The following is a 56,763-nucleotide window of genomic DNA, read 5'->3' on the forward strand; positions in this document are numbered from 1 at the left end:
CCTTGCCACCGCGTTTGTCCGGCGCCAGATAGTAGGGCGTGTCGATGTTTTGCAGGGGGATCTGATCGGCGTCGACAAACGAGAATATGTCGATGGTCTGCGTTGAAACAGGGTGTGCCGAGCGGATCTCTTCTTCGCTGAGCACCACATATCGGCCTTTTTCGTAGGCCACGCCTTTGACAATGTGTTCCTTGGTAACTTCTTTGCCGGTGACCTTGTTTACCCGTTTATAACCAACGGGATCCATGCTGCGGCTGTCGAGCCAATCGAAATCCACGCCCTGTGACGAGGTCGCCGAGACCAGTGCGACAGGGATGTGCACCAGTCCAAAACTGATTGCGCCTTTCCAGATTGCCCGAGCCATGGTGAGTTCTCCGAGTGATGATCGGATGACCTGCGGCCACGACTGAAAGTTTCCCCGGGATGCGCGGGTTACCAGCCACTTGGTCAAGCCGTGTTACATGTTGTTTAAGCCTGACGGGTTAACAAATCCGAACCCTCGGCGTAGCGTGGACTCGAAGGCTCTATCCCACGCCCATCGAGAGGCAGCGTCATGAACCGAATTCTGCTTGGCATCGTCGTCCTTGCCCTCAGTGGTGGGCTGGTTCATGCCGACGTGCTGTTGGCGCAAAGCCCCACTGGTAACAGCAATAACCCCTACAACAGCCCGATCCGCCGGGCCAATCCGAACAGCATGCAGGGCACTCAGCCCAGCGCTCCCCCCATTCGGGGGCCGAACACCGTACCAACGCCGCGCCAGCCTACGGTCGAGAACCGGGGCATTGGCAACGGCCAGCCGATCCGTTCGGTGCCGAGCACTCCCCCCACGTTCATTCCCAACCCACCTTCGCGCGGCGGAGACAGCAATCGTTGAGCGCCAGGACTGAAGTTCTGTCGGCCCTTCAAACGAAAAAAGGAATCGTGCATGTTGCGTAAAACCCTTCTAGCCACACTGTGTGCCGGTGCGCTGATCAGTGCTCCGGCCTTTGCCGCCGCGCCCAAAGAGCTGCAAAGCGAACAGGGCACCCTCGAAGTCACGACCATCACCGCAGGCCTTGAGCATCCATGGGCGCTGGCGTTTCTGCCGGATCGCCAAGGCATGCTGGTCACTGAGCGTCCGGGCAATCTGCGCGTGGTGGCGGCAGACGGCACGCTGTCAGCACCAATCTCCGGTGTACCGCAGGTCTGGGCCAAGGGGCAGGGCGGGTTGCTGGATGTCGCGCTGTCGCCGGACTTCAAACAGGATCGTCTGGTCTATCTGTCCTATGCCGAAGGCGGCGGAGCCGGCGACAAGGCTGGCACCGCCGTAGGGCGCGGGCGGCTTGCGGATGACCTGAAGACGTTGAAGGACTTCAAAGTGATCTTTCGCCAGGAGCCGAAGCTTTCGGTCGGCAATCACTTTGGCTCGCGGCTGGTGTTTGATCGCGACGGTTATCTGTTCATTACCTTGGGCGAGAACAACGACCGGCCGACTGCGCAGGATCTCGACAAGCTGCAAGGCAAGGTCGTGCGCATCTACCCCGACGGCAAGGTGCCGGACGACAACCCCTTTGTCGGCCAGTCCGGCGTTCGCCCGGAAATCTGGGCCTACGGCGTGCGCAATCCGCAGGGCGCGGCGCTCAATCCATGGACTGGCACGGTATGGGAGAACGAGCACGGCCCGCGCGGTGGCGACGAAGTGAACATCATCGAGCGCGGCAAGAACTATGGCTGGCCACTGGCGACCCACGGCATCAATTACTCGATGCAGCCGATTCCGGAAGCCCAGGGCAAAACAGCCGAAGGCACCGTCGCGCCGCATCATGTGTGGGAGAAATCGCCGGGCGTTACCGGCATGACGTTTTACGATGCCGATCGTTTTAAACCGTGGCAACACAATGCGTTTATCGGCGCACTGGTGACTCAGGAACTGATCCGCCTGCAGTTCGATGGCGACAAGGTCGTGCATGAGGAGCGTTTGCTCGGCGAACTCAAGCAGCGGATTCGTGATGTGCGGCAAGGGCCGGATGGTTATTTGTATGTGCTGACCGATGAAGAGAAGGGTTCGCTGTACAAAGTTGGCCTGAAGCCGACACCTTGACGGGTAGGCCCCTGTAGGAGCTGCCGCAGGCTGCGATTTTTTTGATCTTGATCTTCACAACAAAATCAAAAGATCGCAGCCTTCGGCAGCTCCTACATGTGGAGGCTTACGTTTCGCGAGAATACAACACCACCGCCGCACGCAATTTACCCCGGCCAAACCGGCACATTTTCTCGAACTCGCCATGACTCACCGGCACATGCTGGCAATCCATGGGTTGTCGATGCTGGCTATGATCGACATCCGGATCATGCAGGTAAACGAAATCTTCGTCACAATCGGTCACGACCACCCAGTGCGGCGATTTGGAGCGCGTCAGTCGATAGCTGCTGATCAACACCAGTGGCTGCCCTCCGGCATCCAGCAAACGCGGCAAATCCAGCGACGCACCGATCACACACTCGACATCGGTCTCCTGCAATTGCGCCGTGAACTCTTCGTGTACCAGGCGCATGACGTCTTTTTTATGCGCATCCCGCACACCGTCGAGAAACAATGGCCCGGCAAGGCTTAGTTGCAAACCTACCTTGTAGCCTCGACGCCACGCCGCCAATGCCAACCCCTGAGGGCTGCACCCGCCGTGGCCGGAGGTCATGAACACCGTGGTCGCTTCCCGCCAGATCTGCAACTCTTCGCGCCGCTCCAATAAACGTTCCGATTGCAGTGCACCCATGGCCATCAACAGGCACGCCGGGCCACAGGTGAAATCGGTGGTTTGCGGGAAGTAAGGCACCTTGATGCTGCGCGAGTCGCGGTGCTGGAGAATGCGTTTCTCCAAGCGCAGCGCGTCGGCGTGGTCTTCGTAGTAATCATGGATCAGCGCAAAGCGCCGGTAGCCATTGCGTTCATACAGGGCGATGGCCGCAGGGTTGTCGATGCGCACCTCCAGGCGCAAGTACGCACAATCGTGCTCCAGCGCCATCGCTTCGATGCGTTGCAGCAGTTGCTTGCTCAGACCGGTCCCTCGCGCTTCAACGGCCAGTGCAATCGAATACAGCCGGGCGAGCGAAGTGCCGCGATGAAACAACACCAACGCATAACCCAATAATTGACCGTCGCACTCCGCCACCAGCAACTGCCCGTGAGCACGGGTGATCATCCACTGAAAGCTGCGACTGGTGAGCCGGTCTGTGGTGAAACATTGCATTTCCAGTGCCAGCAGCGCCGGCAAGTCTTCAACTACCGCCAAACGAAAAACAGCCTTCATATGACCACCGTAAAAGTTGCGTAACGAAACGAGACTTTCAAAAAACTTCGTGCTTAATAGAAAAGGTCTTGTTCTCCAACGGATCAATCTCTATGTCAGCGGTACAGGGTCATTGGCGCGAAGTATCCGAGCAAAGTTTGCCGGCGGCAACTTATTTAAGTTCGGCGATTAAGGCATCCAGCCAAGTGTTGATTATTGTCGAGCGCAAGGAAGACTGGGCTTCATACTTCCCCAGTGAAGACATCCTAACGGCGCAGGAATACCTCGAGCACAGCTGTGACAGCGAGCCGGGCAAGCGTGTGCAGGTGATCAATCTGTGCCGCAGCTACAAGTATCTCGGTCATGGCTATTACTGCTCGCTGCTGGCCGAAGCGCGGGGGCACAAGGTGATTCCCTCTGTGCGCACCATCAGCGAACTGACGAAAAAATCACTGTATGGCCTGGCGCTGGATGATCTCGATAAAACGCTCGAGAAAGCCCTCAGTCATCATCTCTACAGTGATACCGAAGGGTTTACCCTGACCCTGTATTTCGGCCGGACACATATCGAACCCTTGCAGGATCTGGCGCGGCAATTGTTTGAAGTGTTTCCCTGCCCGATTCTGTTAGTTGAGTTCCGCCGAACTAACGGCTGGCACATTGAAGGCATAAAATCCGGTGCTCTGCACAAGTTGCGCGATGATCAGGAAGATCAGTTCGCCAACGCGCTGGACGGGTTCAGCCGTAAAGTCTGGCGGGTGCCGCGCTCGCCGCAAGTGGCACGCTACGACCTGGCGATATTGCACGATCCGCAGGAGGCGTTGCCGCCATCCAACGCCAAGGCACTGGCGAATTTCGTCCGGGTCGGCAAAGGCATGGGCATCGACGTCGAGTTGATTGAGCGCAAGGATTACGCGCGTCTGGCCGAGTACGACGGCTTGCTGATCCGCGAGACCACCAGCGTTGACAACCACACTTATCGCTTCGCCAAGAAGGCCGAAAGTGAAGGATTGGTGGTGATGGATGATCCGACGTCGATTCTGCGCTGCACCAACAAGGTCTACCTGACTGACTTGCTCAACAGCCATCAACTGGGCATGCCCGCCACCGAAATCCTCTACAAGGAGCGACCCGAAGACTTCGAGCGTGTGGGCGAGCGCCTCGGCTTTCCGCTGGTATTGAAAATCCCCGACGGCTGTTTTTCCCGTGGCGTGATCAAGGTCGAAAGCCAGCAGGCTTTGCTTGAGGCGACCGCCGAACTGTTCGAACACTCGGTGTTGCTGCTGGCGCAGGAGTTTTTCTACACCGAATACGACTGGCGCATTGGCGTGCTCAATCGCAAACCGATCTTCGCCTGCCAGTACTTTATGTCCAAGGGCCACTGGCAAATCTACAATCACAAAGCCAAGGGTCAGGACGTCAACGGCGAATGCCGGACCATGGCGATCCACGAGGCGCCGCGGGCGGTGGTGGAACTCGCGGTGAAGACCGCTAACCTCATCGGCGACGGCCTCTACGGCGTCGATCTGAAACAGGCCGGCGACAAGGTGGTGGTGATCGAAGTCAACGACAACCCCAACCTCGACGCCGGCATCGAAGACGCCTATTTGCACGACGATCTGTACGCACTGGTACTGGAGGAGTTCGTGCGCCGCCTGGAGCTGAAGCGTCGCGGTCAGGCGTGGTGAGGCGCCGATGATCAACAGCTTTGCACTGAGCCACGGCGCCCTGCAGCGGGTCGAGCGACTGGATGCCGAGGTGATGCTGTTCAGCAATCCCGATGCTGCCGAACGCGACTTGCTGCACAGTCATTTCAAGGTCGATGAGCATGCACTGGCGTCAGCGCTGGACCCGGACGAGGTGTCGCGCATCGAGTTCCATCCCGACCATTTGTTCCTGATCTGGAAACGCCCGGAAAACTATTCGGGTGGTGGCAGCCTGGCGTTTGAAGTGTCGTCCTGCGGATTGCTGTTTGCGCCCGGGCAACTGCTGGTGATCGCCACCGACGACACGCCGCTGCACGGCCTCGGCACCCGCCAACCGTTGAACACGCCGCTGGATGTATTGCTCGACTTGCTGTTCAACAACATCCATCACTACCTCGGGCACTTGAAGGTGATCAAACTGGTCGCCCGCGAACTGCAGCAGAAATTCAACGCCTCGATGCAAAACCAGCATCTGGTGCAGATGTTCAACCTCAGCGAAAGCCTGATCTATTACATCAACGCGTTGCACAGCAACGGCGCGGTCCTCACGCGCCTGCGCAACCATGCCGAGAAGCAGCATTTCGGCAGTGAAGCGCTTGGCCTGATCGACGACCTGATCATCGAGAACAACCAGTGCTACAAGCAGGCGGAAATCTACTCGACGGTGTTTTCCGGGCTGATCGATGCGCGTGGCAACCTGATGAACAACAGCATGAACAACCTGCTGCGCAAGCTGACGTTGATCAACGTGGTGTTTCTGCCGTTGAACCTGATTGCGAGTATTGGCGGCATGTCGGAATTCAGCATGATGACGGCAGGGACGCCGTGGTGGATTTCCTATCCGGCATTTCTGGCGGTGATGCTGCTGGGCGCGGGCGGGATGTTGTTTGGGCTACGGCGTTTGGCCAAATAATCGGCGTGTGCAAACAACCTATGTAGGAGCTGCCGAAGGCTGCGATCTTTTGATTTTGTTTTTAAGGGCCGGGATCGCAGCCTTCGGCAGCTCCTACAGAGAACGCGCTCTGCAGTCCCGCATTTGGCCGAACCGCCACTGTGATGCCTTGTTATAGTTCGGGCCTCATTTTCTGCCCGGTAAAGGATCACTGCCATGACTCAATACTCCGCTTTCAGCGTCGAACTGGCCGACAACATCGCCCATGTGCAGATCAATCGCCCGGAAAAGATCAACGCGATGAACGCGGCGTTCTGGAGCGAGATCGTCGAGATCTTCCAGTGGATCGACGACACCGACGAAGTGCGCGTGGTGGTCCTCAGTGGCAACGGTAAACACTTTTCCTCCGGCATTGATCTGATGATGCTCGCCGGCGTCGCCAATGAACTGGGCAAGGACGTCGGCCGCAACGCGCGCCTGCTGCGCCGCAAGATCCTCACCCTGCAAGCCTCGTTCAACGCCGTCGACAACTGCCGCAAACCGGTGCTTGCCGCTATTCAGGGGTATTGCCTCGGTGGTGCGATTGACCTGATCGCGGCCTGCGACATGCGTTACGCCGCTGAAGACGCCCAATTCTCGATCAAGGAAATCGATATCGGCATGGCCGCCGATGTTGGCACTTTGCAACGGTTGCCACGGATCATCGGTGACGGCATGCTGCGTGAACTGGCTTACACCGGTCGCACGTTCGGCGCTGACGAGGCGCGCAGCATTGGCCTGGTCAATCGCGTCTACAGCGACAAAGACGCGCTGCTCGAAGGCGTGCTGGACATCGCTCGCGAGATCGCTTCGAAATCGCCGATCGCGGTTACCGGTACCAAGGAAATGATCAGCTACATGCGCGACCATCGTATCGACGACGGTCTCGAATACGTTGCCACCTGGAACGCCGCCATGTTGCAATCCACCGACTTACGCGTGGCCATGGCCGCCCATATGAGCAAACAGAAACCCGAATTTCTGGACTGAGAAACCATGACATCTCGCTGGACCACTGCAGTACTGGACACCGATCAACCCGGCGGCTGGGCCGTGGCGCGCAGCCCGGAAGGCTTTTTGTTCGACGACAACGGCGCGCTGTTCCCACGTGAATGGCTCAAGCGTCAGGACTTGTCGATCCTCGCCGAGCACGGCATTGGCCATCTCGACGGTGAGCCGGTGTACTTGCTGGAACTGCACAACGCCAGCGAAGTGCCGGGTTGTAACTGGAAAGGCCTGCGGGCGTTCATGCTCGATGGCGAGCACACGATCTACAAAGTCCTCGGTTACGCCGCACAGATCGGTACGTGGGCGCGCGAGCATCGTTTCTGCGGCAATTGCGGGCAGGCAATGACCCAGGTCCCGCGCGAGCGGGCGATGTATTGCCAGCCGTGCGATCTGCGCAGTTATCCGCGGATTTCGCCGAGCATGATCGTGCTGATCACCCGTGGCGACGAGATTCTGTTGGCGCGCTCACCGCGTTTCGTCACCGGGGTCTATAGCACGCTGGCCGGATTCGCTGAACCTGGCGAGTCGGCTGAGGATTGCCTGATTCGGGAAGTGCGCGAAGAAGTGCAGATCGAGGTGCAGAACATTCAGTACATGGGCAGCCAGTGCTGGCCGTTCCCGCATTCGATGATGCTCGGCTTCCATGCCGAGTACGCCGGTGGCGAGATTGTCTGTCAGGAAGACGAGATCGAAGACGCTCAGTGGTTCAACGTGCACGACCTGCCGCCGTTGCCGGCGTCAAAGTCGATTGCCCGTTACCTGATCGACGTCTACGTGGCGCGACGCTTAGGCCACGCTGAACCAGTGCTGCCAGGCTAGGCGCACGGTCAAACCCAGCACCACGGTGATGAACACCGGGCGAATGAACTTGGCGCCGCCGCTGATCGCGGTGCGCGCGCCAAAGAACGCGCCGACCATCACCGACAGGCCCATGCTCAGGCCGATGACCCAGTCCACCTGCCCGGAAAACACGAACACCGACAGCGCCGCAATGTTGCTGACGAAGTTCATGCTGCGCGCCACGCCGCTGGCTTTGACCAGATCGATCGGGTAGAGCAGCAGGCTGCTGACTGTCCAGAACGCGCCCGTGCCGGGGCCGGCCACGCCGTCATAGAAACCGAGGCTGAAGCCTTGGCTCGATTGCCATTTCTTTTTGATCGGCGCGTCGCTGTCCAGCGGCGCTTTCGGTGTGCCGCCGAATAGCAGATACAAGCCACAGGCGAAGACGATCACCGGGAGCATTTTGTTCAGCCATTCTGCTGGCAGGTAATGGGCGACGACGGCGCCGGTCAATGCACCGACCAACGTGCCGACGATGGCGTGGATCCACTGTCGCGGGTGGAACAATTTGCGTTTGTAGAAGGTGAAACTGGCGGTGGCCGAACCGAACGTCGAGCTGAGTTTGTTCGTGCCGAGCACCAGATGCGGCGGCAGGCCAGCGGTCAGCAGGGCAGGCGTGGTCAACAGACCGCCACCGCCGGCGATGGCATCGATGAAACCGGCAATGAAAGCGACAAAGGCCAGAATGGCGAGGGTGGTGAGGTCAACGCTGAGTTCGAAAGGCATGGAATCGGCTTATTCGGCAGGGCGCAGAACGTGAGCTGCGGGGAGGGCGGTCATGTTACTCATTTCCAAGTGTTGCGGCGACCCATCTGACGCCATCGCTGGCAAGCCAGCTCCCACAGGTTTTTGCGTTGTACCCAAGATCATTGTTCACCCTGATCCTTGTGGGAGCTGGCTTGCCAGCGATGAGGACAGTCGAGCCAACAAGTAAACCAACTGTTGCCCACACAACAACCTGCCAACAAATCCCCCTCTACAAAACATCAATCTCACGCCGAACATCAATAAAGCCGGGCATTCCAGCCCTGGCACGCTTGCTGCTCTACCACTCCCATCTCCGCAAATGTCCCGAGGACACGCCAATGAGTCAGCAAGCCGTAAAATTTGCCTACTGGGTGCCGAACGTCAGCGGTGGGCTGGTGGTCAGCAAGATCGAACAGCGCACCGATTGGGGCATCGACTACAACCGTAAACTGGCGCAACTCGCCGAGGCCGCCGGGTTCGAATACGCGTTGACGCAGATCCGCTTCACCGCCGGGTATGGTGCGGAGTTCCAGCATGAATCCGTGGCGTTCAGCCACGCATTGCTCGCGGCCACCAGCAAACTCAAAGTGATCGCCGCGATCCTGCCCGGCCCATGGCAACCCGCGTTGGCGGCCAAGCAACTGGCAACCATCGACCAACTCACCAACGGCCGCATCGCGGTGAATATCGTCAGTGGCTGGTTCAAGGGTGAATTCCAGGCCATCGGCGAGCATTGGCTGGAGCACGACGAGCGTTATCGTCGCTCCGAAGAGTTCATTCGCTCACTGCGAGGCGTGTGGAGCCAGGACAACTTCACCTTTCGCGGCGATTTCTACCGCTTCGATAATTACAGCCTGAAACCGAAACCATTGGGTCGTCCGGAAATTTTCCAGGGCGGCAGTTCCCGTGCCGCGCGGGACATGGCCGCACGGGTTTCGGACTGGTATTTCACCAACGGCAACAGCGTTGAGGGGATCAAGGCGCAGGTCGACGATATTCGTGCCAAGGCAGCGGCGAACAATCATTCGGTGAAGATCGGCGTGAATGCCTTTGTCATCGCCCGTGAGACTGAAGAAGAGGCGCGGGCGGTACTTGCGCAGATCATCGATCAGGCCGATCCGGAAGCGGTAAACGCTTTTGGCGATGCGGCGAAACAGGCAGGCCGTGCATCGCCGGAAGGTGAAGGCAACTGGGCGAAATCAACGTTTGAGGATCTGGTGCAGTACAACGATGGTTTCAAGACCAATCTGATTGGTACGCCGTTGCAGATTGCCGAGCGGATTGTCGCGCTGAAAGCGGTGGGTGTGGATCTGGTGCTGGCGGGGTTTCTGCATTTTCAGGAAGAGGTCGAATATTTCGGGCGGCGGGTGTTGCCGCTGGTGCGCGAACTGGAGGCCGAGAAGACCGCGGCCGTCGCCTGAACACCACAAATCCCCTGTAGGAGCTGCCGAAGGCTGCGATCTTTTGATTTTGTTTTTTAGGATCAAGATCAAAAGATCGCAGCCTTCGGCAGCTCCTACAGGGTCGATTGTTACAGACCGAGGTCAGACAGGCTTGGGTGATCATCCGGGCGACGGCCCAGCGGCCAGTGGAACTTGCGTTCGCTTTCCTTGATCGGCATGTCGTTGATGCATGCATAGCGCTGGAACATCAGGCCATGCTCATCGAATTCCCAGTTTTCATTGCCGTAGGAACGGAACCAGTTACCCGAATCATCGTGCCATTCATAGGCGTAACGCACGGCGATACGGGTATCCGAGTAAGCCCAGAGTTCCTTGATCAAACGGTAATCCAGTTCCTTCGCCCATTTACGGGTCAGGAAGGCCTTGGCTTCTTCGCGGCTGTTGGCGAATTCGGCGCGGTTGCGCCATTTGGTGTCGAGGGTGTAAGCCAGCGATACCCGTTCCGGGTCGCGGGAGTTCCAGCCATCCTCGGCCAGGCGAACTTTCTCGATGGCTGATTCACGGTTGAAGGGCGGCAATGGCGGACGTACCTGGGCTGCAGTAGACATATCAGTCTCCCGATCTAATTAATAATTGAACAACAAGTCCGGCTTATTAAGGCGTTACAGGTCCAATAACTTTCGCGCCATGCATTGCGCATTATCGGCGGCACTGTGATCACCCATCACAAGCGCTACGGTAATGGCACCATCAATCAGGATCAGCAGCTGTTTGGCCAGCAGTTGCGGATCCTCGGCGCCATGTTCGGTACACAGCTCGCACACGTAGTCGAGCAGCTTCTGTTTGTGTTCTTTCGCCACCAGCCGCACCGGGTCCTGCGGGTCACCGGTCTCGCCGCTGGTGTTGATGAACGCGCAGCCGCGAAAGCCTTCGGAGGCAAACCAGCTCTTGAGCACGGTAAACAGGTTGAGCAGGCGATCGGCCGGGGTTTCGGCCTGATCGACAGCGCTTCTGTACCAGTGCATCCAGCGCACGTCGCGGCGTTGCAGGGCGGCGACGGTCAGTGCGTCCTTGTCGGCAAAGTAGCGGTAAATGCTTTTTCTGGAGACGCCTGCGGTTTTCACCAGAAGATCCATGCTGGTGGCAGCGATGCCACTTTTGTAGATCAACTTTTCGGTGACATCCAGAATGATGTCGCGTGTGTCGTTGCTAGTGATTTCGTTCATGTGGCGAACAGTAGAACGATTGTTCTCCTTTGGCAATGGTTTTTTAAAATCAAAAGATCGCAGCCTTCGGCAGCTCCTACATTGGCCCGTGTAGGAGCTGCCGAAGGCTGCGATCTTTTGATCTCTTTACGGGCACTAACAAGACCCGAAGGATGCGATGGTGTAAGCTCTCGGGTTCTTCGGATTCGACCCATTGCGAGCCCTATGCCGTTGCTTTTCAAACGTTCCTTGCTGCCCAAATTGCGCAGCTTTCCGCTGACCGCCGAGGCCGTGACCATTCTGTCCGGCGCCGCCGAGTTTCGTCGTTGCCTGCTGGAGAAAATCGCCACGGCGACCCAGCGCATCTACATCGTTGCGCTGTATCTGCAGCAAGACGAAGCCGGTCAGGAAATCCTCGATGCCTTGCACGCCGCCAAGCTCAAGCGCCCCGAGCTGGAGATCGCCGTGGTCGTCGATTGGTTGCGTGCCCAGCGCGGGCTGATCGGCGCTGGCAAGCAGCCGGGTAACTCGGCGTGGTATCAGGAAATGACCCGCACGCACCAGAGCGAAGTGCCGGTGTACGGCGTGCCGGTGCAGACCCGCGAGTTGTTCGGTGTGCTGCATTTGAAAGGCTTCGTGATCGACGACTGCGTGGTCTACAGCGGCGCGAGCCTGAACAACGTTTACCTGCACAAATTCGACAAGTACCGCTTCGACCGTTACCACGTGCTGCAAAGCCACGAACTGGCTGATTCGATGCATCACCTGGTCAAGCACGGCCTGATCGAATCCAAAGCCGTGCATCGTCTCGATCTGCCGAACCTGCCGACCACGCGCAGCCTGCGCAACGACATCGGCGATCTGCGCAGCCGTCTCAAGTACGCGACGTACGACACCGCCAATGGCAGCGTCGCCAGAGACGGCCTGTCGGTCAGCCCGTTGCTCGGCGTCGGCAAGAACAACCCGTTGAACCGGGCGATTCTCGAACTGATCGCCAGCGCGCAAAAACAGCTGACCATCTGCACGCCGTACTTCAACCTGCCGCTGGGTGTGATTCGCGAGATCAACCGAGCGCTGGCCCGTGGCGTGAAGATCGATATCGTGGTCGGCGACAAGACGGCCAACGACTTTTATATTCCGCCGAGCGAGCCGTTCAAGGTGATCGCGGCGTTGCCGTATCTGTACGAAATCAGCCTGCGCCGCTTCGCCAAACGGCATCAGCGCAACATCGACAGCGGGCAGTTGAACCTGCACCTGTGGCGTGACGGCGACAACACCTATCACCTCAAGGGCATGTGGATTGATCAGCGTTATACGTTGCTGACCGGCAACAACCTCAATCCACGGGCGTTCCGCCTGGATCTGGAAAACGCCTTGTTGATCGATGACCCGAAAGGGGAATGGCTGGAGCCGCGGGCGAAAGAGCTTGAAGAGATTTTCCGCCATACCACGCGGATTGACAGCTTTCAGAGCCTGGAGACGCTGCCGGAATACCCGGCCGGGGTGGCCAAGTTTCTCAAGCGCGTGAGTCGGGTGCGGATTGAGCGGTTGCTTTACCGGATTTTGTAGGCTGCTGAAAATGCCATCGCTGGCAACCCAGCTCCCACAGGTTCTATGGTGTACACAATATTTGTGAATGACCGAGAACACTGTGGGAGCTGGCTTGCCAGCGATGGGGCCCGCTTAGACGCTACAAAAAATCAATTCAGACCCAACTTGCCACGCAACGTGGACAGGTCTTCCGCCAGCGTATTCACCGGCCCAACCAACGCTTTACGGTCGTTGTCCTTCACCTTGTCATACGTCTCGAAACCACCATCCTTAGTCTTGTACTTGGCCAGAATCTTGTCGACCGTGGCAAAGTTCTTGTCCACCTTCGCAGCAAAAGCCTTGTCCTGCTGCTCGATCTGCGGACGGAACAGATCAACGATTTTCTTCGCGCCGTCGATGTTGCCCTGGAAGTCATACAGGTCGGTGTGGCTGTAGCGATCCTCTTCGCCGGAGATCTTGGTCGCGGCGACTTCTTCCAGCAGCGCGGCGGCGCCGCCGACGACTTTTTCCGGCGGGAAAGTCAGGCCGGCGACGCGGGTTTGCAGATCTTTTACGTCGCTGTTGAGCTTGTCCGCCAACTCGTTAAGGCCCTGGGTACTTTTTTCCGAGAACAGCGAGTACTCGATGCGGTGGAAGCCGGTGAAGTCGTCAGCCTTCACGCCTTTCTCGTGGTCGTCGACGCGGGAGTCGATGGACGCATCGAGGTCACTGAACAGCTCGGCAATCGGCTCGATCGACTCGTAGTAAACGCGGGTCGGTGCGTAGAGCTTTTGCGCGGTGGCCAAATCGCCTTTCTTCACGGCATCGGTGAATTGTTGGGTGTGGCTGCCCAGCTCATCCAGTTGCTCGGTGACGTAAATCTTGTAGTCCGAAACCGGCCCCACCAGATCCAGCGGTGCAGTGGCGGCGAATGCCGACAGCGGGGTGTTGAGCAAACCAAGGGTCAGCAATAACGCGAGTGGCGTCTTTTTCATCGGGGCGGCTCCAGTATCGAGATTATTTTATGCGGCTGTTTTCGGTTGTGTGGCGTTGAGCAGCGAGCGACCGATAAAGTCCTTGTCGCCCGTGACACCCGGCAGGGTGAAGAAATAGCCGCCGCCGACCGGTTTGAGGTATTCCTCCAGCGGCTCGCCGTTGAGGCGGGTCTGCACGGTGATAAAGCCTTTTTCCAGGTCGGCCTGGTAGCAGATGAACAGCAGGCCCATGTCGAGCTGGCCGTTCTTGTTCACGCCATTCGAATAGTTGAACGGCCGGCGCAGGATCAGGTTGGCTTGGCTCGCGGCGGTGCGCGGGTTGGCCAGGCGAATGTGCGCGTCGAGCTTGGTCAGCTTGCCGGCCGGGTCTTTGCTGTAGTCCGGGACTTCAGTCTCATGCTGCGCACCCATCGGCGCGCCGGTAGTTTTGACCCGGCCGATGATGCTTTCCTGTTCCTGCAATGGCGTACGGTCCCAGCGCTCGACAAAGTTGCGGATGATCCGCACCGCTTGATAGCTGCCGTGAGCAGCCCAGGCCGGTTCGTCACTGCCCGGTTGCACCCAGACCAGGCGATCCATGGCTTTAGCGTCGTTGGAATCGGGGTTGGCCGAGCCATCGCGGAACCCCAGGAAGTTACGCGCCGATTGCGCCGGCACACCGGCTTTTGCCGGGGCTTGCGGCGGCACGCTGCCTTCCTGTTTCCAGCGCACCAGCAGCAGGTCGGGAAGGTTTTTGACGATATCGCGCAGGGCGTGAATGTTGGTGTCGGCGGTGTTCGAGCAGAACTGCAGGCTCAGGTCGCCGTGGCAGCAATCGGCGTCCAGCGCATCGTTGGGAAACCCGACCATGCGCATCAGACGCTTGGGCTTGGCGTCGGCCAGACCGAAGCGCTCGTCGAACAGCGACTCGCCGACCGAAACGGTGATGGTCAGGTTGTCCGGGGTTACATTCGGGCCAAGGATGCCGGAGTCCGGCGGCGGCAGTTTCGGATCGATCTGCGCCACCGGGCCGCCCTTCATCAGGAACGCGATGCGCTCGTTGAGGGTGCGGAACAGCCGCTCCAGATCTTCACGATCACTGGCCAACACGTCGAACGATACGAGCATGCCCGACGCCGGGCGCGGGGTGACGATGCCGGTCTGGTGGATGCCGTGGAAATCGTGACGGTCTTCGGTCTTGTCACTGCTCGGTGCTTCGGTGACTTGTGCCGGCGCGGCGGCCATGGCCGGACAGCTCAGGGTCGAGCCGGCGAGGGCGACACCGGCGGCGCCCATGCCCATCAGGACACGGCGACGTTGCAGGTTGAGTGGTTCGCTATCTTTCATCGTCAAAGGGTCTTCTGCTTACAGGCCGGAGAGGCCGAGGGCGGGATCGATGCCATCCAGAGCGTCGGCCAGAGCCTGGGCCTTGTCGGCAATCTGCTTGCGTTGTTCGCCGCTGATGGCGTCGTAACTGGCGTAGCCGTCCTTGATCTTGTAGTTGTCGAGTTCGCTGTCGAAGTCTGCCAGTGCCTGGTCGATTTTCGGCAACAGCTCGGCCGCCGACTTGGTCAACATTGGCCGCAACAGATCGACGACTTTATGTGCGGTTTGCGCGTTGGCAGCGAAACCGTTGAGGTCGCTGTGGCTGTAGCGTTCTTCTTCACCGCTGGCAGCACGGACGTCGGCCAAGGTGTTGAGGTTGCGCACGATGATGCTGACCAGTTGCTCCGGTGGCAGGCTCTGCGCGAGCAATTGCTGTTTGAGCGTGGTGACATCGCTGAGCAGGCGCTGGGCAACGGGCGTCAGTTGGTCGAGATTGCGTTGCTCGAACAGTGCGTATTCGATGCGGTGGAAACCGACGAAGGCCGGATCCTGTTCGCGCTTTTCGAAATAATCGGCGCGGGCGTTGATGCTGTTGTCCAGTTCCGCCAGGCGTTGCGCGGCAGGGGCCAGACGCTGATAAGCCGCGCGGGCCGGTAAGTACAGCGCTTGAGCCTGACTCAAGTCGCCGCTTTCAATCGCTTGATCGAGCGCGGTCACGGCTTTGATCAATGCGTTGCTCTGGCTGGCCAGGTATACGCGAAATTCCGACAGCGGCCCGACGAAGGCGACCATCGATGGCTTGGCTTTGGCCGCAGCATCAGAGGCGGCAGTTGGCGTCACGTGCAGGGTGCCGCGCGGGTTGCTCAGCAGGCCGCAGGTGATCGCGTAATCGCCCGGTTGCAGGTTGGCGTTGATCACTTGGCTGAGGCCTGGCGCAATGTTTTCCCGCTCCTCGACGACGAGCACGCCGTCGAGGATTTCCCATTCCACCGCGCGGTCGGAGCGGTTGACGATGCGGAAACTGGCGCGGCCGGCCGGCACCGTCAGCGCGTTGGGTTCACAACTGCCCGGATGAATGTTCACCACCACTTCATCGTGGTTGTGCTGACGCTTGGCCGCAGCCATTTTCGAGGCGTAATAAAACAGACCACCGGCGGCGATCATCACCACCACCGAACCGGCCACCGCCCAACGCAAGGCGCGAGGAGGGGAGGCCTGAGGAGTATTAGGCTTTGACATGAATGCCCTTATTGGCTGGAAACGGAAGACGATTGCGCGGAAGGCTTGGGCGCGGGGAGAAAGAACATCACCAGTGCCACCAGCAGATAAAGCAGATAGGCACCGAGGGTGCTGACGGTCGGCGCATCCTGATAACCGAACATACCGGCCAGCACCGAGCCCAACGGGCCATCCATCGGCAGCGTCGCGCTGAAGTCGAAGAGTACGGTTTGCAGGTGATTCCACAGCCCGGCTTCATGCAGGGCTTGCACCGAGTTGGCGAGAATCCCGGCGGCCACCACCAGAATGAACAGGCCGGTCCACTTGAAGAACGCTGAAAGATTGAGGCGCATGCTGCCGCTGTAGATCAGGAAACCGACGATGATCGCCAGAATCAGCCCGAGCAGGGCACCGATGGGCGCGCCGGGGCCTTCGCTTTGCTGGAATACCGCGAGCAGGAAGAACACCGTTTCCAGGCCTTCGCGAGCGACCGCGAAGAACACCATGGCGATCAGTGCGATCACTTGGTGTTTCGAGGACGTTAGCGCCTCGTCCAGCGAAGCTTGCAGCGAATGTTTGATCGAACGCGCCACTTTGCGCATCCAGAACACCATCGAACTGAGAATACCCACGGCCACCAGCCCGACGATGCCTTCGAACAGTTCCTGCTGCTTTTGCGGGAATTCAGCGCTGACCAATTCAAGACCACCGCCCACCAGCAGGGCGAGGGCAGCGGCGAGAAATACGCCGATCCACACGGCAGGCATCCATTGACCACGGCCAGTCTGTTGCAGGTAGCTGGCGATAATGCCAACGATCAGCGCGGCTTCAATGCCTTCGCGCAGCATGATCAGGAAGGGAACAAGCATTCGGTATCCAACAAGTCATTCGAAGAGGTTACAAGTTGTAACATAATGAAAGTCATTCTCACATGACATTGATTGACATAAACCTGAACACAAGCTGAACAAAGTAAAGAACAACCATTCTCATGCGGGTGACACCGGAACCCTGTAGGAGCTGCCGAAGGCTGCGATCTTTTGATTTATAGAATCAAGATCAAAAGATCGTCCGATCGCGGCCCGAACCTTCGGCAGCTCCTACATGGGTATTTGTGTTAGCTGCGGTAATATGCCTGCCACCCAAAACAACAAGGTTCACCGCGCTCCATGTCGGAAAAAGACACCATCGCCGTGCAACTGGTGCGTGAAGCGCTGCTGCAAAGTTGTGCCCCGGGCGCAGCCACCGAAGAGGTGTTGAACAAGGTCGGGATTGCTCCGGCGTTGCTGCAAACCGAACACGGCCGGGTGCCCGCCTCGCAGTACGCCAGACTCTGGCGCTTGTTGGCCCGACGCGGGGATGACGAGTTCTTTGGCATGGACCCGCGCAAGCTCAAGTCTGGCAGCCTCGAATTCCTCTGCCGCAGCACCATGGCGCAATCGACGCTGGCGGCGGGTTTGAATACGGGCCTGAGCTTTCTGTCACTGATGCTCGAACGCCTGCCCGCACAACTGGTGCACCAGCAAAGTCTGGCGGAAATCGTTTTGCTCGAGGACGATCCCGAGCCACGCCGCGCTTTCACCTATTTCACCTACTGGATGATCGTCCACGGCGTGGCCTGTTGGCTGGCGGGGCGGCGGATTCCGATTCTGGCGATCGAACTGCGCTGTGCGGCGCCGGAGTTCACCGATGACTATCGAGTGATGTTCTCGGAAAACCTGCGTTTCGAGCGTCCACGCACACGGATGATCTTCTCTGCCGATTGTCTCGATCTACCGATCAAGCGCACCGCCGAAGAACTGAAACGCTTTCTCGCCCACGCCCCGGCCAACATCCTGGTCAAGTACCGCGACCCGGAGAGCCTAGCCAGTCGGATCAAGCACGATCTGCGGGAGTTGCCGGCCGAGCAGTGGCCGGAAACCGAGGCCCTGGCCCAACAGTTGTGCATGTCGGCTTCGACACTGCGCCGGCGTTTGGCCGAGGAAGGGCAGACCTACCAAGGGCTCAAGGACAGTGTGCGCAAAGAGCTGGCGATTATCTGGCTGGCGGAGCCGTCGATCAGTTTTGTCGAGATTGCCAGCCGCTTGGGATTTGCCGATGCGAGTTCGTTCTACAAGGCGTTTCGCAAATGGTCGGGGTCGAATCCGGGCCACTATCGCCAACTGATCCTGAATGAGGTTGTCTGACCCAACACATTCCGCCGCTTGATCGTTCCCACGCTCCGCGTGGGAATGCCTCAAGGGACGCTCCGCGTTCCAGCTCTGGAGCGGACGCAGAGCGTCCGAGGCTGCATTCCCACGCAGAGCGTGGGAACGATCAGTGTGGTAGCGGTCTTGGCCAAACCAGTCAGCCACATTGATGGCTTTGACCATTGCCGCCGCCGCCCCACAGCGCGACTATCCCCCTGTTGTTTACGCTTCCCAGCCTAATAAAAAAACAGAGGGATTCTGGCAATGCGCGATTACTTGTCTGCCACTGAACAGTTCAACTATCAGCACACCGTGGATGCCGCGCTCAGCGGTACGCTGGCGGCGCTCAACGCCTGCGTCGAATGTTGCGACCGTCATGCCTTGCCCGGGCGCATTGCGCTGTTCTGGGAAGGCCGCGACGGCGCGAGTGCGACGTACACCTTCAGCGAGCTCCAGGACAAAGCCGCGCGTTTCGCCAACTTCCTCCTCGCCCAAGGCGTGCAGAAGGGTGACAAGGTCGCCGGCCTGCTGCCGCGCAACATCGAATTGCTCATCACCGTGCTCGCCACCTGGCGCATCGGCGCGGTGTATCAACCACTGTTCACCGCCTTCGGCCCCAAGGCCCTCGAACATCGCCTGAACAGCTCCGGCGCCAAAGTTGTGATCACCGATGCGGTCAACCGGCCGAAACTCGCCGAAGTCGCTGACTGCCCGACCCTCGTTACCGTTGGCGGCGCGAAAGGCCAGGGCATCGTCCGTGGCGACTTCAGCTTCTGGGCCGAACTGGCCAATTATTCCAACGTCTGCGAACCGGTATTGCTGACTGGCGAAGATCCGTTTCTGTTGATGTTCACGTCCGGCACCACCGGCCCTTCGAAAGCGCTGTCGGTACCGCTCAAAGCCATCGTCGCGTTCCAGAGTTACACCCGCGATGCCGTAGACCTGCGTCCCGAAGACGCCTTCTGGAACGTCGCCGATCCGGGTTGGGCCTACGGCATCTACTTCGGCGTCACCGGGCCGTTGTCGATGGGCCATCCAATCACTTTCTACGATGGGCCGTTCACCCTCGAAAGCACCTGCCGGGTGATCAACAAATACGGCATCACCAACCTCACCGGTTCGCCCACCGCTTATCGCTTGCTGATTGCCGGTGGCGACGAATTCGCCAAGTCGATCAAGGGCAAGTTGCGCATCGTCAGCAGCGCCGGCGAGCCGCTGAACCCGGAAGTCATCCGCTGGTTCGCCGACAACCTCGGCGTGGTCATCCACGACCATTACGGCCAGACCGAACTGGGCATGGTCCTGTGCAATCACCATGGCCTTGATCACGCGGTGCACGTTGGTGCCGCCGGTTTCGCCTCGCCGGGCCATCGCATCGTGGTGCTTGACGATCAGTACAACGAACTCGGCGTCGGCCAGCCGGGCATTCTCGCCATCGACCGTGCGCAATCGCCGATGTGCTGGTTCGGCGGTTACGAAGGCGCGCCGACCAAGGCGTTCGTCGGCGATTACTACCTCAGCGGCGACACCGTCGAGTGGAACCCGGACGGCAGCATTAGTTTTGTCGGCCGCAGCGATGACGTGATCACCACATCGGGCTACCGCGTAGGCCCGTTCGATGTCGAAAGTGCGCTGATTGAGCACCCGGCGGTGGTCGAAGCAGCGGTCGTCGGCAAACCTGATCCGGAGCGCACCGAACTGGTCAAAGCCTTCGTCGTGCTGAGCGCGCAATACCGTGCCGCGCCCGAGCTGGCCGAAGAACTGCGCCAACACGTGCGCAAGCGTCTGGCCGCGCACTCATACCCACGTGAAATCGAATTTGTCAGCGAATTGCCCAAGACCCCGAGTGGCAAATTGCAGCGCTTTATCTTGCGCAACCAGGAAATCGCCAAGGCTCAAGAGGCCGCGGCGCATAACGTTTCAGCTTGAATCAGGAAATACAGTCATGCAGATCGAGAACAAGGTTTTTATCGTCACCGGCGGCGCCTCTGGCCTGGGTGCTGCCACCGCTGAATTGCTGGTCAGTGCCGGCGCCAAAGTGATGCTGGTGGACATGAATGCCGAAGCTGTCGCCGCACAGGCTCAGCGTTTGGGCGCGCAAAGCGTGGTTGCCGATATCAGCAACGAAGCCGCCGCTGAAGCTGCCGTGCAGGCCACCGTTAAAGCCTTTGGCAGCCTAAACGGTCTGGTCAACTGTGCCGGTATCGTCCGTGGCGAGAAGATCCTCGGCAAGAACGGCCCGCATGCACTGAGCAGTTTCGCCCAAGTGATCAACGTCAACCTGATCGGCAGCTTCAATATGCTGCGCCTGGCCGCTGCGGCCATCGCCGAAGCCGAGGCCAATGCCGACGGCGAACGCGGGGTGATCATCAACACCGCCTCGGTCGCAGCGTTTGACGGCCAGATCGGCCAAGCGGCGTATTCCGCTTCGAAAGGCGCGATCGCCAGCCTGACCCTGCCGGCCGCCCGTGAACTGGCACGCTTCGGCATCCGCGTGATGACCATCGCACCGGGCATTTTCGAAACGCCGATGATGGCCGGCATGACCCCGGAAGTCCGCGATTCGCTGGCCGCCGGCGTACCGTTCCCGCCGCGTCTGGGCAAGCCTGCCGAGTACGCCGCGCTGGTTCGGCATATCATCGAAAACAGCATGCTCAACGGCGAGGTGATCCGTCTCGACGGTGCCTTGCGCATGGCCGCCAAGTAAGGAGGATTTGTCATGACTATTTCCAACGATCCGATTGTCATCGTCAGCGCTGTGCGCACGCCGATGGGCGGTTTTCAGGGCGAACTGAAAAGCCTCACCGCGCCGCAACTCGGTGCTGCTGCGATCAAGGCTGCGGTTGAACGTGCCGGTGTTGCTAGTGACACGGTTGATGAAGTGCTGTTCGGTTGCGTACTGCCTGCGGGTCTCGGCCAGGCACCTGCACGTCAAGCGGCACTGGGCGCCGGGCTGGATAAATCGACCCGTTGCACCACGGTCAACAAGATGTGCGGTTCGGGCATGGAAACTACCATTCTCGCTCACGACATGCTGGTGGCTGGCAGTGCTGATGTGGTGATCGCCGGTGGCATGGAAAGCATGTCCAACTCGCCGTATCTGCTGGATCGTGCCCGCGCCGGTTATCGCATGGGTCATGGCCGCGTGCTCGACTCGATGTTCCTCGACGGCCTCGAAGACGCCTACGACAAGGGCCGCTTGATGGGCACCTTCGCCGAAGACTGCGCCGAGACCAACCACTTCAGCCGTGAAGCGCAGGACGCGTTTGCCATCGCCTCGACCACCCGCGCACAGCAGGCGATCAAGGATGGCAGCTTCAAGGATGAAATCGTTCCGCTGACCGTGACCGCCGGCAAAGAGCAGGTGCTGATCAGCCACGATGAGCAGCCACCGAAAGCCAAACTGGACAAGATCGCCTCGCTGAAACCGGCGTTCCGCGAAGGCGGCACGGTGACGGCGGCGAACTCCAGTTCGATCTCTGACGGCGCGGCGGCTCTGGTGCTGATGCGTCAGTCGCAGGCACAGAAACTCGGGCTGAAACCGCTGGCGGTGATTCATGGTCATGCCGCGTTTGCTGATACCCCGGGCCTGTTCCCGGTGGCACCGATTGGTGCAATCAAGAAACTGATCAAGAAAACCGGTTGGTCGTTGGGTGATGTCGATCTGTTTGAGGTCAACGAGGCGTTTGCCGTGGTTGGCATGGCGGCGATGACGCACCTGGAAATCCCCCATGACAAGCTGAATGTGCATGGTGGCGCCTGTGCGCTGGGCCATCCGATCGGCGCGTCGGGGGCGCGGATTCTGGTGACGTTGCTCTCGGCCTTGCGCCAGCGCAACCTCAAACGCGGTGTGGCAGCCATCTGCATCGGCGGCGGCGAAGCGACGGCCATGGCCGTGGAATGCGTTTACTAACGTTGACACTGGACCCTGTGGGAGCGGGCTTGCCCGCGATGGCGGTGGGTCAGACAGCCAATATGTTCAGTGACACGGCCCCATCGCTGGCAAGCCAGCTCCCACAGGGTTCGGTGTTGTCACCCGGATTTAAGGATTCACCATGATTCCCAACGAAGACCAAACCCAGATCCGCGACATGGCCCGGCAGTTTGCCGAGGAACGCCTGAAACCGTTCGCCGCCGAGTGGGATCGCGAGCACCGTTTCCCCAAGGAAGCCATCGGCCAGATGGCTGAGCTGGGCTTTTTCGGCATGCTCGTGCCGGAGCAGTGGGGCGGCTGCGACACTGGTTATCTGGCCTACGCCATGGCCCTGGAAGAAATCGCCGCTGGCGACGGCGCCTGCTCGACGATCATGAGCGTGCACAACTCGGTCGGCTGCGTGCCGATCCTCAAGTTCGGCAACGACGATCAGCGTGAACGCTTTCTCAAACCGCTGGCCAGCGGCTCCATGCTCGGCGCTTTTGCATTGACCGAACCGCAGGCCGGTTCCGATGCCAGCAGCCTGAAAACCCGCGCACGGCTGGACGGCGATCACTACGTGCTGAACGGCTGCAAACAGTTCATCACCTCCGGGCAAAACGCCGGGATCGTGATTGTGTTTGCGGTGACCGATCCGAGTGCCGGCAAACGCGGTATCAGCGCGTTTATCGTGCCGACCGATTCACCGGGCTATAAAGTCGCTCGCGTCGAAGACAAGCTCGGCCAACACGCTTCCGACACCTGCCAGATCCTCTTCGAAGACGTCAAAGTACCGGTAGCCAATCGCTTGGGCGAAGAGGGCGAGGGCTACAAGATCGCCCTGGCCAACCTTGAAGGCGGTCGCGTCGGCATCGCTTCGCAAGCGGTGGGCATGGCCCGCGCGGCGTTTGAAGCAGCACGTGATTACGCCCGTGAACGCGACACCTTCGGCAAGCCGATCATCGAACATCAGGCCGTAGCTTTCCGCCTCGCCGACATGGCCACGCAGATCGCCGTCGCCCGGCAGATGGTGCATTACGCGGCGGCCCTGCGTGACAGTGGGCAACCGGCACTGGTGGAGGCGTCGATGGCCAAACTGTTCGCCTCGGAGATGGCCGAGAAGGTCTGCTCGATGGCGTTGCAAACCCTCGGTGGTTACGGTTACCTCAACGACTTCCCGCTGGAACGTATCTACCGCGACGTACGCGTCTGCCAGATCTACGAAGGCACCAGCGATATTCAGCGCATGGTTATTTCGCGCAATCTTTGACAAGGAATTTTAATCATGACTTACCAAACCATTCTGCTCGAAACCCACGGCCGCGTTGGCCTGATCACCCTCAACCGCCCGCAGGCGCTGAACGCGCTGAATGCGCAACTGGTCAGCGAAGTGAACCAGGCCCTTGATGCGCTGGAAGCAGATGCGAACATCGGTTGTATCGTCATCACCGGTTCGAAAAAGGCTTTTGCCGCGGGTGCCGATATAAAGGAAATGGCCGAACTGACTTACCCGCAGATCTACATGGACGATCTGTTCAGCGACAGTGACCGCGTGGCCAACCGGCGTAAGCCGATCATTGCCGCGGTCAACGGTTTTGCCCTCGGCGGTGGTTGTGAGCTGGCGTTGATGTGCGACTTCATTCTGGCAGGCGACAACGCCAAATTCGGTCAACCGGAAATCAACCTTGGCGTGTTGCCGGGCATGGGCGGCACTCAGCGCCTGACCCGCGCAGTAGGTAAGGCGAAAGCCATGGAAATGTGCCTGAGCGGACGTTTGATCGATGCAGTGGAGGCCGAGCGTTGCGGCATTGTTGCGCGGATCGTGCCGAGCGATGAACTGCTCGACGAAGCGCTGAAGGTTGCTGCGGTGATTGCCAGCAAATCGCTGCCGATTGCGATGATGATCAAGGAAAGTGTGAATCGTGCCTTTGAAGTGAACCTGACTGAGGGCGTGCGCTTCGAGCGTCGGGTGTTCCATGCGGCGTTTGCCACGCAGGATCAGAAGGAAGGGATGGCGGCGTTTATTGCCAAGCGTGAGGCTGAGTTCAAGGGCAAGTAACGCGTCTAGAGCGAAAAGCCCCTCACCCTAACCCTCTCCCGGAGGGAGAGGGGACTGATTGGGGGATGCTTGGGAGGTACGCCGACCTGAAAGTGCTTTATTGAATCCGTAATCGACCCGGTCTTTCAGGTCGACGTATAACGCCAGACACCTCGGTCGGCTCCCTCTCCCTCTGGGAGAGGGCTGGGGTGAGGGAAGGGGCCAACACCATCACAACTGATAGTTCTTCAACTCCCGCGCAATCACCATCCGCTGAATCTCGCTCGAGCCTTCATAGATCTGGGTAATCCGCGCATCACGGTAATACTTCTCGACCGGATAATCCTCCAGATACCCATACCCGCCATGAATCTGAATCGCTGACGAACAGACCTTCTCGGCCATTTCCGACGCAAACAGTTTGGCCTGTGACGCCTCCGACAAACACGGTTTGCCCGCCGTGCGCAGTCGCGCCGCATGCAGGATCATCAGGCGCGCCGCGTTGATTTGCATGTGCATGTCGGCCAACAGATTGGCGATGCTCTGGTGCTCGTTGATCGGTTTGCCGAACTGGATGCGATCGCGCGAATACACCAGCGCCGCTTCAAACGCGGCACGGGCGATGCCCAATGCTTGCGCGGCGATGCCGATGCGTCCTCCTTCAAGGTTGGACAGGGCGATCGCCAGGCCTTTACCGCGTTCACCGAGCAGATTGGCCTCGGGAATGCTGCAGTCGTTCAGCGTCACCGCGCAGGTGTCGGAGGCGCGGATGCCCATCTTGTGTTCGGTGCGATCGACGATGAAGCCCGGGGTATCGGTCGGCACCAGAAACGCCGAAATGCCTTTCTTGCCCAGATCCGGATCGGTCACGGCAAAGACGATCGCCAGTTTCGCCCGTTTGCCGTTGCTGACAAATTGCTTGGCGCCGTTGATCACCCACTGGCCGTCACGCAGCTCGGCGCGGGTGCGCAGGTTGTGCGCCTCGGAACCGGCCTGCGGTTCGGTCAGGCAGAAGCAGCCGATGGTTTGCCCACTGGCCAGATCCGCCAGCCAGGTCTGTTTTTGCGCTTCGCTGCCGTAATTGAGCACCGGACCGCAGCCGACCGAGTTATGGATACTCATGAAGGCGCCGGTTGCGCCATCACCGGCAGAGATCTCTTCCACGGCCAAGGCATAGGCGACGTAATCGACGTAGGTGCCGCCCCATTCCTCGGGTACCACCATGCCGAGCAAACCGAGTTCGCCCATCTTCGCGACGAGCGCGTCATCGATCCAGCCAGCCTTTTCCCACGCCTGCGCATGGGGCGCGATTTCGCCACGGGCAAAGTCCCGGGCCATGTCGCGGATCATCACTTGTTCTTCAGTCAGTTCGAGATCGTGCATGGCTCAGCTCCCGCTCTCAGCAAACCCGTGGAAGAAACTCGCGACATGCTCTGCGTCCAGCGCAGCGAGGGTCGGCGGGTTCCAGCGAGGTGTCTTGTCTTTATCGATCAGCAGGGCGCGGACGCCTTCGATCAGGTCGCCGCGGGCGAACCACTGGCGATCCAGATGCAGTTCCAGCGCGAAGCACTGTTCCAGGCTCAAGTGGCGGCCGCGACGCAGCATCTCCAGGGTCACCGCCATGGCCAACGGCGAGCGGGTTTCCAGCAGGTCAGCCGTTGTGGTCGCCCATTCGTGGCTGTTGGCAACCGTCACTGCGCGTAACTGCTCGACCATGCTCGGTACGTCCGGCAGGGCGAAGAAATGGTCGATGGCCGGCCGCAAAGCCTCAAGTGGCGCATCGGGCAAGGTTTGCACGGCGTGTTTGGCGAGCAGGTTTTGCAGGGCCTTGAGCGGCGTGTCCTGCCATTCCATCTGATCGAGTCTTTCGTCGAGCAGCGCCAGTTTGCTGCTGTCCAGATACCAGTCGGCCAAGCCGCAATACAGCGCGTCGGCGGCACGGATCTGCACGCCGCTGACCCCCAGATAGATGCCCAGCTCACCGGGAATGCGCGGCAGGAAATAACTGCCACCGACATCGGGGAAATAACCGATGGCCACTTCTGGCATCGCCAGACGGCTCTTCTCGGTGACCACGCGCAGATCGGCGCCTTGCACCAGGCCCATGCCGCCGCCGAGGACAAAACCGTCCATCAGCGCCAATACCGGTTTGCGGTAGTGATGAATCGTCAGGTCGAGGGCGTATTCCTCGACGAAGAAATCTTCGTGCAGCGTATCGCCGCTTTTGAAACTGTCGTACAGGGAACGAATGTCGCCACCGGCACAGAAGGCTTTTTCACCGGCACCGCGCAGGACCACGGCGTGAACATCGATGTCAGTCGCCCAGGCGTCGAGCTGCTGCTGCAGCAAGCGCACCATGTCGAGGGTAATGGCATTGAGACCGGCGGGGCGGTTGAGGGTCAGGTGACCGATATGATTGCGAACCTCGGCCAGCACTTCGTTTTGCGTGGCATCCAAGGACGGGGTCCGCGGGGATGAAGCCTGAGCTGTCATCAGTAACTCCCTGCTTTTATTGTCTTTATTCGAGAAGCTCGCGCGCGAGCGTTACCGGATCGTAACAGTGCAAATTTGCCCTGTACAACCGGGATATTCGCAGGGGGAGTTTGCGTTTTTACATCACCCGAAATCACCGGGTTCCTATGTAGGAGCTGCCGAAGGCTCGGGCTGCGATCTGTTGACCTTTAAAACACAAGATCAAAAGATCGTCCGATCGCGGCCCGAGCCTTCGGCAGCTCCTACACGGGGTCAGCGGAATGTTTCGGTAATGCTGCGGCGCTTGGCGTGCAGTTCGCTGGAGTGAATCAGTTGCTCGAGATCTTCAGGGGTGACGTCGATAAACGCTTCCATCTCGGCCAAGGCAAGTTTCAGGTCTTCGGCGGTGATCGCCTGACTGTCTACCGGCCCAAGCAACGGCGCCGGTTCTGCCGGGCGTTTCGGGTAGCGGATGCGGGTCAGGTTGTTGTAGGCGAGCGCACTGAGCAGCATGCACGCGGCGCCGAGCATCACCGGTTCCATGGCTTTCCAGTCCATGGCGATTGTCGCCGGATCGGCCAGCACCAGCGTCAGCGCCAACGCGCCAGCGGGCGGATGCAGGCAGCGCAGCCAGCACATCAGGATCAGCGCCACACCCGCCGCCAGACAGGCGCTGCCAAGGGTTCGGCCAAGCACATGCGCCACCAGCAACGCGACCACGCCAGCACATAAATAGCCGCCGAGAATCGACCACGGCTGGGCGAGGGCGCCGGAGGACACGGCGAACAGCAACACCGCCGACGCGCCCAGCGGGCCGATCAGGTGGTAGGCCACTTCATGGCCGAACACCTGCGCGCACAGCCACACACTGAACAATGTGCCCAGCGCCATGCCGATGGCGGCGCGGCTCCATTCGGTCGGGCGGGTATTGATGGCGGCGGGCAACCAGCGAGCGAGCATGTGAATCCAATCCTTGCAGCAAATTCGAGGCAAAAAAAAGGACTTGTCCGGCATATCCGGAAAGCCCTCGAAGTGTTCCAACATTGGGGGAGGAACGCGCACAGTGTGCCGGGCAAACTCGATGCTGACAAATTCATATTAATGAAGATTTAGTGCATTAATGTTGAATTGAATCCGCGCGACGTCCGCTAAGAAAGCACAGGGTGCCGCCCATCGCGGTGAGTGCGCTCAAGGCATAGAACATCGTCGGTGCCGGTGTGTGCATCAGCAGGAAGCCGCAGATCACCGGGCTCAGTGCACCGCCCAGCGCCGCCAGATTCTGCGCGCCGTAGTAGCTGCCGCGCAGTTCTTCCGGAGCGAGGGTGTCGACAAAGAGGAACTCCGACGGGTAAATGATCATTTCGCCCAAGGTGAAGATGAACATGGCGATGCACCAGCTCAGCAAGCTGTCAGCCAGGCTGAAGCCGATAAGACCGAGAATGAACAGGCCGGTGCCGGCGGCGATCCAGTAGCGCAGTTTCTCGCGGCTGAGGAAGCGGCCGATCTGGTATTGCAGCAGGATCACCGTGATCGCGTTACAGGCGAGCAGGGCGGCCATGACTTGCAAGGCGCGCTTGGAGTCGCTGACCACCAGCAGGTATTGCGACAGATATAGGGTGAAGCGCCCGTGCACCACCGTGCTGAGCAGGCAACCGCAGGTGAACATGATCAGGGTGCGATCGTTTTTCAGGGTGACGAGGGTTTTCAGAAAGCTTGGCGGCTGACTGACCACGGCAATCGGGCTGGTGTCTTTGGGGATGCCGATCATCAGGAAGATACTGCCGAAGGCGATGGCGGCGGCGATCAGGAACGGTGCGATCGGGTAATGCCCGGCGATCACCACACCGAGCATCGGCCCGGTGGCGTAGCCGATGTTGGTCAGTGTATAGCGCAGGGAAAACGCCTTGGCCCGTTGGCTCATCGGCAGGTTTTCGCTGAGTATCGCCTTCGAGCCGATGAGGAACAGTGCCGACGCGGTTTCGGTAATCACCAGAGTCGCGGTGGTCAGGTACAGATCCTGGGCGAACGTCAGCAGGACGAAACCGATGGCACTGGAGAGCATGGCGACAATCAGCAGCCGGCGTTTTTCCAGGCGATCGATGATGTAGCCGCCATACAGCGCAAGCAGGGTGGCGATAAACACCGCAATGCCCAGCAGCAGCCCTACATCCTGCTGGTTGAGACCGAGTTTGGTGCTCAGAAACAGCGTCAGCAGCGGGCTGGTGATGGCGCGGCTGACAACAATGGTCAGCGAGACAATCATCAGACGGCGGATGACGAGCGAGTAAGTGGCCACGGGGAATCGAATGTCCTTTTTTCAGTTGTTTTTGTGTTCGACTACAGACCGCGTCGTGCCCTTCGCGAGCAGGCTCGCTCCCACAGGGAATGTCTGAACAATGAAGAACCCTTGTGGGAGCGAGCCTGCTCGCGAAGGCGCCTGATCAGCCAAATGCGTTCGGTCATGACAGATAGTCCCGATAGTGCTGCTCATAAACCGCTGCCGGGTGATCCGCGCCGACCGGTGCTGCGGTTTCTGCCCACCATTGCGCAACCTCGGCACCGGTGGCGATCCACACATCGTCATGTTGTTGAATGCCTTGCAGCAATTCGCGCAGCACGCTGATGCGTCCGGGTGTGGCGATGATTTCCGGGTGCAGGCGCAGCACATAACACAGGCCGAAGCGATGAAATCCGGCGAAGTCCATTTGCAGGTTGCCCAAGGTGTGACTGTAAGAGGCGATCCGCGATTGCGCCGGTGGCACGGCGGGGCTGAGATTGAAGGCGAAGTACGGTTCGTCTTCCAGTTCATAGTGCAACGGCAGTTCGATCACCTCAGGCGCAGTGGGATGGGCGAATGGCAGATCATCGCCGCGCCACGAAGAGGACCAGACGATGCCATGATCTTTCAACGCGGCCATAAAACCCGGCGCGCCGTTGCCGGCAGGGAGGCGAAACCCTCTCGGGCGTTGACCGGTCAGGGCTTCAAGTGCCGCACATCCCTTGCCGACGTCGGCACTTTGCGCCGCCAGATCAAGCCCGTCGTAATCCTGATGGTGGTAGCCGGCGCAAGCGATCTCATGCCCGCCGGCGCGAATCGCAGCGATGTGCTGCGGATTTTCTTCGGCGACGATACCGGGCACGAACCAGCTGCTGCGCACGCCCAGTTCCGCGAATAGGTCGAGCAAACGCGTGACGCCACGCTGGCTGCCATATCGCCAGACCGACAGGGTCTTGTCGCGACCTGCCACTTCCGGCGCCTGGGTGAGAATGCCGTGGATGTCGTTGTAATCGACGGTCAGCACAACTGCGCAGCGCTTGCCAGCGGGCCAGATCCTGGAATCAACCATGGTGATGCTCCTTCAGCCACCAACGGGCGACATCGCGGCAGGTGGCGAACCACACGTCATCTCGCTGGCGCATGTGTTCGAAGAGTTTTTCCAGCAACAGGATGCGTCCCGGTTTGCCGGTGATTTTCGGGTGGAACAGGGTGGTCAGGCACAGGCCTTCATTCATCGCGCCGTCGTATTCGCGCTGCCAGTTGTCGAGGGTCAACGCATAACTGGCGGTGCGATCAAGGCCGGACGGAAAGTTCGGCGCGCGGGTGTAGGCGAGGGAGGCGTAATCGTCCATCTCCCAGCGACCGGGGATTTCCACCAGCGGCGTGCTGTGGCCGGGGACGTTGACCAGATACGGGCGATCGTCGCCGCGCATGCTGCTGGAGTAAATGACGCCGTTGTCCGCAAGCATCGCCGGGGTTTCGGCGCGCCAGTCGCCGGACGGGGTACGGAAACCCTCGGCGCGGATGTGCAGGTGTTGCCAGAACACGTCCCTGGACTTGGCCATGACGGTTTGCTGTTGCTCCAGCGTCAGGGCGTAGAAAGATTCGTGTTTGTAGCCGTGATAAGCGACTTCATGGCCGCGCTCGACGATGGCCTGACATTGCTTCGGCCAGTTTTCCACGACCCATGCCGGGACGAAAAACGTGGTTGGCAACTTGAACGCGTCGAGCAGATCGAGCAGGCGAGGCAGGGCGCGGTAAGGGCCGTAGCCGCCGAAACCGAAGTACTCGGGTTTGTGCCAGATCGAGCCATTGAGCATGGCGTCGCCAGTCGGGCCGTCAAGGTCGAAGGCCAAGGCGAGGCAGGCTTTGTGTGGGGCGGGCCAAGTGGGTTGGCACGAAGACATGGTTGTGGCTCTCCGGTGTTGATCAATAGAAAACCTCACCCCAGCCCTCTCCCGGAGGGAGAGGGCGCCGACCGAGGTGCTCTTTAGCGCGACATCGACCTGAAAGACCGCGCCGAGCTCAGGTTTCGAACACTTGAAGATCAGCTCCCTTTCCCCCTCGCCCCCTTGGGGGAGAGGGTTGGGGTGAGGGGGGGATCGATCTCGAAGGTTACTTGCCAGCGTTGATGGTCACTTCCTTGATCGCGCCCAGTTCCAGCTCCCACTTCTTCAGGATCGCGCCATAGCTGCCGTCATCGACCATGCTCTGCAGGGCAACCTTCACCGCTTCACTCAGCTCAGGCTTTTTCTTGCTCACACCAAGGCCGGTGAACTGCACGGAGATCGGCTGGCCGACGGTCTTGTACATGTCCTTTTCCTGAGTCTTCAGGTACGACAAAGTCTCGCTGCCTTGCATCGCCGCGTCGATGCGACTCTGGCGCAGTTGCGCACGAGCGTCGGCCGAGCCTTCGGTGCCGATCACGTTGATCGCCGGTTTGCCGGCCGCTTCGCAGTTGGCCTTGCTCCACGCGGCGATTTCCGCCGGGAACGTGGTGCGGCGGCTGGTGCCGACTTTCTTGCCGCACAGGTCGATGATCTCGTTGGTCGCGGCGTTCTTCTGCAAGGTGTAGAACTGCGGGCCGCTGGTGAAGTAGTCGACGAAGGTCACGCTGGCCTGACGCTCGGCGGTGTCGGTCATGCCCGACAGCACCATGTCGACGCGGTCGGTGGTCAGCGCGTTGATCATTTGCTCGAAGCCGGTTTCCTGCCATTTGATCTTCACCCCCAGACGTTCGGCGAGGGCATTGCCCAGGTCGTAGTCCAGGCCGGTGAGGGTGTTGGTCGCCGGGTCCTTGAAATCCATCGGTGGATAGTTGGGCATGATCGCGACGACGATCTCGCCTTTTTCCTTGATGCTGGCCGGCAAATCGGCGGCCACGGCGAAACCGCAAGACATGACGGACGCGAGTACAGCGGGGATTACGAAATTCTTCATGGTCGTTCTCTTATGCGTGTTGTGACACCAATCGGTGCTTAGGTTCGAACGGCAGAAATGAAGCTTTGGGTGCGCGGGTTTTGCGGACTTATTAGTATTTCTTCGGGGCTTCCAGCCTCCACGATCTGCCCGCCGTCCATGAACACCATGCGATTGGAAACCTCGCGGGCGAAGCCCAGTTCATGGGTGACGACGATCATGGTCATGCCGGTCTGCGCGAGATCTCGCATCACCGACAGCACCTCACCGACCAGTTCCGGGTCGAGTGCCGAAGTGGGTTCATCGAACAGCATCAGCTTCGGACGCATGGCCAACGCTCGTGCGATCGCCACACGTTGCTGCTGACCGCCCGACAATTCGATCGGATAGCTGTCGCGTTTGTCGGCGAGGCCGACGCGGGCCAGCAGTTCCAGGGCTTCTTCGTGCGCCTCTTTCGGCGAACGCTTGAGCACCTGGCACGGGCCTTCGATGATGTTTTGCAGCACAGTCATGTGCGGGAACAGGTTGAAACGCTGGAACACCATGCCGGTGGCCAGGCGTTGCCGGGCGATCTGCGACTCGTTGAGTTCGTGCAGTTTGTTGCCGACCACGCGGTAGCCGACCAGTTCGCCGTCAACCCAGAGGCCGCCCTTGTCGATCTTTTCCAACTGATTGACGCAGCGCAGCAGGGTGCTCTTGCCCGAGCCGGACGGGCCGATGATGCACAGCACTTCGCCTTGCTCAACCTCGATGTTGATGTCCTTGAGCGCGTGGTACTGGTCGTAATACTTGTTCAGGCTGACGGCCTTGACGATGCTTCTCATGTTCGACTCCTCAAGAACGCTTGCCGGCGCCGCGAGCGAAACGACGCTCCAGACGGCTTTGACCGAAGGACAGCACGGTGACGGTGGCCAGGTACCAGATACCGGCGACGATCAGTAGCTCCATCACGCGGGCGTTGGCGTAGTAGATGTTTTGCGCGTTGTAGAGCAGTTCCGAGTACTGGATCACGCTGGCCAGCGAGGTCATTTTGACCATACCGATAAACTCGTTGCCGACCGGTGGAATGATGATGCGCATGGCCTGCGGCAGGATGATCCGGCGCAGCGCTTGCAGGCGCGGCATGCCGATCGACTTGGCGGCTTCGTACTGGCCGGTGTCCACCGACAGCAGGCCGGCGCGCACCACTTCAGCGGTGTAGGCGCCCTGATTGATGCTCAAACCGAGCAGCGCGGCCACGAACGGCGTCATCAGGCTGACGGTGTCGAGTTCGAACACGCCCGGAATGCCGATGGTGGGGAAAATCAACGCCAGGTTGAACCACAACAGCAGTTGCAGAATCAGCGGCGTACCGCGAAATAACCAGGTGTAGGTCACGGCCACGTAGCGCAGGATCGGGTTGGCCGACATGCGCATGATCGCCGTGATCACCCCGAAAACGATGCCCAGCGCCATGGCCAGCACCGCCATGATGATGGTGTTGAACAGGCCCCACATGATCGCTTCAGAGGTGAGGAACTGGCCGATGTACGACCATTCGATCTTGCCTTCGGCGAAGGCGCGCACCAGGCCGATAATCGCGATGACAATCACGGTAGCGAAGAAAATCCGCCCGTAATAGCGCCGAGGCACGTGCTGGTACTGGGTGATATCGAACTGGTTTTCCGCCAGTTTGCGCTCCGACTGGAGTCGTTCTGCCTGGGTCTGGCTCATGGTGTTTCTCCCAACTGTTCTTTCAAATCCAACACATTCCACTGTAGGAGCGAGCCTGCTCGCGAAGGCGACAGCACCTTCAACATCGCAGTTGGCTGACCCATCGCTTTCGCGAGCAGGCTCGCTCCCACGGGGTTTTGCGTTGGCGGCTTCAGAGGCGGAAGCCCTGGTAGTTTTCGGTCCACTGCTGTTGCGCGGCGAGGGTGGTTTTCAAGCGGCCGATCTGTTCGCGCACCTGTTGCGGCGCAGTACCACCCCAACCATTACGGGCCGCAATGGCGGCTTCCAGCGTCAGGCTGTCGCGCACATCGGCGGTCAGGCGTGGATCGATCTCGGCCAGCAGCGCCGGCGAGGCCTCCCACAATTCGATGCCGTGTTTTTCACAGGCCTGCACCAGCGCCCCGGTGATTTCGTGGGCTTCCTTGAACGGCACGCCGCGCACCGCCAGCCAGTCGGCAACCTCGGTGGCGAGGGTGAAACCCAGCGGGGCTTGGCGGCGCAATTCTTCGACGTTGACGGTCATGGTCGCGACCATCCCGGCCATGGCTGGCAGCACCAGCAGCAACGTGTCGACGCTGTCGAGCACGCCGTGCTTGTCTTCGCTGAGGTCGCGGTTGTACGACAGCGGCAAGGATTTCAGCGTCGACAGCAAACCAGTGAGATTGCCGATCAAGCGTCCGGCCTTGCCCCGCGCCAGTTCGGCGATGTCCGGGTTTTTCTTCTGCGGCATGATCGAGCTGCCAGTGGCGTAGGCATCGTCCAGATCGACCCAGCGGAACTGCCGTGATGACCACAGGCAAAACTCTTCGGCCAGCCGCGAAATGTTGATCCCGAGCATGCTGGCGATAAACAGGAATTCGGCGACGTGATCGCGACTGGCGACGGCGTCGATGGAGTTTTCGCAGACCCCGGCGTAGCCCATTTCCTTGGCCGATTGCTGCGGCTGGCGGGCTATCGCCGAACCGGCCATGGCCGCTGCGCCGAGTGGCGACAATGAGGTGCGCGCGTCCCAGTCCACCAGACGCTGCACGTCCCGCAGCATCGATTGCGCGTGGGCCAGCAAGTGGTGAGCGAATACGATCGGTTGCGCCTGCTGCAAGTGAGTGAAACCCGGGCAGATGCTTTCGACGTGTTGCTCGGCCTGAGTCACCAGCGCTTGCTGCAAGGCGAGGACTTCGACGGCGAGGGTGCGTACGTGATCGCGCAGAAACAGGCGCAGGTCGTTGGCGGTCTGGTCGTTGCGCGAACGGCCGGCGCGCAGCTTGCCGCCGAGGGCGCCGAGGCGTTCGGTCAGCAGGCGTTCGATAAAGGTGTGAACGTCTTCGTCATCCAGCGTTGGCGCAATACGTCCGGCGCGGAAGTCGGCACCGATGCCGTCCAGGGCTTCCAGCATGGTGCGGGTTTCCTGCTCGTTGAGCAGACCGGCCCGCTGCAGTTCGCCGGCATGCGCCTTGGAACCGGCCAGATCGTACGGCGTCAGGCGGAAATAGCGCTCGGGGCACCGGGAGAGGGCGGCCAGGGCGGCTGAAGGGCCGCTTTTGAAACGGGCACCCCAGAGACGGTCGGTGGCTTGAGACATGTGTTGTTTTCCTCGTCGGTAACGCGAACTGAAATCGCTGTGCATGGCCGTGATCGTTGCTGGAAAGTCAGCAGACGGCGTCAGGCCAAAGCAGTGTTCAAGAGGGCAGTTGCTAGAGAGCGAGAACTGATCGAAGTGTCAGCTTTTAATGTTTCGAGATCAGTGAGTTGGCACTGATGTTCGGGATTTTTTGGCGGTTGCCAAGGCTGGTTTTCTGTGATCATTATTATTAGCCGGCGATGTTTTTGTTGTTGGACACAGATTGTTGAACATTGCGCCAGAGGTAAATCAGCATTATGGAAACCCCACTTTCCAATTCCGGAAACCCGCCACCGAAAATGGCCCACCGAGCACCGCTGACCCTCAGCGGACTGGATTTCAAACTGCTCAAGGTGTTCAAGGCGGTGGTCGAGGCAGGAGGCTTCAGCGCCGCGCAAAACGAGCTGAACGTGGGCCTTGCGGCCATCAGCAAGCAGATCTCCGACCTGGAAATCCGCATCGGCATGCGTCTGTGCACACGCGGCCGCGAGGGGTTTCACCTGACCGAAGAAGGTCGCCTGGTGTATCAGGCGTCGATTGATCTGTTTGCGTCGGTGGACAACTTTCGTGATCGACTTAGTTCTGCGCAGAATGAACTTATCGGTGATCTGGGTGTGGGCGTTATCGACAATACGATCAGTGATGAAAACTCACCGCTAGTTGCCGCGCTAAAACAACTTAACGAACAATCGCCGAAGGTCAGGTTTCAACTTCAAGCATCGCAACTGGATGAAGTGGAAAGAGGCGTGGTAGAGGGGCGTTTAGTGGCTGGAATAGTGCCGGTTTATCAACGCCGTGAAGAGTTCGATTATTACCCGCTGTACGAGGAGCGCTCGGAAGTCTACTGCGCGGTCGGGCATCCGTTGTTCGACATGGCGGAGGCGCAAATGGGCAGCAATGTCTTGCAGGAATACGAGTGCATCAACCACCGCTACGCGATCCATCGCGACAAGCTCAACTATGCGCGCTATGACAGTTTCTCGGCGTCAGCGACCCAGGTCGAAGCCGTGGCCTTGCTGATCAAGACCGGCCGTTTCGTTGGTTTTCTGCCCCGGCATTACGCGGCAACGCTGGTGGCAGCAGGGCAGATGCGTGCGGTGCTGCCCGAGCGGATCAACATCATGACGCCGTTCAATCTGATCCTGCGGCACAACACCGTGCGCAGTCCGTTGGTGAAGGCATTCGCAGAGGCATTGGGCGTCGATCTGAAAGCCACGATCTGATTTCAAGGCAACGTCAGGCGCATGGCGCAGCGCCGGTGGCCGGGTAAACCGTGGGCGATTTCATCGTTCAAGGCGTCGACTAAATACCCGCTTGTTTCCTCGCTATTCAAACGCTGGAAACCGATCTTCTGATAGAACGGCGCATTCCACGGCACATCAACGAAGGTGGTCAGCGTCACGGCGCAAAGTTGTTGCGCCCAGGCATGCTCGATGACCGCCGACAGCAACTTGCGGCCAATACCCTGACCCTGAAAGTGCTGGCTGACGGACAGCTCCTCTACATGCAGTTGGTTATCGACCGGGACGGCCCGCAAGAACCCGGCAAGTTGCCCTTCAGGGGATCGTGCGACCCAAACCCTGGCCTGCTCGATGGCCTGTAAATGCAATTCGACGCCGGCCACTTCGGCGTCGGCCAGCCAGGCCAGTTGCGGATCGAGGCGAAACAGCCCGGCGGCCGAGCGTTCGATGGCGGGGAGGGCGGGCGCGTCAGCGGGCTGCGCAAGACGGATGGTCATATTCATGTAGGAGATGCCACAGTCTACGATTTTGAATTTGGGACGCGGAGCGTCCCAGGCTGCATGCCCACGCAGAGTGTGGGAACGATCAAGATCGCAGCCTTCGGCAGCGCCTACAAGGGATTAGCGTAAAGCAGGACGTAATCGTTTTTGTCGAAGCGGCCACTGAGTATCGGTTGCAATTCACCCAGCGGCGTCCCCCGCAGGGCCAGAAAATCACTGCGATCCATCATCAGCCACGCCGGACCTTTGAGCGCCTCCAGTTGCTGGATCGAGTCGCTGAACTGCGGTTGCAGATCCTGCTCGATATTGACCATGAACTTAATCGCCTTCGCATCCTTGCCCATGCCATGCAACACCAGCGGCGCCGGCTTTTGTTGAACCTGGGCAAACACCGCGTGACTGAATCCCTGGGTGTCGTACAAACGCCGCTCCACCGGCTCGAACACTGCCGCGTACACCGTCCACAGCGCCAACACCGCAGACAACGCCAATACCTCGACACGCCAACGCGGGATCAACAATCGCGACAACGCCAAGAGTTGCAGCAGGCCCAGCACGATCAACACCAAAGACACTTCACTCAATTGCTCGGGAAAGCGCCGTCGAGCGACCAGTAACACAACCATCAACAATCCCGGCGTAACCAGCCAAACACCCAGCATCAACCCGCGCAACCAACGAAACACCCGCCCATGCGCGACCTGAAACGGATACGCCGCAATGATCGCCGCCATGGGCAGCATCGGCAGCAAATACCGCGCCTTCTTCGCCTGGGGAATCGACAGCCCGACCATCACAATCAGTCCCGCCGCCGCGCAGTACTGCACCAGACGCAGCGCCGGGCCACGTTGCTGCGGTTTGCCCAGCCAGGCCGCCACCAGTACCAGTAATGCCAGCGGATAGGCCAGCGCATAGTTGCCGAACGAACTGGTGAAGTAATACAGCGAACCGCTGACGCCTTCGCTGCCGTCCATGCGCCCCATGAACTGCATGCGGATCACGTCCTGCAAGAAGACCGGGCCACCGCTGAGTTTCGCCAGCCACAACAGCAGGCCGACACAGACTGCGAGCAACAGCGAAGCCAGTACGCCGAACACCAGCAGACGCGTCCACTCACGGTTGAGCAGGTAATAGCTGCACAGCATGCCGGTCGGCACCACCAGACCAATCGGTCCGCGAATGCCGAAGCCGAGCAGCAGCAACGCGAAGATCAGCGGCCAGTGACGCTTGCCGGCAAAATGCTCATGGGCATAACCCAGATAGAACACCGCGAAGGCCACCGCTGCAAGCATCAAGTCCTGCGACACCGCGCGCACTTCAGTGACGAAACCGCTGGTGAGCATCAGCAACGCAATACTGATCAACGCCCAACGCCGCGAGTACGGTGCCAGCAGTCGATACATCAGCGTCACGATCAGCGCGCCGGCGCCGGCACTTGGCGCCCACGCCGTAAACGCATTCACCGCGCCGAACGGCAGCGACAGCAGCCAGATGAACAGCGTCGAAACCGCTGAATAATCCGCATACGGTTGATCATAGGTGGTCGGAAACACCGTCGGCCCATGCCGCAGCATTTCTTGCGCGAACAACACGAACCGCGAATCGAAACCGATCGGCGCCTGCCCGTAGACCCCGGCGATGAACACTAAAAACGCCAGCAGCCCTGCGATCAGGGACTGCCGGCGAATCTCAGGCGATAAGCTGATCAAGCGACGTCGGACGCGTGTGGCCATTGTTGCAGCGGGATCGGCAACTTACGCGATTCGCCACGGCCCATCGGGAAGTACTGGAAACCATTGCGCGCCAGTCGCTCGGCGTCGTACAGGTTGCGGCCGTCGAAAATCACCGGGGTGTTGAGGCGCTGTTTGATCAGATCGAAATCCGGCGCCTTGAACTGCTGCCATTCGGTGCAGATGATCAGTGCGTCGGCGCCGGGCAGTACCGATTCCGGCGTGCCCATCAACATCAGCTTCGACTCGTCCGGGTAAAGGTTCTGGGTTTCCTGCATGGCTTCCGGGTCGAAGGCGCGCACGCTGGCACCGGCGGCCCACAGCTCCTCCAGCAAGACACGGCTTGGCGCATCGCGCATGTCATCGGTGTTGGGTTTGAACGCCAGGCCCCAGAGGGCGAAAGTCTTGCCGCGCAGATCACCCTTGTAGAACGCGTTGATGCGCTCGAACAACTTGTGTTTCTGCCGCTGGTTGATCGCCTCGACCGCTTGCAGCAAATCGCTGGAGCAGTGCGCTTCTTCGGCGCTGTGAATCAATGCGCGCATGTCTTTGGGGAAGCACGAGCCGCCATAACCGCATCCCGGGTAGATGAAGTGGTAACCGATGCGCGTGTCGGCACCGATGCCCTGGCGTACCGATTCGATGTCGGCGCCCAGGTGCTCGGCGAGTTCGGCGATCTGGTTGATGAAGCTGATCTTGGTCGCCAGCATGCAGTTGGCGGCGTACTTGGTCAGCTCGGCGCTGCGCAGGTCCATGAACATGATGCGGTCATGGTTGCGGTTGAATGGCGAGTACAGATCGCGCATTACGTCGCGCACCTCATCACCTTCGCAGCCGATGACGATACGGTCCGGGCGGCGGCAGTCAGCGACTGCCGAGCCTTCCTTGAGGAATTCCGGGTTGGAGACGATATCGAACTGCAGCAGGCGGCCGACCTTGATCAAGGCTTTTTCGATGTGCGTGCGCAGGGTGTCGCCCGTGCCTACCGGCACCGTGGATTTCTCGACGATGATCACCGGCTGTTCGCGATGGCGAGCAATGGCATCGCCGACCGATAGCACGTAGCGCAGATCGGCCGAACCGTCCTCACGCGACGGCGTACCCACGGCAATGAACGCTACCCGACCGTGCTGCACAGCGAGTTTTTCATCGGTGGTGAATTGCAGGCGTTTCGAATCCAGACCTTCGCGTACCAGGCTGGCCAGCCCCGGTTCGAAAATGCTCACGTGACCCTGGCGCAACAGGTCGACCTTCTTCTGGTCGACGTCCATGCACACGACATCATGGCCGACTTCGGCCAACACAGCCGCTTGCACCAGACCGACGTAACCGCTGCCAAATACTGTGATTTTCATGGAGCACTCCTGAATTCGGGCGCACGAGCCGGACGAGTGTTGATGGTGATGACCCCGAGCATGACCAGCGCCACGCCCAGTGATTTAGTGAAACTAAAAGATTCGTTGAACAGCGGCAGACTGGCCGCCAGCAGATAAACCAGCGCATAGCTGATGCTCAGCAGCGAGTAAGCCCGGCCCAACGGCAGATCGCGCAGGGCGGCGAGCCAGCAAAGCATCGACAGGGCGTAGGCAAAAATCGCCGCAATGACCACGGCCAGGGCCAGCCAATCGAGGCTGTCGATGTGCAGCCATTGTTCCGGCACGGGCAGGCGGGTCATGCTCCAGCGCATGCCCAATTGCGCAGCGCTGACGAGGAACACACTGCCTAGCGCGAAGGTGATGCCGCGACGTTGATTCATGACTGTTGTCCCAGCAAAACCACGCCGCCGATCACCAATGCCACGCCAAGCCAATGCTGGCGGTCGATGGGTTCACGGAAGACGAAGCGCGCGATCAGGGTGATCAGCACGAAGTTGAGGCTGAGCATCGGGTAGGCGATGCCGACTTCCAGACGCTGCAACACCAGCAGCCAAACCAACAGACCCGAGCCGAGGGCGAGCAGGGCCAGCCACAACCACGGCGTACGCAGTTTGTCGGCCCAGCCCGACTCGACACCGCGCCAGCTCTCCACGGCGTGCTTCTGCGCAACCTGCCCGAGGCAGGTGAGCAGGCACGCAGCCAACAGCAGCAACAGGCTCATGACGCCTCCTTGGGCAGGATCATGATCACCAGGTTGCCCTGCTCATAACGGACGCCGTCCTTTGGCAATCTGTCGATTTCGTCCAGTTCGTCCTGCCCCTTGACGCGCATCACCACGCCGACCGCACCGCTGCGGCGTGCCTCGCGCATCCACTGTTGCACGTGATCGGGATCGACCCGCTGTTGAATGCCGTCAGGATAGGCAAGGCCATATTTCAATTCGCCTATCGTGTTGTACAACGCGACTTGCGGGGTTTTCAGGCGCCAGGCCAGTGCGGACGCGGCACCGAGGTCGTTACTCAGCAGGTGGGTGGTTTGCGCCAGTTCGGTGACGTGATGCTTGATGAACTGGTCCGGCATCTTGTTGGCGACCACCGATTTGGGCAGCGCCGCCGGCAACACCGCGATCAGCAACAGGCTGCCCAGCGCCGGAGCCGCCCAGCATTGCAGCGGCAGAAAGGCTTGCAGCAGGTTGGCGATGATCCAGCCGATCAGGGCAATGAACACCAGCACCAGGCTGTGCAGTTCGTGGTCGTAGACCGGTTTGGTCAGTTGCAGATAGACCAGCGCGATCAACGTGACGATGCCCAGCAACAGATTCAGCACACCGTTGATGCTCAGCGCCCGACCTTGCTCCAGACGCAAACGATCGGCCAGCGCATTGCCCAGCAGCAACGCCATCGGCAGCAGGCACGGCAGGATGTAGGTCGGCAATTTGCCGTTGCTTAGGCTGAAAAACAGCAGCGGCATCAGCAGCCACAGCAGCAAAAACACGACTTTGGGCTGAGCGCGGCTTTGCCAGGCTTGCTTGAACGCGGTCGGCAACAACCCGATCCACGGTAGACTGAACGCGACCAGCAGCGGCAAGTAAAACCACCACGGCGCATCGTGTTGTGCGTCATCACCGGCAAAGCGACGAATGTGTTCGTGCCAGAAGAAGAACCGCCAGTAGTCCGGTTCCTGCGCATGCACCGAAAGCACCCACGGCAGGCTGACGAGGATCGCCACGGCAATCGCCACCGGGCCGAACATCAGCAGTTCACGCCAGCGTTTTTGCCAGAGCATCCACGGCAGGGCGATCAGCACCGGCAGCAACCAGGCGAGAAAGCCCTTGGTCATGAAACCCATGCCGCAGGCCAGCCCCATTACCGCCCAGGCTGCCATGCGCTTGCCGTTGGTGTGGCTGTCGAGGGCAAACCACAGCGCCACCAGACTCAGATTGACCCAGAAGGTGAATTGCGGATCGAGGTTGGCGTAACCGGACTGACCGGCAACAATCGTGAAGCTCATGTAGAGCAGGGCGCAGACGAAGCTTTTACGCGGTTCGCTCCACAAACGCCGGGCGAGCAGATAGCACAACAGCACGCTCAAGCCAGTGCTTAGCGCCGACGCAAAGCGCACGCCGAACAGGTTCTGCCCGAACAACGCCTGACCCAGCGCGATCATCCAGTAACCGGCAATCGGCTTCTCGAAATAACGCAGGCTCATGAAGTGCGGCGACACCCAGTTGCCACTGAGCAGCATGTCCTGGCTGATCTGCGCGTAACGGGTCTCGTCGGGAATCCACAAGCCATGCGTGCCCAATGGCAGCAGATAGGCCAGCAGGCAAATACCCAGCAACAGCAGTGGCAGCGTCCAGCGTTTAATCATGCGCCTTGTACTCCCAGCCAGCCTTCACGGCCGTCGAGGGCGCCGCGTTGCACGCGACCCACGGGCAAGGTATTGAAAAACTCGGGCAACAAGTCGCCTAGCGGTTTGAAATCGATACCTCGCTGGCGTGCATCGGCCAGCAACTGACGAAAACCCTCAGCCATCAGAATCCCTTCGACTTCGGCGTGAATGGTGTAGACGTTGAGCTGTTGCGGGCGGAAGTGATCGAGGAGGAACGCGTTGTAGTTCCGCGCGGCAACGATGGGGCCGACGACTTCGTCGAAGGTCGGCAGGTCCACCGGAATCTGCGGCGTGCCCGGCGTGCCATCGGCCAACAGCGGACGAAACAGACGCCGCCCACGGCAATCGCTGTTGTAGCGAAAACCGAAGGCTTGCTTGGCCTCGATCACGCGCTCGTCGGCACGCCAACCGGCGGCGGCCGAGCACTGGATTTTCTCGCCGAGAATGTCGCTCAAGGTGTCGACGCCCTGACGGATCTGCTCGATCAGTTGCGTGTCGCTCCAGCGCCCGGCATTGGCCTGCCAGCCGTGGTGATCCCACGCATGCAAACCCACTTCATGACCGGCATCACGGGCCTGACGCATCAGGTGCCCGAGATCGCGGCCAATCGGCTTGCCCGGCCACGCGGTGCCGGCGAGCAGAATGTCCCAGCCATACAGGCCGGCGGCATTGGAGCGGAGCATCTTCCAGAGAAACTGCGGGCGGATCAGGCGCCACAGATGCCGGCCCATGTTGTCAGGGCCGACACTGAAGAAGAACGTTGCCTTGATCTGCGCCTCGTCGAGCATTTCCAGCAAGCGCGGCACACCTTCACGGGTGCCGCGAAAGGTGTCGACGTCGATGCGTAGACCGGCCTGCATTAGCGCTTGTCCGCTTGTTCGAGCATGGCTTCACGCAAGAAGAAGTCGAGCGTGTTGCCAATGGTCTCGCGCATTTCCACGGTCGGCGTCCAGTCGAGCAGACGTTTGGCGTTGGCGATGCTGGGTTTACGGTGTTCGACGTCCTGGTAACCGGCACCGTAGAACGCCTTGCTCTCGACATCGCGGAAACCGGCGAACGGCGGGAAGTTGTCGCGCAGCGGATGCGCTTCGAACTGACGCAGCAGCTCTTCACCCAACTGACGAATGCTGGCTTCGTTATCCGGGTTGCCGATGTTGATGATCTGGCCGTTGCAGACGTCGTTGTCGTTATCGATGATCCGTGCCAGCGCCTCAACGCCATCGGCGATGTCGGTGAAGCAGCGCTTCTGCTCGCCACCGTCGAACAGGCGAATCGGCGTGCCTTCGACCAGGTTGAGGATCAACTGGGTGATGGCGCGGGAGCTGCCGATGCGGGCCGAATCCAGACGGTCAAGGCGCGGGCCCATCCAGTTGAACGGGCGGAACAGGGTGAAATTCAAGCCCTTGGCGCCGTAGGCCCAGATCACCCGGTCCAGCAGTTGCTTGGACACGGAGTAGATCCAGCGCTGCTTGTTGATCGGGCCGACCACCAGGTTGGAAGTGTCTTCATCGAAGTGTTTGTCCTGGCACATGCCATAGACTTCCGAGGTCGACGGGAAGATCACGCGCTTGTTGTACTTGACGCAGTAGCGCACCAGTTTCAGGTTTTCTTCGAAGTCGAGTTCGAACACACGCAGCGGGTTGCGGGTGTATTCGATCGGCGTGGCGATGGCCACCAGCGGCAGGACCACGTCGCACTTCTTGATGTGGTACTCGATCCACTCGGAGTGAATGCTGATGTCGCCTTCGACGTAGTGGAAGTGCGGATGGCTGCGCAGACGGTCGATGGCGTCGGAACCGATGTCCAGGCCATAGACTTCGTAGCGGTCGTCACGCAGCAGGCGCTCGGACAAGTGATTGCCGATAAAGCCGTTGACGCCGAGGATCAGCACCCGCGTGCGGCGTGGCCCACGGCCAGACTCGGCACCGCGCAGCAGTGAGCCGTCGACCAGACCGAGTTCATTGGCCAGTTGCGGGCCGCTGAGGAACAGACCGTTGTCGTTGCGCTGACCGGAGAGGATCACCAGCGAATCTTCGCCGCAGGCAATGCGCAGCGGATTGACGCTGATTACTCGGCCCGGTGCCTGGCCGTCGTTGCCCTTGGCAACTTCAGCGCTCCAGACGATCAGTTTGTGCTCGCCCACAGCGCAGAACGCGCCCGGGTAAGGTTGGGTCACGGCACGCACGAGATTGAACAGTTGCTCGGCCGGTTTCGCCCAGACCAGTTTGCCGTCCGCGGCGGTGCGACGACCGAACACCGTGGCTTTCGATTCGTCTTGTGGGGTTTCGCTGATCTTGCCTTGCAGCATGGCCGGCAAGGTGTCGCGCAGCAGATCCGTCGCGGCGATGCGCAATTTGCCGTGCAGGCTCAACGCGGTGTCGCTGCGTTCAATGGCGATACGCTGTTGGGCAACAATGGCGCCGGCATCGGCACGTTTGACCATGCGGTGCAAAGTGACGCCGGTTTCGCTTTCGCCGTTGACCAGTACCCAGTTGGCCGGGGCGCGGCCACGGTAGCTTGGCAGCAGCGAACCGTGCAGGTTGAACGAACCTTTTTTCGCCAGTGCCAGCAGCGGCTCGCTTAGCAGGTTGCGATAGTAGAACGAGAAAATATATTCAGGATCGAGCTTGGCGATGCGCTCGATCCACAGCGGGTGGTTGACGTCTTCCGGCGCATGCACCGGGATGCCTTTGGTGGCGCACAGTTGTGCGACCGAGCTGTAAAACGCGTTCTCTTTCGGGTCATCGGCGTGAGTGAACACCGCCGCAATGTCATAGCCGCTGTCGAGCAGGGCTTGAATGCCGGCGCAGCCAATATCGTGGTAAGCGAAGACAACAGTTTTTGCACTCATGAGTGAACCTGACCGGTAGTAGAAGTAGAAGAGAGACCGTCAACCGTGACGGCAGGCGCTGGCTCGGCGGCGTGGCTGCGCAAGACTTTTTCGATGAAGAAACGCGGGCGGGCGCGCACGTCGCTGTACATGCGCCCCAGGTATTCGCCGAGCAGGCCCATGCCGATGAACTGGCCACCGGTGAACACAAACAGCACCGCGAACAGCACGAACATGCCGTCACCGGCCCAGCCGGAACCGAAAGCCAGACGCATAACGATCAGTGCGAAAGCAAACAGCAACCCAAGCCCGGCCATGGTGAAACCGACGATGCTCAGCAGGCGCAAAGGTGTAGTGGTCATGCAGGTGATCAGGTCGAACATCAGGTTGATCAGGCGCATCGGGCTGTACTTCGAATCGCCGTGCTCACGTTCGGCGTGGGCGACGACGATTTCGGTGGTGTGGCGGGCGAAGCTGTTGGCCAGAATCGGGATGAAGGTGCTGCGTTCACGGCAGGCGAGCATTGCGTCGATGATCGTCCGGCGGTAAGCGCGGAGCATGCAGCCGTAGTCGCTCATGGCCACGCCGGTGGAGCGTTGCACGGCGAGGTTGATCAGCTTCGACGGATAGCGGCGCAGGGCCGAATCCTGGCGGTTGCCGCGCACGGTGCCGACCACGTCGTAACCCTTTTCCGCTTCGGCGACCAGCCGGGGGATTTCTTCCGGCGGGTTCTGCAGGTCGGCGTCGAGGGTGATCACCACATCGCCTTTGCATTGTTCGAAACCGGCCATGATTGCTGCGTGCTGGCCGTAGTTACGGTTGAGGATGACCGCCACGAACGGGCTGTCTTCACGGGTCGCGGCTTCTTCCAGAAGGTTGGCGGACTCGTCACGGCTGCCGTCGTCGACGAGGACAATTTCAAAGTCGTGACGCAGCATCTTGCAGGCGGCTTCAGTACGGCGCAGCAGTTCCGGCAGGCTGTCCTGTTCGTTGTAGACCGGGATGACGATCGACACACAGCGGATCGGATAGGTTTTCACGGGCGTTTGTCCATAAGGGTGGCGATGGCGCCGACCACGCGATCAAGGTCCTGATCGCTCATGTCGGGGAACAACGGAATCGAGCACAGCCGCGCCGAGTTCCACTCGGTGTCGGGCAGGTAAAGGTCGGGGTCGCGCTGGCGATACCAGGTGTGCAAGTGGGTGGCGATGAAATGGATGCCGGAGCCAATGCCTTGGTCCTGCAAGCCTTTCATGAAGGCTTCGCGGTCCATGCCGCAGCGCTCGCTGTCGATGCGCAGGATGAACAGGTGCCAGGCGTGGGTTTGTGCGTAGGCGGGCAGGGCCAGCGTTTGCACCGGCAGGCCTTCGAGTTTTTGCCGGTAGGCGGCGGCCAGTTCGGTGCGGCGCGCATTGATTGCGTCGAGACGCTCCAGTTGCACCAGGGCAATCGCGGCATTGATGTCGGCGAGGTTGTATTTGAACCCCGGTTCCATCACTTGCGCCTGCGGCTTGCGGCCACCGGTCAGACGATCGTAGGCGTCGACGCCGAGACCGTGGAACTTGAGCATGCGCACGCGGCTGGCCAGCGCTTCGTCGTCGGTGACGAACATCGCGCCTTCGGCGCAGGTCATGTTCTTGATCGCGTGGAAGGAGAAAATCGCCGTGCCTTGCACACCGACGTGCCGGCCCTTGTAACGGGTGCCAGCAGCGTGGGCGGCGTCTTCGATAATGGCGATGCCGTGTTTGTCGGCCAGCGCGTACAGCGGATCAAGATCAAACGCGGCGCCGGCGTAATGCACAGGAATGATTGCTTTGGTGCGTGGGGTGATGGCGGCTTCGATGCGCGCGGCATCGGTCATCAGGGTGTCGCGATCAACGTCGACGAACACCGGTGTGGCGCCGAGCAGGGAGATCATGTTGGCGGTCGAGACCCAGGTCTGCGACGGGGTGATGACCTCGTCACCCGGGCCAATGCCCAAGGCCAGCAAAGTGATGTGCATGCCGCCGGTGGCCGAGGAAAGTGCCACGGCGTGTTTGCAACCGACATAGTTGGCGAAGTGTTCTTCCAGTGCCTGGTTTTTAGGGCCGGTGGTAATCCACCCTGACCGCAATACTTGTTCAACGGCGGCTATTTCTTCATCGCCGATACTCGGGCGGGAAAACGGCAGAAACGCTTGACTCATAAGAACCTCGAGGCGATAGCCATCCTTCAGCCGATTGTCTGAAAAACACGGAATTTCAAAGGGTTGAGATACCGGCCGGGGAATACCTGATTGACTTTTCAGTCCGCGGTCGGCAGGGTTGCAGGCCTTTCGGGGCAACCTGTTGTAACTAAGGTTATGCGCGTTTTTGTGAAAGGAACATGAAAAAACGGTCGGCGATTCGTCTATCTGTAAGCCATACAGCCACCGTTCAGACTTCTTCCGTTTATCGGCTGTTTTAGTAGAAAAGTTTTACTGAAGAGTCGCTCTTTATATAAGTTTCTTTGCACTTTTAAGTTGTTTTGTTGAACTGTTTTCTATTCAAGGCCGTTTCGTTTGATTGACTTGTCGAGTACTGAATCCACCCCGTCCAACACTAATCCGCTGACGCTTTATCTGGCCCGCCTGGCGCCGTCCAGCCAACTGACCATGCGTTATGTCTTGCAGGACGCCGCTGACCGTCTTGGTTTTGAAGACGTGGACATCGAGGAAATCCCCTGGCACGGGCTGCAACCGGAAGACGTCGTGGCGCTGGTCGCCGCATTGCGCTCCGACGGTTATGCGCCGAATACCTCGTCGCTGTACGTGAATGCCGTGCGCGGTGTGATGAATGAAGCCTGGCGCATGAGCCTGATCAGCCAGGATCATCTGCTGAAAATGCGTTCGGTCAAAGGCATCGCCGGCACGCGGTTATCTCAGGGGCGCAACTTGAAGCGCACCTTGATTCACGAACTGATGGAAGTCTGCGCCGCTGATCCGCGTCCGCAAGGGCTGCGCGACGCAGCGGTGATTGCGTTGTTGTACGGCACCGGCATGCGTAAATCAGAGTCGGTGGACCTGGACTTGAATCAGGTCGACTTTACCGAGCGCAGCCTGACCGTCACCGGCAAAGGCAATAAACAACTGATCAAGTACGCGCCGGCCTGGGCGTTCGCCAAACTCGATGCATGGCTGGAACTGCGGCGTTCAGAGCTGAAGGAGGGCGAGAGTGACGATGCCTTTCTGTTCAACCGTATCCGTCGCGGCAGTCATATCACCCGCGAGCGCATCACCAAACACGCGATCTATTACATCGCCCGTCAGCGTGGCACCCAGGTCGGGGTGAAGATCATGCCGCACGATTTCCGCCGTTCGTTTATTACGCGGGTGATCGAGGAGCATGATTTGTCGATTGCGCAGAAACTGGCGCACCACAGCAATATCCAGACCACCGCCAATTACGATGTGCGGGACGACAACGAGCGGCGGCGCGCGGTGGATCGCTTCGATCTGTAGGTCCGTCAGGACGGGGAAGGGCAGGTGCGCGCGTTGCCGGTTGCCGCCCGACTGATCTGCTCGGCCAGCCGTTTGACGTTGTGCTGCTGGGCCCCCACCAGATCATCGATGGTCGGGCCGGACGGTGTTTGCAGGGTCGAACGGCAGGTCAGCGAGCCATTGTCAGTGGCGCCGACAGGACGCAAGCGCCATTTGGCGTCGATCAGGCCGTACTGACCGGGGATCGAGTCGAAGCGTTGCACTTCGATGCGCACCGAAACGTTGCCTTGCCCACCGGTATTGCTCAATTGATCGGCCAACGCACCGCGCAACTCATCCGCCAGTGTCGCGCCCCACCAATCAGTTTCAAGAATCGCCAGGCCGCTGTTGCCCTGGCGGATAACGATTTGCGCACGGTCGACCTGCGGCGGCACGCTCAGCGCTTCAATCGGAATCTGCGCGCCGGTCCGTGTGTTGGCGATCTGCACCGGCGTCAGGGTGTGAAAGCTGATCGGGTCGCTGCGACAGGCGCTCAGCAGCATGAACGCAGCGAGCACGGTGATCTTTAGCGGTAAAGCCATTGTGTTAGCTCCTGTGCTCAATTGCGTGGCGGTCCTTTCAGATCGATAGGTGCTGCGTTATCGGGGCGACCACGAATCAGCGATTCCGGATGACGACCGAGGTAATCCGACAGCTCACGCAGCGAACGCGACATGCGCCCGAGTTCGTCGAGGGTTTCCGTGAGTTTCTCGCGTTGTGGCGAATCTTCGGCCAGGGTTGAACTGGCGGACTGCAAGGTCTTGCTGACGTCGGCGAGCGTGCTCTGCACGCCCGGCAGGGTCTTGGCGTTGAACTGAGTCAGACCTTTGCGCAGCTCGATCAGATTGCTGTCGAGGTTGTTGGCGATGCGATCCACTGGCAACTTGTTGAGCTTGTCGACCACCGCTTCGAGTTTTTCCTGCAACTGTTCGAGGCTGCCGGGCACGGTCGGTAGAACGACCGGGCGAGCGCTCGGGTCGAACGCGACTTTCTCCGCTTTCGGGAAGAAGTCCAACGCGACGTACAACTGGCCGGTCAGCAGGTTGCCACTGCGCGCCTGGGCACGCAGGCCATTATCGACGAAGGTGCCCAGCAAGCGGATGCCAGCGGCTTCGTCGTTGGGGTCGTGCTTGAATTCGGTGAGCATCTTTTTGTAGGCCTGACCGAGACGCTGCGGGTAAATGACGATACCGACGTTAAGCGGGAAGGTGCGTTTTTTCGCATCGAAATCCAGGTTGATGCCCACGACCCGGCCGATTTCCATACCGAGGAACTCGACCGGCGCATCGACCTTGAGCCCGCGCAGTGACTGTTCGAAACACAGCACCATGTATTGCGCCTTGCCATTCGGTGGGGCGAGGGCGCTCTGCTGGTCGGCGAACAGTTCGAAATCTTTGTCGTCTGCGGCGGCCACATCGTTGGGACTGTAATCCGGAGCACGGAACGCAATCCCGCCCACCAGCATGGTCGACAGCGATTCGGTCTTCACGGCAAAGCCGTTGGCACCGACATTGATGTCGATGCCGCTGGCATTCCAGAAACGGGTGTTTTCAGTGACGAACGCGTCGTTCGGCGCGTGAATGAACACCTCGATATCCACCCCTTTGCCTTCGGGGTTGAGGGCGTAGGTGACGACCTGGCCGACCGGAATCTTGCGGTAATAAACCGGTGAACCGATATCCAGTGAACCGAGGTCCGGCGCATGCAGCATGAAGCGCTTGCCCGGTTCGCCGTAGGTGATCGGCGGCGGATTTTCCAGGCCTTTGAAGTGTTTGGCGCGGTTGTCGGCCTGACCGATGTCGGCACCGATGTAGTCACCGGAAAGCAGGGTGTCGATGCCCGAAACGCCGCCGGCGCCAATGCGCGGGCGCACCACCCAGAACTGTGAGTCTTCGCGCGTGAAGGTTTCCGCCTGTTTTGACAGTTTAATGGTGGCGTCGACACTTTTCTGGTCGTTACTCAACTCGACGTCCGTCACCTGACCGATGACCACGTTGCGGTATTTGACCTCGGTCTTGTTGGCCGTCAGGCCGCTGCCGGTCTTGAAGTTGACGATGATCGTCGGCCCTTCCTGCATCACGTTGTGCACCACCAGCGAGATGCCCACCAGCACCGCCACAATCGGCACGATCCAGACGAGTGAAATGCTGAAACGGCGGGTTTTGACTGGGGCTTGGCCTGGTGCTCGCGGCTCGTCGGTGGCTGACGACTTCATCCATGTCCTCCTCGATTGATTGGGCACTGAGCGTCAGGAACGCCAAAGCACCTCATCAATATAGAAGTGCTTGGCGATAGAGCAAATGTGAATAGCGCATGTGCCGCGACCTGATTGATGATCGTTCCCACGCTCTGCGTGGGAATGCCTCAAGGGACGCTCTGCGTCCAGTGACGCGGAGCGTCACCGGCTGCATTCCCACGCAGAGCGTGGGAACGATCAAACCGCGCTGTCAGCCGAGCATTTCCCGCAGGCGATACCAGAACATCCCCAGTGCCAGCAGTGGCGAACGCAAGGCCGGACCGCCCGGGAAGGTCATGTGCGGCACGCCGCTGAACACGTCCATGCCTTGGCTGTGACCGGCATGAATCGCCTCGCCGAGCAGTTTCGCGCACCAGTGCGTGACGTTCAGGCCATGGCCGGAATAGCCCTGCGCATAGAACACGTTCGGGTGCTGCTTGAGCCGGCCGACCTGTGGAAAGCGGTTGGCGGTGATGCCAATCTTGCCGCCCCACTGGTAATCGATGCGCACGTCGGCCAGTTGCGGGAAGACCTTGAGCATCTTCGGGCGCATGTAAGCGGCGATGTCCGCCGGATCACGCCCGGAATAGTGGCAGGCACCGCCGAACAGCAGGCGTCGGTCCGCCGAGAGCCGGTAGTAATCGAGGCCGACTTTCTGGTCGCACACCGCCAGATTGTGCGGGATCAGTTGCGCGGCGCGCGCCTCGGACAACGGTTCGGTGGCGATGATGTAACTGCCGGCCGGCAGCACCTTGCCACTGAGTTGCTGTTCGAGTTCGTCCAGATGCGCATTGCAGCCGAGCACCAGACTGCCGGCACGCACTGAGCCCTTGGCGCAACGCACCTGCACGGTCGGGCCATGGATGATTTCCAGCACTTCACTCTGCTCGAAAATCCTTACGCCCAACGATGCTGCAAGTCGCGCTTCGCCTTGCACCAAATCCAGCGGATGCAGATGACCGGACCCCATGTCGACCAGGCCACCGGCATAGATGTCGGAGTTGACCACCTGCTGGCGCACCTGCTCCGGTCCGATCAGGCGGGTTTCATGGGCATAGCCGAGTTCGGCGAGGTCGACCAATTCATCCTTGAAGGCAGCGAACTGCGCCGGGGTGTTGGCCAGATCGCAAAAGCCCCAGCGCAGATCACATTCGATGCCGTTGTCGCCGATGCGCTGACGCACCAGTTCGACCGAATCGATGCCGGCGCGCTGCAAGTAACGCACGCCTTCCTGACCGACATACTTGGCGAACCCCGTGACCTCATGACCGATCCCGCGAATCAACTGGCCGCCATTGCGCCCACTGGCGCCCCAGCCGATGCGCCGGGCTTCGATCAACACCACCGACAACCCGCGTTGCGCCAGTTCGATGGCGGTGTTGATGCCGGTGAACCCGCCGCCGATCACGCAGACATCGGCAGTCAAGTCACCGTCCAGCAGCGGATAAGGTGTGCTCGCCCGGGCCGAAGCGGCGTAGTAAGAGCGAGCGTGTTCTTGGGTGTACTGATTCATTTGTTCGACTTCACTTTGCTCCAGGACCGGGTCATCAGACGCATGATCGCCTGGGGCGGGGTAGATGAGATGTAGAGCTTGTCCAGCACTGCCTGGGATGGGTAAACCTCAGGGTTGTTGACCAGCTCTTGATCCATGTATTGCTTGGCGGCCGGGTTCGGGTTGGCGTAACCGACCGAAGCGCTGACTTTGGCGATCACTTGCGGATCAAGCAGGTAATTGATGAAAGCGTGCGCTTCTTTGGTGTTGCTCGCATCGGCGGGGATGGCCAACAGATCAAACCAGAGATTGGCGCCTTCTTTCGGAATGGCGTAAGCGATGTTCACGCCGTTCTTGGCTTCCTTGGCGCGGTTGGCGGCCTGGAACACGTCGCCGGAGTAACCGAAGGCTACGCAAATATCGCCGTTGGCCAGATCCGACACGTATTTCGAAGAATGGAAATAGGTGATGTATGGACGGATGCTCAGCAGTTTCGCTTCAGCCTTTTTATAGTCTTCCGGGTTTTCGCTGCGCGGGTCCATGCCCATGTAATTGAGTACCGCCGGGAAGACTTCGTCGGCGGAGTCCATCATCGACACGCCGCACTGGCTGAGTTTCTTCAGGTTCTCAGGCTCGAACAGCACGGCCCAGGAATCGATGTGGTCGACGCCCAGCACTTGCTTGACCTTGTCGACGTTGTAGCCGATGCCGTTAGTGCCCCACAGGTACGGCACCGAGTGCTCGTTGCCCGGGTCGTTTTTCTCCAGCAGTTCGAGCAGTTTCGGGTCGAGGTTCTTGAAGTTCGGCAGTTGCGCACGGTCAAGTTTGAGGAAGGCGCCGGCCTTCACCTGACGCGCGAGGAAGTGGTTGGACGGCACGACCACGTCATACCCGGTGCGACCGGCGAGCAGTTTGCCTTCGAGGGTTTCGTTGGAGTCGAAAACGTCGTAGATCACCTTGATCCCGCTTTGGCTCTGGAAATCGGCGAGGGTGGTTTCGCCGATGTAGTCGGTCCAGTTGTAGACGCTGACCTGGGGTTGGGCATGGGCTACCGCGCTGAACAGCACGCTCAGGGCGACCGGGAGTACGGATTTCAACAGACGCATTTCGACACCTCTTTTTCGAATGATCGTTCCCACGCTCTGCGTGGGAATGCCTCAACGGACGCTCCGCGTTCGGCTTTGGATGGGACGCGGAGCGTCCCGGGCTGCATTCCCACGCAGAGCGTGGGAACGATCGACACAGGGGATCTTTTGGCTTTGCTCAGACGCTGAGCATCAGGAACTCACGCTCCCACGAGCTGATCACGCGCTTGAAGTTTTCATGCTCGGCACGTTTCACCGCGACGTAGCCACGGACAAACTTGTCGCCCAGATACTGCGCAACGGCTTCGCACTCTTCCATTTGCGTCAGCGCTTCTTCGATGGTGATCGGCAGGCGCAGGTTGCGGCGCTCGTAAGCACGGCCATGGACCGCAGCGCTCGGTTCGATGCCTTCAACCATGCCGATGTAACCGCAGAGCAGGCTCGCGGCGATTGCCAGGTACGGGTTGGCATCGGCGCCCGGCAGACGGTTTTCCACGCGCATGGCTTCCGGGCTGGAGGTTGGCACACGCAGGCCGACGGTGCGGTTTTCTTCGCCCCATTCGACGTTGACCGGCGCCGAGGTGTCCGGCAGGAAGCGGCGGAACGAGTTGACGTTTGGGGCGAACATCGGCAGCACTTTCGGGATGTACTTCTGCAAACCACCGATGTAATGCAGGAACAGTTCGCTCATCTGCCCGTCAGCGTTAGCAAAGATCGGTTTGCCCGTGGCGATGTCCACCACGCTCTGGTGAATGTGCATGGCGCTGCCCGGCTCGTCGCCGATCGGCTTGGCCATGAATGTCGCCGCAACGTTGTGCTTGAGTGCGGCCTCACGCATGGTGCGCTTGAACACAGTGATCTGGTCCGCCAGATCGAGGGCGTCGCCGTGACGGAAGTTGATTTCCATCTGCGCCGGGCCGTCTTCGTGGATCAGCGTGTCGAGGTCCAGGCCTTGCAGTTCGCACCAGTCGTAGACGTCTTCGAACAACGGATCGAATTCGTTGGCGGCATCGATGGAGAACGACTGCCGACCGCTTTCAGCACGGCCCGAGCGGCCCAGCGGTGCCTTCAGCGGCAGATCCGGGTCTTCGCAGCGTTGGGTCAGGTAGAACTCCATTTCCGGCGCCACAATCGGCTTCCAGCCTTTGTCGGTGTACAGCTGCAAGACTTTCTTCAACACGTTGCGCGGCGACAGTTCGATCGGGTTGCCGAACTTGTCGAAGGTGTCGTGGATGACGATGGCGGTCGGCTCGATCGCCCACGGAATCACGTAGACCGCGTCAGCTACGGGCTTGCAGACCATGTCGATATCGGCAGGATCGAGCAGGTCGTAGTAGATGTCGTCGTCGACAAAATCCCCGGTTACCGTTTGCAGCAGGACACTTTCCGGCAGGCGCATGCCTCGCTCATGCAGGAACTTGTTGGTCGGTGCGATCTTGCCGCGGGCAATGCCGGTCAGGTCGCTGACCACACATTCGACTTCGGTAATCTTGTGATCTTTCAGCCACGTGAACAGCTGATCGAAAGGGGCATTCATAAAGACCTCGTTATTGGTTTTATAGACGCCGGGGAGGGCGGGTTTCATCTTCCGCCCCTTCCCCTGTGGCGCGTTGACGACTATCTTGGGCGAGCCTTGCAGTTCCATCTATCCACTTTAAGCAGCACCAAAGCGCACCAAAAGAGTGCGCAAGGTCACCCCATGACAACGTGCAATTCGCTCCAGGTTCAAGCGTTCAACACCGCCGATGTGGCCGAACAAGTCCGCGCCACACCGGGCTGGGTCCAGCATTACCAACAGATGTCGCCGGGCCATTTCGCCGGGCAGATCCGCTATCTGGATCTGCAGGGTGTCGAGGTCTACGAAGAACAGATGAACACCCGCGTCGAGCAGAACTTCAGCGCGCCGTCGGGTGCTTTGGCGTTCTGTTTCGATCGCAGTGACAACGCGCTGTATCTGCTCAATGAAGAGAGCCGCAACATCTGGATCACCCCGGAGAACTACCAGGAAATCGCCGTGGTGTTCGGTCCGGAGTTTGTCCGCCAGCACGGTCTGAATGTGGCGAAACTCGAAGGGTTGTTCATGACCCAACTCAACTGCGGGCAGAACGCCTTGTTCAGTCGCTGGTTAAGCTCGACTCTCACGAAGATGTCGCAAGCTGTTGATCTGCTTGATAAAGATGCGCTGACAAAGCAACTGCTCGAAGACTGTCTGTTCATTCTCGACAACGCTCACACCAGCCTTGATCGCGGAGGACTTCAGCGGCGCACCGAAGAGCGGATGATCATGAAACGCGTAGGGGAGTGGGCGGCGGATTCGCCGGAAGACACCGTCAATCTGCTCGAACTTTCCCACGTGGCCGGGGTGCCGTTGCGGCAATTGCAGCAGGCGTTCAAGGCCTACACAGGGATGACCCCCAGTCACTGGCTGCGCCTGCGCCGATTGAACAGCGCACACCGCGAATTGCTCAAGCGCCGGCCCACGGAAACTACGGTTGCCGAGGTGGCGATGCACTGGTCGTTCTGGCATTTGGGACGGTTTTCAAGCAGTTACCGGGCGTTGTTCAAGGAGTTGCCGAGCGAGACGCTGAAACGATCACGCGCGACTTGAACTGACGGCGCCCGGCTCCCGAGGTGCGCAGCTTTTATGCCGGTTTCGACCTTTACCGATCCTCGCAGTTGCCCTCAGATCCGAGGGCAGGATATAGCGTCAACAGGCTGTGTTTGAGTAATACAACAGATCCCGCGAGCAAAACTGCATCCTTGATCAGAAAACTGGTTGCGCCGCCCATTGCCGGAAAGCCGCCGGCGGACGCTTCCCACGCACCCGGGGTGGTCAGAATCAGGGTCAGCGTGGTCAGGTAAGTGATTGCAGATCCTGCCGAGGCCCACAGCGATACTCGGGGAAACCAGGCGCCCAGAATCAAACCGAGACCGATGGCCCATTCGGCTACACCCAGGGCATAACTGGCACCCTGAATTCCGAACACGCTGTGCATCCAGCTCAGTAGGGGGCTATTGCCCAGCAGCGGAATCAGTCCTTCAGCTTCGTAGGCAAACCATTTGCTGTAGCCAAAAATCGCGAATATCAGCAC

52 protein-coding genes (2 of these 52 running past the window's edge) are annotated in these 56,763 nt (G+C 59.9%); 17 read left to right on the forward strand and 35 right to left on the reverse strand.

What is annotated here, in order from left to right:
- Positions 1-364, reverse strand: the 5' portion of a protein-coding gene (gene ku, locus ACOYXH_RS11000) for a non-homologous end joining protein Ku (protein WP_320414445.1). 503 nt of this gene lie to the left of the window's left edge; the window shows 364 of its 867 coding nt (coding positions 1-364); the start codon lies at positions 362-364; the stop codon falls past the left edge of the window.
- Between the two features lie 189 nt (positions 365-553).
- On the opposite strand from ku, the gene ACOYXH_RS11005 reads away from it, so the two are divergent.
- Together ACOYXH_RS11005 and ACOYXH_RS11010 are read left to right on the forward strand one after the other, a co-directional pair.
- Positions 554-874 carry a hypothetical protein gene (locus tag ACOYXH_RS11005; protein ID WP_220556139.1) on the forward strand — a complete coding sequence of 107 codons (321 nt, stop codon included), beginning with the start codon at positions 554-556 and terminating at the stop codon, positions 872-874.
- 51 nt (positions 875-925) lie between these two features.
- Positions 926-2,080: a PQQ-dependent sugar dehydrogenase gene (locus ACOYXH_RS11010; RefSeq protein ID WP_095126285.1), complete on the forward strand. Its 1,155-nt coding sequence runs from the start codon at positions 926-928 to the stop codon at positions 2,078-2,080.
- A 106-nt stretch (positions 2,081-2,186) separates the two neighbouring features.
- Here ACOYXH_RS11010 and ACOYXH_RS11015 read toward each other — a convergent pair whose 3' ends face one another.
- Complete coding sequence (locus ACOYXH_RS11015) at positions 2,187-3,287, reverse strand: peptidase C39 family protein (protein WP_460064507.1); 1,101 nt, start codon at positions 3,285-3,287, stop codon at positions 2,187-2,189.
- Positions 3,288-3,379: 92 nt separating this feature from the next.
- On the opposite strand from ACOYXH_RS11015, the gene ACOYXH_RS11020 reads away from it, so the two are divergent.
- The 4 genes from ACOYXH_RS11020 (at position 3,380) to nudC (ending at position 7,730) form a co-directional block, all read left to right on the forward strand.
- Positions 3,380-4,954, forward strand: coding sequence for a RimK family protein (locus ACOYXH_RS11020; protein ID WP_095048880.1), 1,575 nt, complete (start codon positions 3,380-3,382; stop codon positions 4,952-4,954).
- A 7-nt stretch (positions 4,955-4,961) separates the two neighbouring features.
- On the forward strand, positions 4,962-5,885 hold the full coding sequence (locus ACOYXH_RS11025; protein ID WP_095048881.1) for a magnesium transporter CorA family protein: 924 nt from the start codon (positions 4,962-4,964) through the stop codon (positions 5,883-5,885).
- A gap of 195 nt (positions 5,886-6,080) precedes the next feature.
- On the forward strand, positions 6,081-6,893 hold the full coding sequence (locus ACOYXH_RS11030) for a crotonase/enoyl-CoA hydratase family protein (RefSeq protein ID WP_095048882.1): 813 nt from the start codon (positions 6,081-6,083) through the stop codon (positions 6,891-6,893).
- A 6-nt stretch (positions 6,894-6,899) separates the two neighbouring features.
- Positions 6,900-7,730, forward strand: coding sequence for an NAD(+) diphosphatase (nudC, locus tag ACOYXH_RS11035; protein ID WP_220556142.1), 831 nt, complete (start codon positions 6,900-6,902; stop codon positions 7,728-7,730).
- Here the strand turns inward: nudC and ACOYXH_RS11040 are convergent.
- Positions 7,698-8,477 carry a TSUP family transporter gene (locus tag ACOYXH_RS11040; protein WP_460064510.1) on the reverse strand — a complete coding sequence of 260 codons (780 nt, stop codon included), beginning with the start codon at positions 8,475-8,477 and terminating at the stop codon, positions 7,698-7,700. The two genes, nudC and ACOYXH_RS11040, sit on opposite strands and share 33 nt — an antisense overlap.
- A gap of 359 nt (positions 8,478-8,836) precedes the next feature.
- On the opposite strand from ACOYXH_RS11040, the gene sfnG reads away from it, so the two are divergent.
- A complete protein-coding gene (gene sfnG / locus ACOYXH_RS11045) occupies positions 8,837-9,919 on the forward strand; it encodes a dimethylsulfone monooxygenase SfnG (protein WP_093432753.1) in 1,083 nt (360 codons plus the stop codon).
- 110 nt (positions 9,920-10,029) lie between these two features.
- Here the strand turns inward: sfnG and ACOYXH_RS11050 are convergent, their stop codons facing one another.
- The gene (locus tag ACOYXH_RS11050) at positions 10,030-10,509 is read right to left on the reverse strand and encodes a nuclear transport factor 2 family protein (protein WP_095048885.1); all 480 of its coding nucleotides are present in this window, start codon (positions 10,507-10,509) and stop codon (positions 10,030-10,032) included.
- Between the two features lie 54 nt (positions 10,510-10,563).
- A complete protein-coding gene (locus tag ACOYXH_RS11055) occupies positions 10,564-11,127 on the reverse strand; it encodes a TetR/AcrR family transcriptional regulator (protein ID WP_007914737.1) in 564 nt (187 codons plus the stop codon).
- A gap of 204 nt (positions 11,128-11,331) precedes the next feature.
- Here ACOYXH_RS11055 and pssA point away from each other — a divergent pair, with 204 nt between their 5' ends.
- Positions 11,332-12,675 carry a CDP-diacylglycerol--serine O-phosphatidyltransferase gene (gene pssA / locus ACOYXH_RS11060; RefSeq protein ID WP_095048886.1) on the forward strand — a complete coding sequence of 448 codons (1,344 nt, stop codon included), beginning with the start codon at positions 11,332-11,334 and terminating at the stop codon, positions 12,673-12,675.
- A 131-nt stretch (positions 12,676-12,806) separates the two neighbouring features.
- Here the strand turns inward: pssA and efeO (ACOYXH_RS11065) are convergent, their stop codons facing one another.
- From efeO (ACOYXH_RS11065) to efeU, 4 genes are read right to left on the reverse strand one after another with little or no spacing between them, the layout of a single operon-like run.
- The gene (gene efeO / locus ACOYXH_RS11065; protein WP_095126287.1) at positions 12,807-13,631 is read right to left on the reverse strand and encodes an iron uptake system protein EfeO; all 825 of its coding nucleotides are present in this window, start codon (positions 13,629-13,631) and stop codon (positions 12,807-12,809) included.
- Positions 13,632-13,658: 27 nt separating this feature from the next.
- Entirely contained in the window at positions 13,659-14,957 is a 1,299-nt protein-coding gene (gene efeB, locus ACOYXH_RS11070; protein ID WP_220556143.1) for an iron uptake transporter deferrochelatase/peroxidase subunit, read from the reverse strand.
- Between the two features lie 18 nt (positions 14,958-14,975).
- Positions 14,976-16,175, reverse strand: coding sequence for an iron uptake system protein EfeO (gene efeO / locus ACOYXH_RS11075; RefSeq protein ID WP_220556144.1), 1,200 nt, complete (start codon positions 16,173-16,175; stop codon positions 14,976-14,978).
- A gap of 8 nt (positions 16,176-16,183) precedes the next feature.
- The gene (gene efeU / locus ACOYXH_RS11080) at positions 16,184-17,023 is read right to left on the reverse strand and encodes an iron uptake transporter permease EfeU (RefSeq protein ID WP_095048889.1); all 840 of its coding nucleotides are present in this window, start codon (positions 17,021-17,023) and stop codon (positions 16,184-16,186) included.
- A gap of 300 nt (positions 17,024-17,323) precedes the next feature.
- Here efeU and ACOYXH_RS11085 point away from each other — a divergent pair, with 300 nt between their 5' ends.
- The 6 genes from ACOYXH_RS11085 to ACOYXH_RS11110 all read left to right on the forward strand — a co-directional run bounded on the left by ACOYXH_RS11085 (position 17,324) and on the right by ACOYXH_RS11110 (position 24,315).
- Positions 17,324-18,340, forward strand: a complete 1,017-nt coding sequence (locus tag ACOYXH_RS11085) for an AraC family transcriptional regulator (RefSeq protein WP_095048890.1) — start codon at positions 17,324-17,326, stop codon at positions 18,338-18,340.
- 267 nt (positions 18,341-18,607) lie between these two features.
- On the forward strand, positions 18,608-20,272 hold the full coding sequence (locus ACOYXH_RS11090) for an AMP-binding protein (protein WP_095048891.1): 1,665 nt from the start codon (positions 18,608-18,610) through the stop codon (positions 20,270-20,272).
- Between the two features lie 16 nt (positions 20,273-20,288).
- Entirely contained in the window at positions 20,289-21,050 is a 762-nt protein-coding gene (locus ACOYXH_RS11095; RefSeq protein WP_095126290.1) for an SDR family NAD(P)-dependent oxidoreductase, read from the forward strand.
- Between the two features lie 12 nt (positions 21,051-21,062).
- A complete protein-coding gene (locus ACOYXH_RS11100; protein WP_320414456.1) occupies positions 21,063-22,256 on the forward strand; it encodes an acetyl-CoA C-acyltransferase in 1,194 nt (397 codons plus the stop codon).
- Between the two features lie 142 nt (positions 22,257-22,398).
- Positions 22,399-23,526 carry an acyl-CoA dehydrogenase gene (locus ACOYXH_RS11105; protein ID WP_460410682.1) on the forward strand — a complete coding sequence of 376 codons (1,128 nt, stop codon included), beginning with the start codon at positions 22,399-22,401 and terminating at the stop codon, positions 23,524-23,526.
- A gap of 15 nt (positions 23,527-23,541) precedes the next feature.
- Positions 23,542-24,315, forward strand: coding sequence for an enoyl-CoA hydratase (locus tag ACOYXH_RS11110; RefSeq protein WP_460064520.1), 774 nt, complete (start codon positions 23,542-23,544; stop codon positions 24,313-24,315).
- Positions 24,316-24,525: 210 nt separating this feature from the next.
- On the opposite strand, the gene ACOYXH_RS11115 is transcribed toward ACOYXH_RS11110, so the two are convergent.
- From ACOYXH_RS11115 to argH, 10 genes are all read right to left on the reverse strand, one after another.
- A complete protein-coding gene (locus tag ACOYXH_RS11115) occupies positions 24,526-25,677 on the reverse strand; it encodes an acyl-CoA dehydrogenase family protein (RefSeq protein WP_095048896.1) in 1,152 nt (383 codons plus the stop codon).
- Positions 25,678-25,680: 3 nt separating this feature from the next.
- Complete coding sequence (locus ACOYXH_RS11120) at positions 25,681-26,787, reverse strand: enoyl-CoA hydratase/isomerase family protein (protein WP_449122794.1); 1,107 nt, start codon at positions 26,785-26,787, stop codon at positions 25,681-25,683.
- Between the two features lie 252 nt (positions 26,788-27,039).
- Positions 27,040-27,726, reverse strand: coding sequence for an HPP family protein (locus ACOYXH_RS11125; protein ID WP_258709854.1), 687 nt, complete (start codon positions 27,724-27,726; stop codon positions 27,040-27,042).
- A gap of 157 nt (positions 27,727-27,883) precedes the next feature.
- On the reverse strand, positions 27,884-29,062 hold the full coding sequence (locus ACOYXH_RS11130) for an MFS transporter (protein WP_095048899.1): 1,179 nt from the start codon (positions 29,060-29,062) through the stop codon (positions 27,884-27,886).
- A 163-nt stretch (positions 29,063-29,225) separates the two neighbouring features.
- Complete coding sequence (locus ACOYXH_RS11135; RefSeq protein ID WP_460410683.1) at positions 29,226-30,113, reverse strand: polysaccharide deacetylase family protein; 888 nt, start codon at positions 30,111-30,113, stop codon at positions 29,226-29,228.
- Positions 30,106-30,951 (reverse strand): polysaccharide deacetylase family protein, encoded by an 846-nt coding sequence (locus ACOYXH_RS11140; protein ID WP_220556153.1) that lies wholly within the window; start codon positions 30,949-30,951, stop codon positions 30,106-30,108. Before ACOYXH_RS11140 ends, ACOYXH_RS11135 begins: the two co-directional genes overlap by 8 nt.
- A gap of 208 nt (positions 30,952-31,159) precedes the next feature.
- Positions 31,160-31,984 carry an ABC transporter substrate-binding protein gene (locus ACOYXH_RS11145; RefSeq protein WP_095048902.1) on the reverse strand — a complete coding sequence of 275 codons (825 nt, stop codon included), beginning with the start codon at positions 31,982-31,984 and terminating at the stop codon, positions 31,160-31,162.
- Between the two features lie 38 nt (positions 31,985-32,022).
- Complete coding sequence (locus tag ACOYXH_RS11150; RefSeq protein WP_064587499.1) at positions 32,023-32,787, reverse strand: amino acid ABC transporter ATP-binding protein; 765 nt, start codon at positions 32,785-32,787, stop codon at positions 32,023-32,025.
- Between the two features lie 10 nt (positions 32,788-32,797).
- A complete protein-coding gene (locus ACOYXH_RS11155) occupies positions 32,798-33,676 on the reverse strand; it encodes an amino acid ABC transporter permease (RefSeq protein WP_095048903.1) in 879 nt (292 codons plus the stop codon).
- Between the two features lie 151 nt (positions 33,677-33,827).
- Positions 33,828-35,255, reverse strand: a complete 1,428-nt coding sequence (gene argH / locus ACOYXH_RS11160) for an argininosuccinate lyase (protein ID WP_095048904.1) — start codon at positions 35,253-35,255, stop codon at positions 33,828-33,830.
- A 296-nt stretch (positions 35,256-35,551) separates the two neighbouring features.
- Between argH and ACOYXH_RS11165 the strand changes: the two genes are divergently transcribed.
- Complete coding sequence (locus ACOYXH_RS11165) at positions 35,552-36,517, forward strand: LysR family transcriptional regulator (protein WP_220556156.1); 966 nt, start codon at positions 35,552-35,554, stop codon at positions 36,515-36,517.
- Between the two features lie 2 nt (positions 36,518-36,519).
- Here ACOYXH_RS11165 and ACOYXH_RS11170 read toward each other — a convergent pair whose 3' ends face one another.
- The 10 genes from ACOYXH_RS11170 to arnB form a co-directional block, all read right to left on the reverse strand.
- Positions 36,520-37,038, reverse strand: coding sequence for a GNAT family N-acetyltransferase (locus ACOYXH_RS11170; RefSeq protein ID WP_095048906.1), 519 nt, complete (start codon positions 37,036-37,038; stop codon positions 36,520-36,522).
- Positions 37,039-37,145: 107 nt separating this feature from the next.
- On the reverse strand, positions 37,146-38,768 hold the full coding sequence (locus ACOYXH_RS11175) for an ArnT family glycosyltransferase (protein WP_460410684.1): 1,623 nt from the start codon (positions 38,766-38,768) through the stop codon (positions 37,146-37,148).
- Positions 38,741-40,120 (reverse strand): UDP-glucose dehydrogenase family protein, encoded by a 1,380-nt coding sequence (locus ACOYXH_RS11180; protein ID WP_460410685.1) that lies wholly within the window; start codon positions 40,118-40,120, stop codon positions 38,741-38,743. Before ACOYXH_RS11180 ends, ACOYXH_RS11175 begins: the two co-directional genes overlap by 28 nt.
- On the reverse strand, positions 40,117-40,521 hold the full coding sequence (gene arnF, locus ACOYXH_RS11185; protein WP_258709858.1) for a 4-amino-4-deoxy-L-arabinose-phosphoundecaprenol flippase subunit ArnF: 405 nt from the start codon (positions 40,519-40,521) through the stop codon (positions 40,117-40,119). Before arnF ends, ACOYXH_RS11180 begins: the two co-directional genes overlap by 4 nt.
- On the reverse strand, positions 40,518-40,862 hold the full coding sequence (arnE, locus tag ACOYXH_RS11190) for a 4-amino-4-deoxy-L-arabinose-phosphoundecaprenol flippase subunit ArnE (protein ID WP_095048910.1): 345 nt from the start codon (positions 40,860-40,862) through the stop codon (positions 40,518-40,520). The genes arnF and arnE overlap by 4 nt, the downstream gene beginning before the upstream one ends.
- A complete protein-coding gene (gene arnT, locus ACOYXH_RS11195) occupies positions 40,859-42,511 on the reverse strand; it encodes a lipid IV(A) 4-amino-4-deoxy-L-arabinosyltransferase (RefSeq protein ID WP_460410686.1) in 1,653 nt (550 codons plus the stop codon). The genes arnE and arnT overlap by 4 nt, the downstream gene beginning before the upstream one ends.
- On the reverse strand, positions 42,508-43,392 hold the full coding sequence (arnD, locus tag ACOYXH_RS11200; protein ID WP_460410687.1) for a 4-deoxy-4-formamido-L-arabinose-phosphoundecaprenol deformylase: 885 nt from the start codon (positions 43,390-43,392) through the stop codon (positions 42,508-42,510). Before arnD ends, arnT begins: the two co-directional genes overlap by 4 nt.
- Positions 43,392-45,383, reverse strand: a complete 1,992-nt coding sequence (arnA, locus tag ACOYXH_RS11205) for a bifunctional UDP-4-amino-4-deoxy-L-arabinose formyltransferase/UDP-glucuronic acid oxidase ArnA (RefSeq protein WP_460410688.1) — start codon at positions 45,381-45,383, stop codon at positions 43,392-43,394. The genes arnD and arnA overlap by 1 nt, the downstream gene beginning before the upstream one ends.
- Positions 45,380-46,402, reverse strand: coding sequence for an undecaprenyl-phosphate 4-deoxy-4-formamido-L-arabinose transferase (gene arnC, locus ACOYXH_RS11210; protein ID WP_220556160.1), 1,023 nt, complete (start codon positions 46,400-46,402; stop codon positions 45,380-45,382). The genes arnA and arnC overlap by 4 nt, the downstream gene beginning before the upstream one ends.
- Positions 46,399-47,547: a UDP-4-amino-4-deoxy-L-arabinose aminotransferase gene (gene arnB / locus ACOYXH_RS11215; protein ID WP_095048915.1), complete on the reverse strand. Its 1,149-nt coding sequence runs from the start codon at positions 47,545-47,547 to the stop codon at positions 46,399-46,401. The genes arnC and arnB overlap by 4 nt, the downstream gene beginning before the upstream one ends.
- A gap of 447 nt (positions 47,548-47,994) precedes the next feature.
- Here arnB and ACOYXH_RS11220 point away from each other — a divergent pair, with 447 nt between their 5' ends.
- On the forward strand, positions 47,995-48,840 hold the full coding sequence (locus ACOYXH_RS11220) for a site-specific integrase (protein WP_256579900.1): 846 nt from the start codon (positions 47,995-47,997) through the stop codon (positions 48,838-48,840).
- Between the two features lie 5 nt (positions 48,841-48,845).
- Here ACOYXH_RS11220 and ACOYXH_RS11225 read toward each other — a convergent pair whose 3' ends face one another.
- The 5 genes from ACOYXH_RS11225 to ACOYXH_RS11245 all read right to left on the reverse strand — a co-directional run bounded on the left by ACOYXH_RS11225 (position 48,846) and on the right by ACOYXH_RS11245 (position 55,208).
- Positions 48,846-49,400, reverse strand: a complete 555-nt coding sequence (locus ACOYXH_RS11225) for a PqiC family protein (RefSeq protein ID WP_095048916.1) — start codon at positions 49,398-49,400, stop codon at positions 48,846-48,848.
- A 17-nt stretch (positions 49,401-49,417) separates the two neighbouring features.
- Positions 49,418-51,073 (reverse strand): PqiB family protein, encoded by a 1,656-nt coding sequence (locus ACOYXH_RS11230; RefSeq protein WP_460410689.1) that lies wholly within the window; start codon positions 51,071-51,073, stop codon positions 49,418-49,420.
- Positions 51,074-51,305: 232 nt separating this feature from the next.
- Positions 51,306-52,607: an NAD(P)/FAD-dependent oxidoreductase gene (locus tag ACOYXH_RS11235; protein WP_460410690.1), complete on the reverse strand. Its 1,302-nt coding sequence runs from the start codon at positions 52,605-52,607 to the stop codon at positions 51,306-51,308.
- Positions 52,604-53,692, reverse strand: a complete 1,089-nt coding sequence (locus ACOYXH_RS11240; protein WP_095048919.1) for a polyamine ABC transporter substrate-binding protein — start codon at positions 53,690-53,692, stop codon at positions 52,604-52,606. The genes ACOYXH_RS11235 and ACOYXH_RS11240 overlap by 4 nt, the downstream gene beginning before the upstream one ends.
- A 157-nt stretch (positions 53,693-53,849) precedes the next feature.
- On the reverse strand, positions 53,850-55,208 hold the full coding sequence (locus tag ACOYXH_RS11245; RefSeq protein WP_016984752.1) for a glutamine synthetase family protein: 1,359 nt from the start codon (positions 55,206-55,208) through the stop codon (positions 53,850-53,852).
- 162 nt (positions 55,209-55,370) lie between these two features.
- Between ACOYXH_RS11245 and ACOYXH_RS11250 the strand changes: the two genes are divergently transcribed.
- A complete protein-coding gene (locus ACOYXH_RS11250; RefSeq protein ID WP_460064539.1) occupies positions 55,371-56,279 on the forward strand; it encodes a helix-turn-helix domain-containing protein in 909 nt (302 codons plus the stop codon).
- A 52-nt stretch (positions 56,280-56,331) separates the two neighbouring features.
- On the opposite strand, the gene ACOYXH_RS11255 is transcribed toward ACOYXH_RS11250, so the two are convergent.
- On the reverse strand, positions 56,332-56,763 hold the 3' portion of the coding sequence (locus ACOYXH_RS11255; RefSeq protein WP_460064541.1) for a YkgB family protein. It continues 255 nt past the right edge of the window; 432 of the gene's 687 nt are visible here — the last part of the coding sequence; its start codon lies off the right edge, out of view — the gene reads right to left on this strand; its stop codon occupies positions 56,332-56,334.

It is taken from the genome of Pseudomonas sp. Mb7, from assembly GCF_054790525.1.

Coding starts and splice junctions, on each gene's coding strand:
- ACOYXH_RS11005 (WP_220556139.1), top strand. CDS start 554: ATGAACCGAATTCTGCTTGGCATCGTCGTCCTTGCCCTCAGTGGTGGG.
- ACOYXH_RS11010 (WP_095126285.1), top strand. CDS start 926: ATGTTGCGTAAAACCCTTCTAGCCACACTGTGTGCCGGTGCGCTGATC.
- ACOYXH_RS11015 (WP_460064507.1), bottom strand. CDS start 3,287: ATGAAGGCTGTTTTTCGTTTGGCGGTAGTTGAAGACTTGCCGGCGCTG.
- ACOYXH_RS11020 (WP_095048880.1), top strand. CDS start 3,380: ATGTCAGCGGTACAGGGTCATTGGCGCGAAGTATCCGAGCAAAGTTTG.
- ACOYXH_RS11025 (WP_095048881.1), top strand. CDS start 4,962: ATGATCAACAGCTTTGCACTGAGCCACGGCGCCCTGCAGCGGGTCGAG.
- ACOYXH_RS11030 (WP_095048882.1), top strand. CDS start 6,081: ATGACTCAATACTCCGCTTTCAGCGTCGAACTGGCCGACAACATCGCC.
- nudC (WP_220556142.1), top strand. CDS start 6,900: ATGACATCTCGCTGGACCACTGCAGTACTGGACACCGATCAACCCGGC.
- ACOYXH_RS11040 (WP_460064510.1), bottom strand. CDS start 8,477: ATGCCTTTCGAACTCAGCGTTGACCTCACCACCCTCGCCATTCTGGCC.
- sfnG (WP_093432753.1), top strand. CDS start 8,837: ATGAGTCAGCAAGCCGTAAAATTTGCCTACTGGGTGCCGAACGTCAGC.
- ACOYXH_RS11050 (WP_095048885.1), bottom strand. CDS start 10,509: ATGTCTACTGCAGCCCAGGTACGTCCGCCATTGCCGCCCTTCAACCGT.
- ACOYXH_RS11055 (WP_007914737.1), bottom strand. CDS start 11,127: ATGAACGAAATCACTAGCAACGACACACGCGACATCATTCTGGATGTC.
- pssA (WP_095048886.1), top strand. CDS start 11,332: ATGCCGTTGCTTTTCAAACGTTCCTTGCTGCCCAAATTGCGCAGCTTT.
- efeO (WP_095126287.1), bottom strand. CDS start 13,631: ATGAAAAAGACGCCACTCGCGTTATTGCTGACCCTTGGTTTGCTCAAC.
- efeB (WP_220556143.1), bottom strand. CDS start 14,957: ATGAAAGATAGCGAACCACTCAACCTGCAACGTCGCCGTGTCCTGATG.
- efeO (WP_220556144.1), bottom strand. CDS start 16,175: ATGTCAAAGCCTAATACTCCTCAGGCCTCCCCTCCTCGCGCCTTGCGT.
- efeU (WP_095048889.1), bottom strand. CDS start 17,023: ATGCTTGTTCCCTTCCTGATCATGCTGCGCGAAGGCATTGAAGCCGCG.
- ACOYXH_RS11085 (WP_095048890.1), top strand. CDS start 17,324: ATGTCGGAAAAAGACACCATCGCCGTGCAACTGGTGCGTGAAGCGCTG.
- ACOYXH_RS11090 (WP_095048891.1), top strand. CDS start 18,608: ATGCGCGATTACTTGTCTGCCACTGAACAGTTCAACTATCAGCACACC.
- ACOYXH_RS11095 (WP_095126290.1), top strand. CDS start 20,289: ATGCAGATCGAGAACAAGGTTTTTATCGTCACCGGCGGCGCCTCTGGC.
- ACOYXH_RS11100 (WP_320414456.1), top strand. CDS start 21,063: ATGACTATTTCCAACGATCCGATTGTCATCGTCAGCGCTGTGCGCACG.
- ACOYXH_RS11105 (WP_460410682.1), top strand. CDS start 22,399: ATGATTCCCAACGAAGACCAAACCCAGATCCGCGACATGGCCCGGCAG.
- ACOYXH_RS11110 (WP_460064520.1), top strand. CDS start 23,542: ATGACTTACCAAACCATTCTGCTCGAAACCCACGGCCGCGTTGGCCTG.
- ACOYXH_RS11115 (WP_095048896.1), bottom strand. CDS start 25,677: ATGCACGATCTCGAACTGACTGAAGAACAAGTGATGATCCGCGACATG.
- ACOYXH_RS11120 (WP_449122794.1), bottom strand. CDS start 26,787: ATGACAGCTCAGGCTTCATCCCCGCGGACCCCGTCCTTGGATGCCACG.
- ACOYXH_RS11125 (WP_258709854.1), bottom strand. CDS start 27,726: ATGCTCGCTCGCTGGTTGCCCGCCGCCATCAATACCCGCCCGACCGAA.
- ACOYXH_RS11135 (WP_460410683.1), bottom strand. CDS start 30,113: ATGGTTGATTCCAGGATCTGGCCCGCTGGCAAGCGCTGCGCAGTTGTG.
- ACOYXH_RS11140 (WP_220556153.1), bottom strand. CDS start 30,951: ATGTCTTCGTGCCAACCCACTTGGCCCGCCCCACACAAAGCCTGCCTC.
- ACOYXH_RS11145 (WP_095048902.1), bottom strand. CDS start 31,984: ATGAAGAATTTCGTAATCCCCGCTGTACTCGCGTCCGTCATGTCTTGC.
- ACOYXH_RS11150 (WP_064587499.1), bottom strand. CDS start 32,787: ATGAGAAGCATCGTCAAGGCCGTCAGCCTGAACAAGTATTACGACCAG.
- ACOYXH_RS11155 (WP_095048903.1), bottom strand. CDS start 33,676: ATGAGCCAGACCCAGGCAGAACGACTCCAGTCGGAGCGCAAACTGGCG.
- argH (WP_095048904.1), bottom strand. CDS start 35,255: ATGTCTCAAGCCACCGACCGTCTCTGGGGTGCCCGTTTCAAAAGCGGC.
- ACOYXH_RS11165 (WP_220556156.1), top strand. CDS start 35,552: ATGGAAACCCCACTTTCCAATTCCGGAAACCCGCCACCGAAAATGGCC.
- ACOYXH_RS11170 (WP_095048906.1), bottom strand. CDS start 37,038: ATGAATATGACCATCCGTCTTGCGCAGCCCGCTGACGCGCCCGCCCTC.
- ACOYXH_RS11175 (WP_460410684.1), bottom strand. CDS start 38,768: ATGGCCACACGCGTCCGACGTCGCTTGATCAGCTTATCGCCTGAGATT.
- ACOYXH_RS11180 (WP_460410685.1), bottom strand. CDS start 40,120: ATGAAAATCACAGTATTTGGCAGCGGTTACGTCGGTCTGGTGCAAGCG.
- arnF (WP_258709858.1), bottom strand. CDS start 40,521: ATGAATCAACGTCGCGGCATCACCTTCGCGCTAGGCAGTGTGTTCCTC.
- arnE (WP_095048910.1), bottom strand. CDS start 40,862: ATGAGCCTGTTGCTGCTGTTGGCTGCGTGCCTGCTCACCTGCCTCGGG.
- arnT (WP_460410686.1), bottom strand. CDS start 42,511: ATGATTAAACGCTGGACGCTGCCACTGCTGTTGCTGGGTATTTGCCTG.
- arnD (WP_460410687.1), bottom strand. CDS start 43,392: ATGCAGGCCGGTCTACGCATCGACGTCGACACCTTTCGCGGCACCCGT.
- arnA (WP_460410688.1), bottom strand. CDS start 45,383: ATGAGTGCAAAAACTGTTGTCTTCGCTTACCACGATATTGGCTGCGCC.
- arnB (WP_095048915.1), bottom strand. CDS start 47,547: ATGAGTCAAGCGTTTCTGCCGTTTTCCCGCCCGAGTATCGGCGATGAA.
- ACOYXH_RS11220 (WP_256579900.1), top strand. CDS start 47,995: ATGCGTTATGTCTTGCAGGACGCCGCTGACCGTCTTGGTTTTGAAGAC.
- ACOYXH_RS11225 (WP_095048916.1), bottom strand. CDS start 49,400: ATGGCTTTACCGCTAAAGATCACCGTGCTCGCTGCGTTCATGCTGCTG.
- ACOYXH_RS11230 (WP_460410689.1), bottom strand. CDS start 51,073: ATGAAGTCGTCAGCCACCGACGAGCCGCGAGCACCAGGCCAAGCCCCA.
- ACOYXH_RS11235 (WP_460410690.1), bottom strand. CDS start 52,607: ATGAATCAGTACACCCAAGAACACGCTCGCTCTTACTACGCCGCTTCG.
- ACOYXH_RS11240 (WP_095048919.1), bottom strand. CDS start 53,692: ATGCGTCTGTTGAAATCCGTACTCCCGGTCGCCCTGAGCGTGCTGTTC.
- ACOYXH_RS11245 (WP_016984752.1), bottom strand. CDS start 55,208: ATGAATGCCCCTTTCGATCAGCTGTTCACGTGGCTGAAAGATCACAAG.
- ACOYXH_RS11250 (WP_460064539.1), top strand. CDS start 55,371: ATGACAACGTGCAATTCGCTCCAGGTTCAAGCGTTCAACACCGCCGAT.